Source organism: Albidovulum aestuarii (genome assembly GCF_029961185.1).
Taxonomy (GTDB): domain Bacteria; phylum Pseudomonadota; class Alphaproteobacteria; order Rhodobacterales; family Rhodobacteraceae; genus Albidovulum; species Albidovulum aestuarii.
The window spans coordinates 223,695-279,336 of record NZ_JASBQQ010000001.1; the positions used below are offsets into that span (position 1 = coordinate 223,695).

At 62.5% G+C, this 55,642-nt stretch carries 56 protein-coding genes (2 of these 56 only partly in view); 14 read left to right on the forward strand and 42 right to left on the reverse strand.

The window, feature by feature from the left end; genetic code table 11:
* Window positions 1–578: the 3' portion of a Hint domain-containing protein gene (locus QKW60_RS01135; RefSeq protein ID WP_282365798.1), read on the forward strand. 430 nt of this gene lie to the left of the window's left edge; 578 of the gene's 1,008 nt are visible here — the last part of the coding sequence; its start codon lies off the left edge, out of view; the stop codon is at window positions 576–578.
* A gap of 133 nt (window positions 579–711) precedes the next feature.
* A complete protein-coding gene (locus tag QKW60_RS01140; protein WP_282365800.1) occupies window positions 712–2,319 on the forward strand; it encodes a peptide chain release factor 3 in 1,608 nt (535 codons plus the stop codon).
* A 26-nt stretch (window positions 2,320–2,345) separates the two neighbouring features.
* On the opposite strand, the gene QKW60_RS01145 is transcribed toward QKW60_RS01140, so the two are convergent.
* Complete coding sequence (locus QKW60_RS01145; protein WP_282365802.1) at window positions 2,346–3,158, reverse strand: glycosyltransferase family 25 protein; 813 nt, start codon at window positions 3,156–3,158, stop codon at window positions 2,346–2,348.
* Window positions 3,159–3,332: 174 nt separating this feature from the next.
* Between QKW60_RS01145 and QKW60_RS01150 the strand changes: the two genes are divergently transcribed.
* Window positions 3,333–4,856, forward strand: a complete 1,524-nt coding sequence (locus QKW60_RS01150; protein WP_282365804.1) for a DEAD/DEAH box helicase — start codon at window positions 3,333–3,335, stop codon at window positions 4,854–4,856.
* 174 nt (window positions 4,857–5,030) lie between these two features.
* Window positions 5,031–5,252: a tautomerase family protein gene (locus tag QKW60_RS01155; RefSeq protein ID WP_282365805.1), complete on the forward strand. Its 222-nt coding sequence runs from the start codon at window positions 5,031–5,033 to the stop codon at window positions 5,250–5,252.
* A gap of 73 nt (window positions 5,253–5,325) precedes the next feature.
* On the opposite strand, the gene QKW60_RS01160 is transcribed toward QKW60_RS01155, so the two are convergent.
* The 32 genes from QKW60_RS01160 to QKW60_RS01315 all read right to left on the reverse strand — a co-directional run bounded on the left by QKW60_RS01160 (window position 5,326) and on the right by QKW60_RS01315 (window position 35,711).
* Window positions 5,326–6,168, reverse strand: a complete 843-nt coding sequence (locus tag QKW60_RS01160) for a HalD/BesD family halogenase (RefSeq protein ID WP_282365806.1) — start codon at window positions 6,166–6,168, stop codon at window positions 5,326–5,328.
* A gap of 108 nt (window positions 6,169–6,276) precedes the next feature.
* On the reverse strand, window positions 6,277–7,959 hold the full coding sequence (locus tag QKW60_RS01165) for a ribonuclease J (protein ID WP_282365807.1): 1,683 nt from the start codon (window positions 7,957–7,959) through the stop codon (window positions 6,277–6,279).
* Entirely contained in the window at window positions 7,956–8,729 is a 774-nt protein-coding gene (locus tag QKW60_RS01170; protein WP_282365808.1) for a type III pantothenate kinase, read from the reverse strand. Before QKW60_RS01170 ends, QKW60_RS01165 begins: the two co-directional genes overlap by 4 nt.
* 11 nt (window positions 8,730–8,740) lie before the next feature.
* Window positions 8,741–9,511 (reverse strand): biotin--[acetyl-CoA-carboxylase] ligase, encoded by a 771-nt coding sequence (locus QKW60_RS01175; protein WP_263738190.1) that lies wholly within the window; start codon window positions 9,509–9,511, stop codon window positions 8,741–8,743.
* Complete coding sequence (gene nuoN / locus QKW60_RS01180; protein WP_263738191.1) at window positions 9,501–10,940, reverse strand: NADH-quinone oxidoreductase subunit NuoN; 1,440 nt, start codon at window positions 10,938–10,940, stop codon at window positions 9,501–9,503. Before nuoN ends, QKW60_RS01175 begins: the two co-directional genes overlap by 11 nt.
* A 14-nt stretch (window positions 10,941–10,954) precedes the next feature.
* Window positions 10,955–12,493, reverse strand: coding sequence for an NADH-quinone oxidoreductase subunit M (locus QKW60_RS01185; protein WP_282365817.1), 1,539 nt, complete (start codon window positions 12,491–12,493; stop codon window positions 10,955–10,957).
* The gene (nuoL, locus tag QKW60_RS01190; RefSeq protein WP_282365819.1) at window positions 12,493–14,646 is read right to left on the reverse strand and encodes an NADH-quinone oxidoreductase subunit L; all 2,154 of its coding nucleotides are present in this window, start codon (window positions 14,644–14,646) and stop codon (window positions 12,493–12,495) included. Before nuoL ends, QKW60_RS01185 begins: the two co-directional genes overlap by 1 nt.
* Before the next feature lie 6 nt (window positions 14,647–14,652).
* The gene (nuoK, locus tag QKW60_RS01195) at window positions 14,653–14,958 is read right to left on the reverse strand and encodes an NADH-quinone oxidoreductase subunit NuoK (RefSeq protein ID WP_263738194.1); all 306 of its coding nucleotides are present in this window, start codon (window positions 14,956–14,958) and stop codon (window positions 14,653–14,655) included.
* A 507-nt stretch (window positions 14,959–15,465) separates the two neighbouring features.
* The gene (locus QKW60_RS01200) at window positions 15,466–16,074 is read right to left on the reverse strand and encodes an NADH-quinone oxidoreductase subunit J (RefSeq protein ID WP_282365822.1); all 609 of its coding nucleotides are present in this window, start codon (window positions 16,072–16,074) and stop codon (window positions 15,466–15,468) included.
* Window positions 16,071–16,478 carry a carboxymuconolactone decarboxylase family protein gene (locus QKW60_RS01205; RefSeq protein ID WP_282365824.1) on the reverse strand — a complete coding sequence of 136 codons (408 nt, stop codon included), beginning with the start codon at window positions 16,476–16,478 and terminating at the stop codon, window positions 16,071–16,073. The genes QKW60_RS01200 and QKW60_RS01205 overlap by 4 nt, the downstream gene beginning before the upstream one ends.
* Window positions 16,475–16,969 (reverse strand): NADH-quinone oxidoreductase subunit NuoI, encoded by a 495-nt coding sequence (gene nuoI, locus QKW60_RS01210; protein WP_282365825.1) that lies wholly within the window; start codon window positions 16,967–16,969, stop codon window positions 16,475–16,477. Before nuoI ends, QKW60_RS01205 begins: the two co-directional genes overlap by 4 nt.
* A gap of 1 nt (window position 16,970) precedes the next feature.
* Complete coding sequence (gene nuoH, locus QKW60_RS01215; protein WP_263738198.1) at window positions 16,971–18,008, reverse strand: NADH-quinone oxidoreductase subunit NuoH; 1,038 nt, start codon at window positions 18,006–18,008, stop codon at window positions 16,971–16,973.
* A gap of 24 nt (window positions 18,009–18,032) precedes the next feature.
* The gene (locus QKW60_RS01220) at window positions 18,033–18,428 is read right to left on the reverse strand and encodes a hypothetical protein (protein ID WP_282365827.1); all 396 of its coding nucleotides are present in this window, start codon (window positions 18,426–18,428) and stop codon (window positions 18,033–18,035) included.
* Window positions 18,429–18,430: 2 nt separating this feature from the next.
* A complete protein-coding gene (gene nuoG, locus QKW60_RS01225) occupies window positions 18,431–20,449 on the reverse strand; it encodes an NADH-quinone oxidoreductase subunit NuoG (protein ID WP_282365828.1) in 2,019 nt (672 codons plus the stop codon).
* A complete protein-coding gene (locus QKW60_RS01230) occupies window positions 20,449–20,733 on the reverse strand; it encodes a hypothetical protein (protein WP_282365829.1) in 285 nt (94 codons plus the stop codon). The genes nuoG and QKW60_RS01230 overlap by 1 nt, the downstream gene beginning before the upstream one ends.
* A complete protein-coding gene (locus QKW60_RS01235) occupies window positions 20,730–21,206 on the reverse strand; it encodes a DUF3291 domain-containing protein (RefSeq protein ID WP_282365831.1) in 477 nt (158 codons plus the stop codon). The genes QKW60_RS01230 and QKW60_RS01235 overlap by 4 nt, the downstream gene beginning before the upstream one ends.
* Before the next feature lie 2 nt (window positions 21,207–21,208).
* Window positions 21,209–22,504: an NADH-quinone oxidoreductase subunit NuoF gene (gene nuoF, locus QKW60_RS01240; protein ID WP_282365833.1), complete on the reverse strand. Its 1,296-nt coding sequence runs from the start codon at window positions 22,502–22,504 to the stop codon at window positions 21,209–21,211.
* Between the two features lie 9 nt (window positions 22,505–22,513).
* Window positions 22,514–22,747, reverse strand: a complete 234-nt coding sequence (locus QKW60_RS01245) for a DUF5337 domain-containing protein (protein ID WP_282365834.1) — start codon at window positions 22,745–22,747, stop codon at window positions 22,514–22,516.
* A 7-nt stretch (window positions 22,748–22,754) separates the two neighbouring features.
* Window positions 22,755–23,534 carry an NADH:quinone oxidoreductase gene (locus QKW60_RS01250; RefSeq protein ID WP_282365835.1) on the reverse strand — a complete coding sequence of 260 codons (780 nt, stop codon included), beginning with the start codon at window positions 23,532–23,534 and terminating at the stop codon, window positions 22,755–22,757.
* A gap of 38 nt (window positions 23,535–23,572) precedes the next feature.
* Window positions 23,573–24,673, reverse strand: coding sequence for an NADH-quinone oxidoreductase subunit NuoE (gene nuoE / locus QKW60_RS01255; protein ID WP_282365836.1), 1,101 nt, complete (start codon window positions 24,671–24,673; stop codon window positions 23,573–23,575).
* Window positions 24,674–25,028: 355 nt separating this feature from the next.
* Entirely contained in the window at window positions 25,029–26,249 is a 1,221-nt protein-coding gene (locus tag QKW60_RS01260) for an NADH-quinone oxidoreductase subunit D (protein WP_282365837.1), read from the reverse strand.
* A 4-nt stretch (window positions 26,250–26,253) separates the two neighbouring features.
* The gene (locus QKW60_RS01265; protein WP_282365838.1) at window positions 26,254–27,126 is read right to left on the reverse strand and encodes a sulfotransferase family protein; all 873 of its coding nucleotides are present in this window, start codon (window positions 27,124–27,126) and stop codon (window positions 26,254–26,256) included.
* The gene (locus tag QKW60_RS01270; protein WP_282365839.1) at window positions 27,126–27,734 is read right to left on the reverse strand and encodes an NADH-quinone oxidoreductase subunit C; all 609 of its coding nucleotides are present in this window, start codon (window positions 27,732–27,734) and stop codon (window positions 27,126–27,128) included. The genes QKW60_RS01265 and QKW60_RS01270 overlap by 1 nt, the downstream gene beginning before the upstream one ends.
* A gap of 10 nt (window positions 27,735–27,744) precedes the next feature.
* Window positions 27,745–28,278, reverse strand: a complete 534-nt coding sequence (locus QKW60_RS01275) for a NuoB/complex I 20 kDa subunit family protein (protein WP_282365840.1) — start codon at window positions 28,276–28,278, stop codon at window positions 27,745–27,747.
* Window positions 28,269–28,634 (reverse strand): NADH-quinone oxidoreductase subunit A, encoded by a 366-nt coding sequence (locus QKW60_RS01280; protein ID WP_282365841.1) that lies wholly within the window; start codon window positions 28,632–28,634, stop codon window positions 28,269–28,271. Before QKW60_RS01280 ends, QKW60_RS01275 begins: the two co-directional genes overlap by 10 nt.
* Window positions 28,635–28,821: 187 nt before the next feature.
* Window positions 28,822–29,604 (reverse strand): crotonase/enoyl-CoA hydratase family protein, encoded by a 783-nt coding sequence (locus tag QKW60_RS01285; RefSeq protein ID WP_282365843.1) that lies wholly within the window; start codon window positions 29,602–29,604, stop codon window positions 28,822–28,824.
* Entirely contained in the window at window positions 29,604–30,458 is an 855-nt protein-coding gene (locus tag QKW60_RS01290; RefSeq protein WP_282365844.1) for a hydroxymethylglutaryl-CoA lyase, read from the reverse strand. The genes QKW60_RS01285 and QKW60_RS01290 overlap by 1 nt, the downstream gene beginning before the upstream one ends.
* Window positions 30,451–31,107 carry a glutathione S-transferase family protein gene (locus QKW60_RS01295; RefSeq protein ID WP_282365846.1) on the reverse strand — a complete coding sequence of 219 codons (657 nt, stop codon included), beginning with the start codon at window positions 31,105–31,107 and terminating at the stop codon, window positions 30,451–30,453. The genes QKW60_RS01290 and QKW60_RS01295 overlap by 8 nt, the downstream gene beginning before the upstream one ends.
* A complete protein-coding gene (locus tag QKW60_RS01300; protein ID WP_282365847.1) occupies window positions 31,104–33,032 on the reverse strand; it encodes an acetyl-CoA carboxylase biotin carboxylase subunit in 1,929 nt (642 codons plus the stop codon). The genes QKW60_RS01295 and QKW60_RS01300 overlap by 4 nt, the downstream gene beginning before the upstream one ends.
* A gap of 82 nt (window positions 33,033–33,114) precedes the next feature.
* Complete coding sequence (locus QKW60_RS01305; protein WP_282365848.1) at window positions 33,115–33,552, reverse strand: ASCH domain-containing protein; 438 nt, start codon at window positions 33,550–33,552, stop codon at window positions 33,115–33,117.
* Entirely contained in the window at window positions 33,552–34,103 is a 552-nt protein-coding gene (locus QKW60_RS01310) for a thermonuclease family protein (protein WP_282365849.1), read from the reverse strand. Before QKW60_RS01310 ends, QKW60_RS01305 begins: the two co-directional genes overlap by 1 nt.
* 3 nt (window positions 34,104–34,106) lie before the next feature.
* The gene (locus tag QKW60_RS01315; protein WP_282365852.1) at window positions 34,107–35,711 is read right to left on the reverse strand and encodes a carboxyl transferase domain-containing protein; all 1,605 of its coding nucleotides are present in this window, start codon (window positions 35,709–35,711) and stop codon (window positions 34,107–34,109) included.
* A 146-nt stretch (window positions 35,712–35,857) separates the two neighbouring features.
* Between QKW60_RS01315 and QKW60_RS01320 the strand changes: the two genes are divergently transcribed.
* Window positions 35,858–36,451, forward strand: coding sequence for an OmpW/AlkL family protein (locus QKW60_RS01320; protein ID WP_282365854.1), 594 nt, complete (start codon window positions 35,858–35,860; stop codon window positions 36,449–36,451).
* 74 nt (window positions 36,452–36,525) lie between these two features.
* Here QKW60_RS01320 and QKW60_RS01325 read toward each other — a convergent pair whose 3' ends face one another.
* On the reverse strand, window positions 36,526–37,689 hold the full coding sequence (locus QKW60_RS01325; RefSeq protein WP_282365855.1) for an isovaleryl-CoA dehydrogenase: 1,164 nt from the start codon (window positions 37,687–37,689) through the stop codon (window positions 36,526–36,528).
* Between the two features lie 198 nt (window positions 37,690–37,887).
* On the opposite strand from QKW60_RS01325, the gene QKW60_RS01330 reads away from it, so the two are divergent.
* Window positions 37,888–38,283, forward strand: a complete 396-nt coding sequence (locus tag QKW60_RS01330; RefSeq protein ID WP_282365857.1) for a RidA family protein — start codon at window positions 37,888–37,890, stop codon at window positions 38,281–38,283.
* A gap of 45 nt (window positions 38,284–38,328) precedes the next feature.
* On the opposite strand, the gene QKW60_RS01335 is transcribed toward QKW60_RS01330, so the two are convergent.
* Together QKW60_RS01335 and QKW60_RS01340 are read right to left on the reverse strand one after the other, a co-directional pair.
* Complete coding sequence (locus QKW60_RS01335; protein ID WP_282365858.1) at window positions 38,329–39,555, reverse strand: DegT/DnrJ/EryC1/StrS family aminotransferase; 1,227 nt, start codon at window positions 39,553–39,555, stop codon at window positions 38,329–38,331.
* 143 nt (window positions 39,556–39,698) lie between these two features.
* Window positions 39,699–40,361: an HAD-IA family hydrolase gene (locus tag QKW60_RS01340; RefSeq protein ID WP_282365860.1), complete on the reverse strand. Its 663-nt coding sequence runs from the start codon at window positions 40,359–40,361 to the stop codon at window positions 39,699–39,701.
* Window positions 40,362–40,467: 106 nt separating this feature from the next.
* Here QKW60_RS01340 and glmU point away from each other — a divergent pair, with 106 nt between their 5' ends.
* The 4 genes from glmU to QKW60_RS01360 are packed head-to-tail and all read left to right on the forward strand — an operon-like array spanning window position 40,468 to window position 44,846.
* A complete protein-coding gene (gene glmU, locus QKW60_RS01345) occupies window positions 40,468–41,817 on the forward strand; it encodes a bifunctional UDP-N-acetylglucosamine diphosphorylase/glucosamine-1-phosphate N-acetyltransferase GlmU (RefSeq protein WP_282365862.1) in 1,350 nt (449 codons plus the stop codon).
* Entirely contained in the window at window positions 41,817–43,631 is a 1,815-nt protein-coding gene (gene glmS, locus QKW60_RS01350; protein WP_282365863.1) for a glutamine--fructose-6-phosphate transaminase (isomerizing), read from the forward strand. The genes glmU and glmS overlap by 1 nt, the downstream gene beginning before the upstream one ends.
* A gap of 1 nt (window position 43,632) precedes the next feature.
* On the forward strand, window positions 43,633–44,175 hold the full coding sequence (locus QKW60_RS01355) for a pyridoxamine 5'-phosphate oxidase family protein (RefSeq protein ID WP_282365864.1): 543 nt from the start codon (window positions 43,633–43,635) through the stop codon (window positions 44,173–44,175).
* Window positions 44,172–44,846 (forward strand): DNA alkylation repair protein, encoded by a 675-nt coding sequence (locus QKW60_RS01360; RefSeq protein WP_282365865.1) that lies wholly within the window; start codon window positions 44,172–44,174, stop codon window positions 44,844–44,846. The genes QKW60_RS01355 and QKW60_RS01360 overlap by 4 nt, the downstream gene beginning before the upstream one ends.
* A gap of 25 nt (window positions 44,847–44,871) precedes the next feature.
* Here the strand turns inward: QKW60_RS01360 and QKW60_RS01365 are convergent, their stop codons facing one another.
* Complete coding sequence (locus tag QKW60_RS01365) at window positions 44,872–46,479, reverse strand: AMP-binding protein (RefSeq protein WP_419762635.1); 1,608 nt, start codon at window positions 46,477–46,479, stop codon at window positions 44,872–44,874.
* Between the two features lie 121 nt (window positions 46,480–46,600).
* On the opposite strand from QKW60_RS01365, the gene moaA reads away from it, so the two are divergent.
* Window positions 46,601–47,602: a GTP 3',8-cyclase MoaA gene (gene moaA / locus QKW60_RS01370; protein ID WP_282365866.1), complete on the forward strand. Its 1,002-nt coding sequence runs from the start codon at window positions 46,601–46,603 to the stop codon at window positions 47,600–47,602.
* 824 nt (window positions 47,603–48,426) lie between these two features.
* Here moaA and QKW60_RS01375 read toward each other — a convergent pair.
* Together QKW60_RS01375 and QKW60_RS01380 are read right to left on the reverse strand one after the other, a co-directional pair.
* Window positions 48,427–48,780 (reverse strand): hypothetical protein, encoded by a 354-nt coding sequence (locus QKW60_RS01375; RefSeq protein ID WP_282365867.1) that lies wholly within the window; start codon window positions 48,778–48,780, stop codon window positions 48,427–48,429.
* 93 nt (window positions 48,781–48,873) lie between these two features.
* Complete coding sequence (locus QKW60_RS01380) at window positions 48,874–49,203, reverse strand: GYD domain-containing protein (protein WP_282365868.1); 330 nt, start codon at window positions 49,201–49,203, stop codon at window positions 48,874–48,876.
* 567 nt (window positions 49,204–49,770) lie between these two features.
* On the opposite strand from QKW60_RS01380, the gene QKW60_RS01385 reads away from it, so the two are divergent.
* Complete coding sequence (locus QKW60_RS01385; protein WP_282365869.1) at window positions 49,771–50,772, forward strand: hypothetical protein; 1,002 nt, start codon at window positions 49,771–49,773, stop codon at window positions 50,770–50,772.
* A gap of 114 nt (window positions 50,773–50,886) precedes the next feature.
* Here QKW60_RS01385 and lepA read toward each other — a convergent pair whose 3' ends face one another.
* Window positions 50,887–52,686, reverse strand: coding sequence for a translation elongation factor 4 (lepA, locus tag QKW60_RS01390; RefSeq protein ID WP_282365870.1), 1,800 nt, complete (start codon window positions 52,684–52,686; stop codon window positions 50,887–50,889).
* A gap of 37 nt (window positions 52,687–52,723) precedes the next feature.
* Between lepA and QKW60_RS01395 the strand changes: the two genes are divergently transcribed.
* Entirely contained in the window at window positions 52,724–53,941 is a 1,218-nt protein-coding gene (locus QKW60_RS01395) for an AGE family epimerase/isomerase (RefSeq protein ID WP_282365872.1), read from the forward strand.
* Window positions 53,942–53,962: 21 nt separating this feature from the next.
* Here QKW60_RS01395 and QKW60_RS01400 read toward each other — a convergent pair whose 3' ends face one another.
* Complete coding sequence (locus tag QKW60_RS01400) at window positions 53,963–54,970, reverse strand: C-terminal binding protein (RefSeq protein ID WP_282365874.1); 1,008 nt, start codon at window positions 54,968–54,970, stop codon at window positions 53,963–53,965.
* A gap of 76 nt (window positions 54,971–55,046) precedes the next feature.
* On the opposite strand from QKW60_RS01400, the gene QKW60_RS01405 reads away from it, so the two are divergent.
* Complete coding sequence (locus QKW60_RS01405; RefSeq protein WP_282365875.1) at window positions 55,047–55,325, forward strand: acylphosphatase; 279 nt, start codon at window positions 55,047–55,049, stop codon at window positions 55,323–55,325.
* A 49-nt stretch (window positions 55,326–55,374) separates the two neighbouring features.
* Here QKW60_RS01405 and QKW60_RS01410 read toward each other — a convergent pair whose 3' ends face one another.
* Window positions 55,375–55,642, reverse strand: partial view of a hypothetical protein gene (locus QKW60_RS01410; RefSeq protein WP_282365876.1) — the end only. It continues 545 nt past the right edge of the window; the window shows 268 of its 813 coding nt (coding positions 546–813); the start codon falls outside the window, past its right edge — the gene reads right to left on this strand; the stop codon is at window positions 55,375–55,377.

Here is a 55,642-nt window from a genome sequence, read left to right on the forward strand (position 1 = left end):
TCTGCACTTCGTTCGCGGCGGGCACGATGATCTCCCTGCCCGGTGGCGCGCAGCGCCCGATCGAGGCGCTCGCCCCGGGTGACGAGGTTTTGACGCGGGATCACGGCGCGCAGCCCATTCGCTGGGTCGGTAAAGCCACGGTGCGGGCCATTGGGGGGTTTGCCCCTGTCGTCATCGCCGCCGGGACGCTTGGCAACCTTGCCGACCTCGTGGTCAGCCCGCATCACCGCATCTTCATCTACCAGCGCGGTCGGCGCTTGGGCAACACTGCGGAACTGCTGGTTCAGGCCCGGTATCTGGTCGACGGCGACCGGGTCGAGCGGCGCGAGGGCGGCTTTGTCGATTATCGCTGTCTCGTGTTCGACCGGCACGAGATCATCTATGCCGAGGGCATCCCGGCCGAGAGCCTGATGGTCAACGAGGCGACCGTGAGCCGCCTGCCCCCCGAACTGGCCGACGAGGTGCGTGCCCGCTTTCCCGGCCTCAGCCAGAGCCAGCATTTCGGCACCGAGGCGGGCCGCGAGATGCTGGACGATGCGGCGCGCGCGGCCATTCTGAACCGGCCGGGGCGCCGCTGACCAGATGTGATCCAACGGAGACGCCTGCGGCGTCACGCCGTGTGTCCGGCCCTGTGCGGTTCCCGCACAAGGCAGCACGCCCGAACGGCCTCTCCCCTTTCCTTCGCCTCCGCCCAAGGCTATATGCCCGCCCATGTTGCAGACGCCCACAAACCGCCCGACCCTGCCCGCCGAGATTGCCCGGCGGCGCACCTTTGCCATCATCTCGCATCCTGATGCGGGCAAGACGACGCTGACCGAGAAGTTCCTCCTGTTCGGCGGTGCGATCCAGATGGCCGGACAGGTCCGTGCAAAGGGCGAGGCACGGCGCACGCGGTCAGACTTCATGAAGATGGAACAGGACCGCGGCATCTCGGTTTCCGCCTCGGCCATGTCCTTCGATTTCGGGAAGTACCGCTTCAACCTCGTCGACACGCCGGGCCACAGCGATTTCTCCGAGGACACCTATCGCACGCTGACCGCTGTCGATGCCGCGATCATGGTGATCGACGGCGCGAAGGGCGTCGAAAGCCAGACGCGGAAGCTTTTCGAGGTGTGCCGCTTGCGGGACCTGCCGATCCTGACCTTCTGCAACAAGATGGACCGCGAGGCGCGCGATACGTTCGAGATCATCGACGAGATTCAGGAAAACCTCGCCATCGACGTGACCCCGGCCTCATGGCCGATCGGCATGGGCCGCGATTTCCTTGGCTGTTACGACATCCTGCACGACCGGCTGGAACTGATGGACCGGGCCGACCGCAACCGGGTGGCCGAAAGCATCAAGATCGAGGGGCTGGACGACCCGAAACTGGCCGACCACGTCCCCGCCGCACAGCTTGAAAAGCTGCGCGAAGAGCTGGAGATGGCGCGCGAGCTTCTGCCCGCCTTCGACCGGCAGGCATTCCTCGAGGGACATCTCACGCCGATCTGGTTCGGTTCGGCCATCAACTCCTTCGGCGTAAAGGAACTGATGACGGGCATCGGCGATTACGGGCCGGAGCCGCAGCCGCAGAATGCCACCGAACGTCAGATCGCGCCCGATGAAGACAAGGTCGCGGGCTTTGTCTTCAAGGTTCAGGCCAATATGGACCCCAAGCACCGCGACCGGGTGGCTTTCGTGCGCCTTGCCTCCGGGCATTTCGAACGGGGCATGAAACTCCTGCACGTGCGCTCGAAAAAGCAGATGGCGATCTCCAACCCCGTCCTCTTCCTCGCCGCCGACCGGGAACTGGCGGAAGAGGCCTGGGCGGGCGACATCATCGGCATCCCGAACCATGGGCAATTGCGCATCGGCGACGCGCTGACGGAGGGAGAGGCCCTGCGTTTCACCGGCATCCCCAGCTTCGCGCCAGAGCTTTTGCAGTCGGTCCGCGCAGGCGACCCCTTGAAGGCCAAGCATCTGGAAAAGGCGCTGATGCAATTCGCCGAGGAAGGGGCTGCCAAGGTCTTCAAGCCGAGTATCGGCTCGGGCTTCATCGTGGGTGTCGTGGGCGCTCTGCAATTCGAGGTTCTGGCGAGCCGGATCGAACTGGAATATTCCCTGCCGGTGCGGTTTGAGTCCTCTCAATTCACCTCCGCCCGCTGGGTAACGGGCCCGAAGGCGGACGTCGACAAATTCGTCAACTCCAACAAAGGGCATATCGCCCATGATCATGACGGCGACATCGTCTACCTTACGCGCCTGCAATGGGATATCGACCGGATCACCCGGGATCATCCTGAATTGAAGCTAAGCGCGACGAAAGAGATGATGGTGTGAACGGGCAACGCGCGTGAAGTGGGTTTTCAACCCGCCCCATATTGTGCGCGATCCCCGCTTTTCCCCGCGAACTGCATCTCCACCCGTTCTGCCCGGCCCGACGCGATCTCGCGCGACAGGCGGAAGCGAATCTGCCAGTCGCGCAGGCGTCGTGTCAGGGTCCGCGGCAGGTCTTGGGGCCGCTCCCCGCCGATATCCGACCCGAACTGCCCCGCATCGTGCAGGACCGGCGCCGGATTAAGGAAGCCGGGGCGGAGAAGTCGGAACCCCATCGACGCCTCGCGCCCAAACAGCGCGTGATCCACGGGCACTCTCAGTCGCGGAAAACGGTCGTTCATCAGCCGAGCTCCTTCGGGCGTGATGATGTAGCCGCAGGTGCCAAGATAGGAACTGTGCAGTCGGTAGAGCCTGATTGTTTCCAAAACCGGGCCAATCACCTCGCCCACGGGAAAGCGGCGGCTTTTCTGCGGGCCGGGCCAGAATTCGAGCTTTAGCACGCCCATGTCATGACGCCGCATCAAACCCGCAAGATCGCAGGACATGAGCCTCGCGAACGAGTCCGCCAGAACTGCGTCATCCTCCAAGACCACTGCGGGCCGTCCGCCATCGGCGATCTGCCGCCAGAGGCGCTGATGGGTCAGGGAACAGGCGATATCACCGCGTGTTGCGGGGAAAGCCCGCGCCTTCATCCCACGCCCGAAAGCAGGACGCAGTTCATGCCCGTCGCCGGCATCAATCGCTTCGCCCCGGCTCCAGTCCAGCCCCAGCCGGCCAAGCTGCGCCGCCATGCTCGCCAGCCGGTCCGGCCGCCGCGCGAGGTTGATCACATGGATGTCCAAGGTCTGCCTCTTTGTCCCCGCGGCCACCCTACCGGCCCGTCATGGCCCCGGCAATTGACCTCATGCGTGTTTTGCAGTAGGGCCCTCTCATCCACATCCGGTGGGTACCTGCCGGGGCGCCCGGAATTCGCGTCCCTTTTCCCTGCGGTCCGATACCGCAACTTATGGACGCTGATGACAAAATTTTCTGACCTGAAGCTGGACCCCAAGGTCCTGCAAGCCATTGCCGAAGCCGGCTACGAAACCCCGACCCCGATCCAGGCAGGCGCCATCCCGCCCGCGCTGGAAGGCAAGGATGTGCTGGGCATCGCCCAGACCGGGACGGGCAAGACCGCATCCTTCACCCTGCCGATGATCACGCTTCTGGGCCGTGGCCGCGCGCGGGCGCGGATGCCGCGTTCGCTGGTGCTGGCCCCCACTCGGGAACTCGCGGCGCAGGTGGCCGAGAACTTCGACATCTATTCGAAGCACACCAAACTGACCAAGGCGCTTCTGATCGGCGGTGTGTCTTTCGCCGAACAGGACAAGCTGATCGACCGGGGCGTTGACGTCCTGATCGCCACGCCGGGCCGGTTGCTCGACCATTTCGAACGCGGCAAGCTCCTCCTGACCGGTGTGCAGATCATGGTGGTGGACGAGGCCGACCGGATGCTCGACATGGGCTTCATCCCGGATATCGAGCGCATCTTCTCGCTCACGCCCTTCACGCGGCAGACGCTCTTCTACTCAGCCACTATGGCGCCCGAGATCGAGCGTATCACCAACGCCTTCCTTCATGCCCCGGCCCGGGTTGAGGTGGCGCGTCAGGCGACGACGTCGGAAACCATCGAGCAGCGGCTGATTGAAATCACTCCTGCCCGCAAGGACCAGACTGCCAAGGCCAAGCGCGAACTCTTGCGCGCGGTGATCGAGGCGGAGGGTGCCGCATGCACAAATGCGATCCTCTTCTGCAACCGCAAGACCGAGGTCGATATCCTCGCCAAGTCGCTGAAAAAATACGGCTTCGACGCGGCCCCGATCCATGGCGATCTGGATCAGAGCCAGCGGATGAAGACATTGGACGGCTTCCGCGACGGCTCTCTGCGATTCCTCGTCGCGTCTGACGTGGCGGCACGAGGGCTCGACATTCCGGCCGTTTCCCATGTCTTCAACTTCGACGTACCCTCCCACGCCGAGGACTATGTCCACCGCATCGGCCGCACAGGCCGCGCAGGTCGCAAGGGGGTTGCCGTCACCATCGCGACGCCGGGCGACAAGAAATACCTCGATGCGATCGAGGCGCTGGTCAAGAATCCGCTGCCGCGCGTGGAGGCCCCTGAAGGTTTTGCTCTTTCGGAAGCGGCACAGCGCGCGCCGCGCAAGGATGACGGCAAGGACAAGGGGCGTGGGCGCGGGCCCCGTGACCGTGACGACCGCAAGCGTCGCCCGGTGAAGCCGCATGGCGAAGAGGCACCGATGGCGCCCCTGGAAACCGCGTCCCCCGTAGCAATGCCCGAACCGAAGGAAGAGGTCCGGGCCGAGCGCAAGCCTGAACCGAAACCCGAACGCAAGTCGGAACCCCGGCAGGACAAGCGCGATGATCGCCGCGACACCCGCAAGGGCGACCGCCGCCGCGAGGACCGCGATGCGCCGGTCGTTGGCATGGGCGATCACGTCCCCGATTTCCTGATGCGCGGGATAAAATCGGAAGACGCATAGAACGCGCCATCTTACCTCTCGTCCATCAGTTTTCGACCGCGCACCGACGGCAGCCAAGTCCACTTCTCACTTGGCCGGCCCGTGCGATGGGACTGGTCGGACTTGTTCGAGAAAAACGGCCTAGGTTGAACGCCTTTGCTGATCTCCCTACGCTAAGGGCCAAAGGGGGAGGATATGCCGCATATCGAGATCAAGGTGATGGAAGGCGTCTTCGACGCAGACGAAAAGGCCCGGATCATCCGCGCGGTGATAAAGGCATTCGGCGATGCGGCGGGCGGCAAGATGTTCGAAAACACCTCGGCGAAGATCGAGGAAATAAAAAGCGGATCGTGGGGTTTCGCCGACCAGATAATGACGACCGAATTCGGTCTGTCGATTAAGAACGACAAGTCTTGAGGTGAACGGACGGACCTTTGCCGTCAGTTGGCGTAAGAGTTGCGGGGCTATCCGCAACACTACACTCGCGCGATCAGTCGATATAGCTGTCGGCCCGTCGACCCGCCCGTTCGTGATGGATGGGCAGCGTGCGGCCATAAAGCTGCATCGTGCGTTCGGGCGCGCCGACCATACCGGGCTCTTCCACATAGGAAAAGATCGCCACATAGCGGCGGCGCGGCCCTTTGAGCGGCGCCACCCGGTGCAGCGAATACCGCCCCCGGAAGATTTGCAGATCGCCGGGTTCGAGGTTCAGCACCTTAACCTTGTCTGACGTGCCATCAAGCACCCGGGTGACCTCATCGAAATTCTCGTCGCCCTTGCGGATGCGCGGCGCATATTCGAATGCACCGCCCTCTTCCGCATTCTGTATCGCCAGTGTCACGGTGTAGTTGTTGGTATCGAAATGCCAGGGGAAACCTGCGCCCTCCTCGGCCATGTTGACGATGACGTCGGCCAACGGGTCGGCGTAGCGATGGAAATGCTCCTCCTGCAAGCAGTCCTGAATGAAACGGTCAAATCCCGCGCTGTCATGGATTGTCCGGAGCGGCCCGTCTTGTGCAAAGTTATCGGCCGGGATGAAGGCGTTTGAGCGGTCGAAGAACTGCCGTTTCGGATGGCTTTCAGGCAGGCTCGGGTCGTCCTTGGTGAAATAGGCATTGGTTCTGTTGAAGCTGCGATGCCCCTTGTCGGCGACACCGTCCGCCTCTGCGGTCAGGGCGGCGATCCCGGCTTGTGTCAGGAAGCCCTTCACCACCGCGCAACCGTCCCGCTCTAGATCAGCCCGCACCCGCGCGATAAGCGCGTCGCGGTTGGGACCGGCCATGTGGATTGGATGGCGGTCAAGATCAATCAGATCGCTCGCGATATGCGGCATCGGGTTTCTCCTTCCTTTCCCGAAAGGAAACCCCGCGTTCTGCCAACGGTCTTGCCTCAAATCGACATCTGAAACGTCGGATTCCGATCTACCCGCCGCTGGACCCGGCTATTCCGCAACCAACCGGCTGGTAACCACCGTGACTTCCGGCTTTTTTCCGATCTCTTCCATCGCCACCTGCCGGACGATGCGTTTGACCGCCTCTTCGACCTTGTCGTCATCGCGCAGGACCTTATCGGCGGCCTTGTCGAAATATTCGTTCAGATCTGCTTCGATCAGGTCGACCAGCGGTTGACCGCTTTTGGTAAGCTCCGACAGGCCCATTGTTTCGACCCAGACCTCGCCCAAGGGTTGGTCATCCTCATCGAGGATCAGGGTGGCCAACACGTGTCCGTTCAGGCCCATGCGGATTCGGTCGCGCACAACGCCATCCATCGCCCCGATCAGCACCGCGCCATCCAGATAGGTCCGGCCCGCCTCGATATATTCGACGATCTCCGGCTCATCCCCGGTCAAGTTAACCATGGTGCCGTTGGTCGCAAGTTCGGCGGCGATGCCCTTCGCGATGCCGATCTTGCAATGTTCACGCAGATGCCGGTGTTCGCCATGCATTGGCAGCAGGATCTTCGGCCGCAGCAGGTCATGCACCGCCTCAAGGTCGGGTCGGTTGGCATGGCCCGAAACGTGGTAGAGCCCGTTCCGGTCGTCGACCACATCGACGCCCATCTCCGAATAGGCGTTCATCACCCGGATCACGCCACGTTCATTGCCGGGGATGGTTTTCGAGGAAAAGAGGAAGGTATCGCCCTCTTTCATCTCCAGCCCCAGATACTTGCCGCGCGCAAGCTGGGCCGAAGCCGCCCGGCGTTCGCCCTGCGACCCGGTGACGATCAGCATCAGGTTCTGACGCGAGACCTCCACCGCCTCTTCCGGCTGGATGATCGGGGGGAAGTCGGTCAGAACCCCGGTTTCCACCGCCGCCGTTATCATCTTCTTCATCGCCCGGCCCAGCATGCAAACCGATCGGCCCGCCGCCCGGCCCGCCTCGGCCAAGGTCTTCAGCCGCGCGACGTTTGAGGCGAAAGTTGTGGCCACGACCATGCCGTCAAGCCCGGCGATCAGCTCGGTCAGCGGCTCGGCCAATGTCGCCTCCGACCGGCCCGGCAAGGGTGAAAACACGTTGGTCGAGTCGCAGGTCAGCACCTTGACCCCGTCACCCTCCTTGGCGATGGCGTGCCATTCCTCGGGGTTGAAGGGTTCGCCCACGATGGGCGTGCCGTCGAGCTTGAAGTCGCCGGTATGGACGATCCGCCCCGCCGGCGTGTCGATGACGAGGGCAGAGCTTTCGGGGATCGAATGGCTGACGGGCACGAACTGCACCCGGAAGGGACCGGCCTCGACAATATCCGGGCGCGGCTTCACCACCTTGATCACGTCAAGAGGGTTGCCCTTTTCCTCCATCTTCAGCGTCGCGAGCGCCGCAGTGAAGGCGCGGGCATAGACCGGGGCCTTGAGCTGCGGCCAGAGATGGCCGAGCGCGCCAACATGATCCTCATGCGCATGGGTGATGAAGATTGCGTCGATCCGGCCTGAGTTTTCTGCCAGCCACGCGGTGTCGGCCATGATCAGGTCAACACCCGGTGTGGTGTCCATATCGGGAAAGGTCACGCCCAGATCGACCACGATCAGCCGTTCCTGATCGGCAGGGCCGTAGCCATAGACATAGGCATTCATGCCGATCTCGCCGGCGCCGCCGAGAGGAAGGTAGATCAGGCGGTCTTTATTGCTCATGCGATATCCTTGTTGAATTCGTGGATCAGGACCAGACCGTGCATGGTCAGATCGTCCTCGACACTGTCGAAAATATCGGTGCCTTGCTCGAACAAGGGTGCGAGCCCGCCCGTCGCGATCACCTTCATCGGCCTCTCGCGTTCGATCCGGATCTGGCGCACGATCCCTTCAACAAGACCGACATAGCCCCAATAGATGCCCGACTGCATGCAGGCGACGGTATTGGTGCCGATGGCCGATTGCGGTTTGGTGACATCGACATGCGGAAGTGCTGCAGCGGCCATATGCAATGCCTCCAGTGATGTCGCGACACCCGGCGAAATCACACCGCCAATATAGGCGCCGTCGGTATCCACAACGTCAAAGGTCGTCGCGGTGCCGAAATCTACGACGATAATATCGCCGCCATGGCGGTCAAAGCCCGCGACGGTATTGACCAGACGGTCGGGGCCGACGGTCGTACCCTGATCGACGCGGGGGGCAACCGGCAGGGCGCAGTCGGGCTTGCCCACGACAAGCGGACGGCAGTTGAAGTAGCGGTCGCAGAGGACACGCAGATTGAAGACGACGCGCGGGGCGGTGGCCGAGATCACGCAGGCGTCGATATCGACCGGGACCTTGTGGTGCTCCATCAGGGTCGAGAACCAGACGAAATACTGATCGGCCGTCCGCTGATGCTCGGTCGAGGTGCGGAGCGTGCAGCGGAATTCCTTGCCGTCCCAGACGGAAAAGACGGTATTGGTATTGCCGCAATCGATGCAGAGAAGCATGGGCGGGCCTTTCAGAAAAAGACGTCGGCAGCGGGAATGTGCCGCTTGCCTTGCGAGGTGACAAGGACAAGCTCTCCATCCTCGGCGATAGTCTCGAATGTGCCTTCGATTGTTTCACCGGGCAGTCGGGCCTTGATCGGCTGGCCGAGTCGCGCGGCGCGGGCGAGCCATGCGGTACGGATCGGGCCGAAGCCGTAGGTCGTAAGCTGCGCCTCCCAGCGGGCGAAGGCGGCCGCCAGATAAGTCAGGAACTCTTCGGGAGGGATGCGGATGCCGGTCTCGCCCTGAACCGAAACGGGGGTCAACGCGCCCTCCTCCACCGCGTCTTTCGGGGGTGCGGCGATGAGATTGACGCCGATGCCGATGGCCAGATGGCTGACCTGACCCGCAGCACCCGCACTCTCCAGAAGAATGCCCGCGACCTTGCCGCCGTTCAGCAGCACATCGTTTGGCCATTTGAGCGTTATGGTCGCCCCGGGCCCGCAGACGGTTTCAAGCGCGTCAGCCAGCGCCAGTGCCGCCACGAAGCTGCGAAGCGCGGCCTTCGCCGGATCACCATTGGGCCGCATGACCAGAGTCGCTGCGAAATTGCCCTCGGGGCTGACCCATGCCCGGCCCCGCCGACCCCGCGCCGCTGTCTGGCGGCGGGCGAGGATCCAGGTGGGCTGGCTCAGGCCGGGTGCGAGCCTTTGCGCCTCGGAATTGGTGCTGTCGACCTCGCCCAGCACATGCCGGGCTACTCCGTCCGGCCAGGCCGAAGGATCAGACCGCTCAGCGGACAAGGATCTCGGCCGCTGCCGCCGCCGCGCCTTCGACGCCCATCAGGTTCACGACGCCCAGAACCATAACCAGCGCCGATGCCATCAGGAGAAGCCACTGCGCGGGCACCATGCGGCTGTCAAGCGGATCGGTCTCGGTCCCGAAATACATGTAGTAGACGATGCGCAGGTAGTAGAATGCACCGATGACCGAAGCGATCGCACCCGCAACGGCCAGCAGGACCATGTCGGCATTCACCGCCGCCAGAAGCACACCGTATTTCGCGAAGAATCCCAGCATCGGCGGCACACCCGCCAGGCTGAACAGAAGCACCAGCATCGCCAGCGCCTTGACCGGCGCCTGCTTGGAATAAAGGTTCAGCGAATCGATATCGGTGACCGGCGCACCGTCGCGTTCCATCGACAGGATGAAAGCGAAGGTACCGACGTTCATCGTCACATAGACCGCCATATAGATCAGCATCGCCTGCACGCCCGCCTGCGTACCGGAAGCAAGCCCGACCAGAGCAAAGCCCATATGGGCGATGGACGAATAGGCCATCAGTCGCTTGATATTGCGCTGGCCGATTGCAGCAATCGCGCCGACGAACATCGACAAAGCTGCGATCAGGGCGACGACCTGGCTCCAATCGCTGACGGCGGCGCCGAAGGCATCATGGACGAGTCGCGCGAACAACCCCATCGCCGCGACCTTGGGGGCCGTTGCGAAGAAGGCTGTGACCGGCGTCGGCGAACCTTCGTAGACATCCGGCGTCCACATGTGGAACGGCACGGCCGAGACCTTGAAGGCCAGACCGGTGATCATGAAGACGAGGCCGAAAAGGAGACCGATAGAGACATGGCCGCCCTGAATCGTCTCGATGATCCCGGCAAAGAGCGTCGTGCCTGTGAAGCCATAGGTCAGCGAAGCGCCATAGAGCAGAAGGCCCGAGGACAATGCGCCGAGGACAAAGTATTTCAGGCCCGCTTCCGTCGATTTCACCGAGTCGCGACGCAAAGAGGCCACGACATAGAGCGACAGCGACTGAAGTTCGAGGCCCATATAAAGCGACATCAGATCGCCCGCCGAAACCATCACCATCATGCCCGCGACAGCGAAGGCCACCAAGAGCGGGAATTCGAACCGCGCAAGACCACGGCGCGCCATGTAGTCCTGACTCATCGCCAGAACGGCGGCGGCGGACAAGAGGACCGTCACCTTGCCGAAGCGCGAAAATGCGTCGTCGTTGAACATGCCGCCGAAGGCCATCACGTCGCCCGGCGCGGACAGCCCGATCCAGGCGGCGATGGCGACAAAGACGCCGACGGTCGCCCAAGTCAGCGTGCCCGTCAGTTCGTCCTTGCCGGTATAGACCGCCCCGATAAGTGCAGCCATCGCATAGACGACCAGAACCACTTCGGGCAGGATGGCGGAGAAATCTGCGGAAATCATCGCGGGTCAATCCTTCAGTGGCTGGCCACCTGCATCCCCGCATCGGCGGGAAGGGCGGCGTGGTAGTCGGAAATCAGCGCCTCGACCGAGGGGCCGATCATGTCGGTCACGAGGCTCGGATAGACGCCCAGAAGCAGGGTCATGGCGACGAGCGGCGCGAAGATCGCCTTTTCGCGGCGGGTCATGTCGGTGATGGTCTTCAGGCTTTCCTTGATCAGGTCGCCGAACACGACCCGGCGGTAGAGCCAGAGCGCATAGGCCGCCGACAGGATCACGCCCGAGGTCGCCACCGCTGCGGCCCAGGTATTGACCTGGAAGATGCCCATCAGCGTCAGGAATTCACCGACGAAACCGGAGGTGCCCGGCAGGCCGACATTGGCCATGGTGAAGAACATGAAGATCAGCGCATAGGCCGGCATCCGGTTCACGAGCCCGCCATAGGCATCGATCTCGCGCGTATGCATCCGGTCGTAGATCACCCCGACACACAGGAAGAGCGCGCCGGAGATGAAACCGTGGCTCAGCATCTGGAAGATCGCGCCGTCGATGCCCTGCTGGTTCGCGGCAAAGATGCCCATCGTCACATAGCCCATATGGGCGACCGAGGAATAGGCGATCAGCTTCTTCATGTCGGACTGCGCCAGCGCCACCAGCGAGGTGTAGACGATAGCGATGGCCGAGAGCCAGAAGATGAAACCAGCGAGAAGGTCCGAGGCGATGGGGAACATCGGCAACGAAAAGCGCAGGAAGCCATAGCCGCCCATCTTCAACAGGATCGCTGCCAGCACGACCGAGCCTGCCGTCGGCGCCTGAACGTGGGCGTCGGGCAGCCAGGTATGGACCGGCCACATCGGCATCTTGACCGCGAAGCTTGCGAAGAAGGCGATCCAGAGAAGTGTCTGCATACCGCCGACGATACGGAAGCCGAGCAGATTCAGCGTCTCGGACGAGAATTGGTGCGTCAGCAATGTCGGGATGTCGGTCGTGCCCGCATCGACATACATCGCGATCATCGCGACCAGCATCAGGACGGAGCCGAGGAAGGTATAGAGGAAGAACTTGAAGGCCGCATAAATGCGGTCCTTGCCGCCCCAGATGCCGATGATCAGGAACATCGGGATCAGGCCCGCCTCGAAGAAGAGGTAGAAGAGCACGAGGTCGAGTGCCACGAAGACGCCGATCATCAGCCCTTCGAGGACGAGGAAGGCGACCATGTATTCCTTGACGCGCGTCTCAACCTCCCAGCACGACAGGATCGTGATCGGCATGAGGAACGTGGTCAGCAGCACGAAGAGGACGGAGATGCCGTCAACGCCGACCTTGTATTTCAGCCCCATGATCCAGTCGCGTTCCTCGACGAACTGAAAGCCCGTGTCACCGGGATTGAAACCCGACAGAAGGAACAGCGAGACGAGGAATGTCGCCGAAGTCGCGATAAGCGCCAGCCATTTGGCATTCCGCCGCGCAGCCGCATCATCGCCCTTGAGAAGAAGGGCGAGAATGGCCGCTGCGACGAGGGGCACGAAAGTGATGATGGAAAGCAGGTTTTCCATTAGTGCGCGCCCCCCATGAGCGACATCCAGGTCAGAAGTGCCGCGATGCCGATGACCATCGCGAACGCATAGGTGAAGATGTATCCCGACTGCGCCTTGTTCACGATGCGGGTCAGCATCGGGACAAAGCCCATCGCGACACCATTGATCGTGCCGTCGATGACATTGCCATCACCCTTCTTCCACAGGAAGCCGCCGATGAACTTGGCCGGACGGACGAAGATGACGTCGTAGATCTCGTCGAAATACCACTTGTTCAGCAGGAACCGGTAAAGGATCGGCTGCTGCGCGGCCAGACGGCCCGGGATCGACGGATCACGGATATAGAAGACGTAAGCCGTGAGAAGCCCGATCAGCATCGCGACAAAGGGAGAGGACTTGACCCAGGCCGGCGAATGGTGGGCGTCGTCGAGAACCGTGTTCGAGGCCTCGGACATGTAGATCGCGCCCTGCGGTGCCTCGCCTGCCATCGCGGCATGCTCACCCGCCGCCTCATCGGTCGCGGCGCCCTGCGCCGTTCCCTCTTCGGCCGTCGTTGCGGCGTGATCTGCCGTGGCTTCGGTCGTGGCCGCGTGATCATCCGTCGTCTCGGTGGCATGACCCTCATCCGCGCCAGCCTCGGCATGTTGTGGCATGGCGAAGAAGCTGACCATCCGGTCGTGATCGCCGAAGAACGGCTTGTACCAGAGCATCCCGGCAAAAACCGCGCCCAAGGCCAGAACACCAAGCGGTGCGACCATGGTCATCGGGCTTTCATGTGCATGCTCATGCGCGTGATGGTCGCCGCGTTCGGTTCCATAGAAGGTCATGAACATCAGCCGCCACGAGTAGAAGCTGGTGAAGAGCGCCGCGATGACAAGAGCCCAGAAGGCAAAACCGTTGCCCGAAGCATAGGCGCTTTCGATGATCGCATCCTTCGACAGGAAGCCCGCGAAGCCGATATAGGTCAGCGGAATGCCGACCCCGGTGATCGCCAGCGTGCCAATCATCATCGCCCAGAACGTATAGGGGATCTTCTTGCGCAGGTTGCCGTAGTTCCGCATGTCCTGCTCATGGTGCATCGCATGGATGACCGAGCCCGCGCCAAGGAACAGCATCGCCTTGAAGAAGGCGTGGGTGAAAAGGTGGAACATCGCCGCGCCATAGATGCCCGAGCCCGCGGCCACGAACATGTAGCCAAGCTGCGAACAGGTCGAATAGGCGATGACGCGCTTGATGTCGTTCTGCACAAGGCCGACGGTTGCGGCAAAGAACGCCGTCGCCGCGCCAATATACATGACGAAAGACTTCGCCTCGGGCGCGTATTCGAAGAGGGGCGACATGCGGCAGACGAGGAAGACACCCGCCGTCACCATGGTCGCGGCGTGGATGAGGGCGGAGACCGGCGTTGGGCCCTCCATCGCGTCGGGCAGCCAGGTGTGCAGGAACAACTGCGCCGATTTGCCCATGGCGCCGACGAAGAGAAGGAAGGCCAGAAGGTTCGCGGCATTCCACTCGGTCCAGAGGAAGGTCAGGTTCGTCTCGGCCAGCGTGGGGGCGGCGGCAAAGACGTCGTCCATGTTGATCGAGTCGACCAGATAGAAGAGGCCGAAGATGCCGAGCGCAAAGCCGAAGTCGCCGACCCGGTTGACGACAAAGGCCTTGATCGCGGCGGCATTGGCCGAAGCCTTGCGGTAGTAGAACCCGATCAGGAGATAAGAGGCGACGCCCACGCCCTCCCATCCGAAGAACATCTGGACGAGGTTGTCGGCCGTCACCAGCATCAGCATGGCGAAGGTGAAGAACGAGAGATAGGCGAAGAAGCGGGGCCTGTAGCTCTCGCCCTCGCGCCAGTTCTCGTCATGGGCCATGTAGCCCCAGGAATAGAGGTGGACGAGCGCCGAGACGGTCGTCACCACGATCAGCATGATCGCCGTCAGCCGGTCAAGGCGGATCGACCACGACGTGTCCAGCGTCCCTGACCGGATGAAGTCAAGGATATGGATGTGCTGGGTGGTGCCGTCGAAACCAAGGAAGACAATCCACGACAGCAGCATCGCGAGGAACAGGAGGCCCGTCGTGACCACCTGCGCCCCGGTCTCGCCGATCACGCGCCAGCCGAAACCGCCGATGAGCGCGCCGATGAGCGGGGCAAAGAGGATGATGGACGTCATGGCTCTTTACCCTTTCATCACGTTGACGTCTTCGACGTCGATAGTGCCGCGGTTGCGGAAGAAGCAGACGAGGATCGCAAGGCCGATCGCGGCCTCGGCGGCGGCGACGGTCAGGACGAACATCGTGAAGACCTGCCCCACGAGGTCACCCAGATAGGCCGAGAAGGCGACGAAGTTGATGTTGACCGCCAGAAGCATCAGCTCGATCGACATCAGGATGACGATGACGTTCTTCCGGTTCAGGAAGATGCCGAAGATGCCGATCACGAACAAAGCGGCGGCAACGCCAAGGTAGTGTGTCAGTCCGATCATCGTTTCCCCCGCCCGATACAGCGTTCATTTTCAGCAATCTGCATCACGGATGCCCGTACCTTAATTGCCAATTGCCCTTTTCGCCCTTTGCCTCCGGATAGAACGCGGCGCATGGGCAGTGCTCCAGGTCTTGCATGTTGAGATTGGTCCACAAACCCAGAGACGAAAAATGCTCGCGGAGGTCCGACAAAGTCACTCTCTCCGGCGATGCCGCCGCGGCAAGGACGAAGGCTTCTACGTCCTGAGCATCATATCCCGTGTAGTCGACAGTCAGAGTTGATCCCGAAAAGCAACTCGCGACGTATACATGCCCGCCGCGACCGTCATCGCCTCGCATTTCGTACATTACGTAGCCAGCACCGATGTCCCTGTGATCTTCGTACCAAACCGTCGGCCCATACGATTGCCCGAACTCACATTCGCTGATCGGGATCGGGGACTCAGCGAAAACGGCCGCTGGCAACAGCGTGCCAAGTGCGACCGCACTGGGTACTATTGAGTTCATCCTCAAAGCCCCTGCCCCGGCTTCACGTCCTTCAGTTCCATCGCCTTGGCCGGATCGCGCCACATCTGCTGAAGCACGTTCTGGCGCTTGACGTCCTTGCGGTGGCGCAGCGTCAGGACAATCGCCCCGATCATTGCGACCAGCAGGATCAGCCCGGCGAGTTGGAACAGAAGGATATACTTGTCGTAGATCAGCATCCCCAAAGCGGCGGTGTTCTGCATGTCGTCGGGCGCCACCGCGCCGCGCATGGCTTCGGCCGTCTCGGCTGTTTCCCATGCGCCAAAGGCGATGCCGAGTTGCATCAGGATCACCACACCGATCAATAGGCCAAGCGGCATGTAGCGCGCCATCTCTCCCTTCAGCTCGGCGAAATCCACATCGAGCATCATCACGACGAACAGGAACAGCACCGCGACCGCGCCGACATAGACGATGATCAGCAGCATCGCCACGAACTCGGCCCCCAGAAGGACAAAGAGCCCTGCCGCGGAGAGGAAGGCGAGGATCAGCCACAGGACCGAATGGACCGGGTTACGCGCCATGACCACCATCAGGCCAGCAGCCACCGCCGTGATGGCGAAAAGGTAGAAGGCGAAGACCATAACGCTCATGCGTCATCTCCCATCTCGTCGAAGACCTTTTGCGCAATCTCCAGCGCGCGGGTCATGGCGGGCAATCCGCCAAAGAGGCTCATCTGGGAAATCACCTCGGCGATCTCCCGTTTCGTCGCCCCGGCTTCCAACGCGTGGCGAATCGTCAGTTTCATCTGCGGCTCGGCCTGCGCGCCGAGGACGGTCAGCGCCGCGACCGTAACCAGAAGCCGGGTCCGGGCATCCAGCCCTTCCTTGTTGAAGGTCTTGCCGAACCACATTTCCATCATGTCCTTGGACATGGTGGGAAAGAGCTTGTCGAGATCGGCGCCCTTGAAATTCTCCAAGGCAGGATTGAAGGCGCGGGCCATTTCCTGGCCCTGCTCCATCATCTGCTGGAAGAGTTTTCCGAAGGCATCGTTCATCTGTAGGGCGCGTCCAGTTCGAGGTTGCGGGCGATCTCGGCTTCCCAGCGTTCGCCGTTGGAAAGCAGTTTCGCTTTGTCGTAGAAGAGTTCCTCGCGCGTCTCGGTCGCGAATTCGAAGTTCGGCCCCTCGACGATGGCATCGACCGGGCAGGCCTCCTGACAGAAGCCGCAATAGATGCATTTGGTCATGTCGATGTCGTAGCGTGTGGTGCGGCGGCTGCCATCCTCGCGCGGTTCCGCGTCGATGGTGATCGCCTGCGCCGGGCAGATCGCCTCGCAGAGCTTGCAGGCGATGCAGCGTTCCTCGCCGTTCGGATAACGGCGCAGCGCGTGTTCGCCGCGGAAACGGGGCGAAAGCGGGCCCTTCTCATGCGGGTAGTTCAGCGTCGCCTTCGGCGCGAAGAAGTATTTCAGCCCGAGGCCGAAGCCCTTGATGAAATCGACCAAGAGGAAGTACTTGGCGGCGCGGTTGTAGTCGATATTCGCCATATCAGCCCCCAATCGCCCAGCGGGCCCAGAAGCCGCCGAGCACTTCGAATTTCGCGAGGAACGAGACGAGCACCACCCAGCCGATGGACAGGGGCAGGAACACCTTCCAGCCTATCCGCATGAGCTGATCGTAGCGGTAGCGGGGCACGATGGCCTTCACCATCGCGAAAAAGAAGAAGAACACCCACATCTTGGCGACCATCCACCACCAGCCATCCGGCAGGAACGGGATGGGCGAGAGCCAGCCGCCGAAGAACAGGAGCGACATCAGCGCGCACATCAGGAAGATGGCGATGTATTCGCCGGCCATGAAGAGAAGGTAGGGGGTCGAGGAGTATTCGACCATGAAGCCCGCGACGAGTTCCGATTCCGCCTCCGGCAGGTCGAAGGGCGGGCGGTTGGTTTCCGCCAGTGCCGAGATGAAGAACAGCACGACCATCGGCAGATGCGGCAGCCAGTACCAGTTGAAAAGCCCCAGATTGCCGTCCTGTGCGGCGACGATGGCCGAGAAGTTCATCGAACCGGTCGAGATGATCACCCCGATGATGATCAGGCCGAGCGAGACCTCGTAGGAAATCATCTGCGCTGCCGAGCGCAGCGAGCCGAGGAACGGGTATTTGGAGTTTGACGCCCAGCCGCCCATGATCACGCCGTAGACCTCAAGCGAGGAGACGGCAAAGACGAAAAGGATGGCCACGTTGATATCGGCCAGAACCCAGCCCGGATGGAACGGGATCACCGCCCAGGCCAGCACCGCCAGCACGAAGGAGAGCATGGGTGCCAGGAAAAAGACGAACTTGTCGGCCCCCGCCGGAACCACGATTTCCTTGACCACATATTTCAATGCATCGGCCACCGATTGCAGCAGGCCAAAGGCGCCCACGACGTTCGGGCCCTTGCGCATCTGCACCGCCGCCCAGATCTTCCGGTCGCCATAGACGAGGAAGAGAAGCGACAGCATCACGAAGGCGATGATGCCCAGGCCCTGCACGAGAATCAGAAGGAACGTGCCCAGTGGTGTTGCCAGAAACTCTGCCATATCTGTCCCCAGTTCCGTCCTTCTTCAGACCGTTGGTATGCCGCGCGCGGCGCAATCGGTCGCCGTCACGCCTGCGTCGATCGTCTTCGCGCCACGGGGCAGTGTCGGCGTGATGCTGTAAACAGCATCCGCGCTCCAAACGCCACCCTCTTCGTTCACATAAACCCGCACCTTGCGGGCAAAACCGTATTCTTTTTCCACTGCATAGCCTGCGACGACACAGGTCACGTAATCCTCGACCTCAGCTTCATCGGCGGCGTTCTCCATCGTCACGAGAAAACCGTAGAGATCGTCGCCAAGTCCGACCGGATCGGCCCCGCGATAGACTGGTTCGCGTATCTCGGTTCCGGTCTCGGCACAGGCCGAGAGCCCACCCGAAAGGGTGAGTGCCACAACCGGAATCACGTGCCAGACTCGCATGCTTACTCCGCCGCCATCGGTTTCTCGCTGCGCGCCTTCGCCATGGCCGAAAGCTCGGCCATGATCTGGGACGCGCGGGCGATCGGGTTCGTCAGGTAGAAGTCCCCGACCGCACCGACGAAATTCGCCTTGCCCATCGCCTTGGTTTTCAGGGGCTGCCAGTCGTTTTCCGCCACCTGATCGATCTGCCCAAGATGCGGATGTCCAGCGACCAAAGCCTTCCGCAGGCTGGCCAGCGTATCCCATGGCTGAGTCGCGCCAAGCTCGGCAGAAAGCGCCCGCAGGATCGCCCAGTTTTCCTTCGCCTCACCGGGGGCAAAGCCCGCCCGCATCGCCAATTGCGGCCGCCCCTCGGTATTGACGAACAGGCCATTTTCTTCCGTGTAAGCGGCGGCGGGCAGGATGATATCGGCGCGGTGTGCGCCCCTGTCGCCATGGCTGCCCTGATAGATGACCGTCGCACCGGCAGCGATCTCCACCTCGTCCGCGCCGAGGTTATAGATCACATCGGCACCTTCGATTGCCTCGGCCAGCCCGCCCTCGGTCACCGCGCCAACATCCATGGCGCCGACGCGGGAGGCGGCAGTGTGCAGCACCATCAGTTTCGACTTCGTCGCCTCGGCCAGCTTCATCGCATGGGCCAGAACCGCCTCGCCATCGGCCTCGCGGATCGCGCCCTGACCGACGATGACGACCGACGGCGCGTCTAGGACCGCGTCGAACTTGTGATCGAGAAGCCCGGCCAACGCGGCACGATCAGTGCCGACATGGGCATAATCATAGGTCAGATCGACCGCCTCACCCACCAGTCCGACCTTGGCGCCATGGGTCCAGGCCTTGCGGATACGGGCGTTCAGGACCGGCGCCTCGACACGCGGGTTGGTGCCGATCAGCTGAATGAACTTCGCGCTGTCGATGTCTTCAATGGTCGCGTTACCGACATAGGCGGAGCGGTTGCCTGCAGGCAGTTTCGCGCCATCGGTGCGGCATTCGACGCTGCCGCCCTGCCCTTCGATCAACTGTTTGAGGCTGAAGGCAGCCTCGACCGGGGCCAGATCGCCGACCAGGCCCGCGACCTTCCTGCCCTTCATTGCGGCGGCTGCGGCGGACAGCGCCTCGCCCCATGTGGCTTTGCGCAGCTTGCCGTTCTCACGGATGTAAGGAACGTCCAGACGCTGGCGGCGCAGCCCGTCCCAGACGAAACGGGTCTTGTCGCTGATCCATTCCTCGTTCACGCCGTCATGGTTGCGCGGCAGGATGCGTTTCACTTCACGCCCCTTGGTATCGACGCGGATGTTCGACCCGAGCGCGTCCATCACGTCGATGGTCTCGGTCTTGGTCAGTTCCCAGGGCCGCGCGGTGAAGGCGTAAGGCTTCGATGTAAGCGCGCCGACCGGGCAGAGGTCGATGATATTGCCCTGCAGATTGCTGTCCAAAGTGGTGTTCAGATACGAGGTGATCTCCGCATCCTCGCCGCGCCCGGTCTGGCCCATCTGCGTGATGCCCGCGACTTCGGTCGTGAAGCGGACGCAGCGGGTGCAGGAGATGCAGCGGGTCATCGTGGTGGCGACGAGCGGGCCGAGATCGAGATCCTCGGTCGCCCGCTTCGGCTCGCGGTACCGGCTGAAGTCCACGCCGTAAGCCATAGCCTGATCCTGCAAATCGCATTCCCCGCCTTGATCGCAGATCGGGCAGTCCAGGGGATGGTTGATCAGCAGGAACTCCATCACCCCTTCGCGGGCCTTCTTGACCATGGGCGAGTTGGTTTTGATCACCGACGGCTCGCCATTCGGGCCGGGCCGCAAGTCCTTGACCTGCATCGCGCAGGAGGCGGCAGGCTTCGGCGGCCCGCCGACGACTTCGACCAGACACATCCGGCAGTTCCCGGCGATCGACAGGCGTTCGTGATAGCAGAAACGCGGAATCTCCACCCCGGCCTCCTCACAGGCCTGAATGAGCGTCATCGAGGGATCGACCTCGACTTCAATGCCGTCGATGATGATCTTGCGGAGGTCGGACATCAGGTATTCTCCGTGGAAGTGCGGGTCACCGATGGATCCACCGGCGGCCAGGCCATGAAGGCCAGAACGAGAAGCGGCGCGAGCGAGAGCACCGTGGGAATGAGGAAAGCGAAGGCCATGCCACCGCCCGCGTAGAACGCCCCGATCAGCGCACGGCCGAAAAGCGCACCAAGGAGCGGTGCGGCGCAGACGAAAAGGATAGGCCCCCGGAACCCTGCCTTCTGGAAGACGATCACATAGAGGACCGAGGCGATAAGCGGGCCGAGGAACGCAAAGATCATCATGCCGAACCCTCCGCCTTGCGCGCCATCAGGGTCTTGAAATCATAGGCATCGCTCGAAGGACCGTCGGCCTGAAGCCTCGCAAGCCGGTCCAGTCCCTCGCGGAGGGTCGGGGTATGACCGACAGTGATTGGCCAGATCACATAGGTCTTGTGATCCTGTGGTTTGAACCATTCCGACCGGCGCTTCAGGAACGCGCCATGAACGGTCCGGTGGACGAAGGCTTCCAGATCATCCGGTGTTTCCCAGACAGACATCGTCCAGAGGGCGCACGGGTCGCCATCATACAGATTGACGGTTTGGGTCTCGCGTTCGGCCTCCTCGGGCAGGCAGCGCCAGACGAAGCCCTGCGACCGCTCGGCGACCGCGTTCAGTCTGTCCGAGTTGTCTGTGAACCCAGCCGTACGCGGGTCGTCCAGCGGGTGCCAGAGCTGCCCGATGTTCAGTTCCGCGATATGCTGGGTGACCGGCTTCATATCTACTCCGCCGCCATCGCGCCGGTGCGGCCGGTGCGCTTGGCCTTGATCCGGTCCTCGATCTCGTCGCGGAACTGGCGAATAAGGCCCTGGATCGGCCAGGCGGCAGCATCACCAAGGGCGCAGATCGTGTGGCCCTCGACCTGCTTGGTCACATCCATCAGCATGTCGATTTCCTCGACCTCGGCCTCGCCGCGGACAAGCCGGTCCATAACCCGCATCATCCAGCCGGTGCCTTCGCGGCAGGGCGTGCACTGGCCGCAGCTTTCATGCTTGTAGAATTTCGAAAGCCGCCAGATCGCCTTGATGACGTCGGTCGACTGATCCATCACGATCACCGCCGCCGTACCAAGGCCCGAGCGTTGTTCGCGCAGCCAGTCGAAATCCATGATCGCGTCATCGCATTGTTCGGCCCGCAGCATCGGCACCGAGGACCCGCCAGGGATCACCGCCTTGAGGTTCTTCCAGCCGCCGCGCACGCCGCCGCAATGCTTGTCCAGCAGCTCCTTCAGCGGGATCGACATCGCCTCTTCGACGACGCAAGGGTTGTTCACATGGCCCGAGATGCCAAAGAGCTTCGTCCCGGTATTGTTGGGCCGCCCGAAAGAGGCGAACCAGTCCGGCCCGCGCCGCAGGATCGTCGGCACAACAGCAATCGATTCCACGTTGTTCACCGTGGTCGGGCAGCCGTAAAGCCCCGCGCCCGCCGGGAAAGGCGGTTTCATGCGCGGCATGCCCTTCTTGCCCTCAAGGCTTTCCAGCAGCGCCGTTTCCTCGCCGCAGATATAGGCGCCGGCGCCGTGGGCAAGGTAGATGTCGAAATCGAAGCCCGACTTGCAGGCGTTCTTGCCGACAAGGCCTGCGTCATAGGCCTCATCCATCGCGGCCTGAAGCGCCTCACGCTCACGGATATATTCGCCACGGATATAGATGTAGCAGGCATTCGCCCCCATCGCGAAGGAAGCGATCAGGCAGCCCTCAATCAGCGTGTGGGGATCGTGGCGCATGATCTCCCGGTCCTTGCAGGTGCCGGGTTCGGATTCATCCGCGTTGACCACAAGGTAGGAGGGACGCCCGTCCGACTGCTTCGGCATGAAGGACCATTTGAGGCCCGTCGGGAAGCCAGCACCACCCCGCCCACGCAGGCCCGACGCCTTGATCTCTTCCACGATCTTGTCACGGCCGCGCGCAAGGATCTCTTTCGTGCCGTTCCAATGCCCGCGCTTCTTCGCGCCGGCAAGCGAGCGGTCATGCATCCCGTAGAGATTGGTAAAGATCCGGTCCTGATCTTTCAGCATCTTAAGTCCTCAATTTCCCTCGGGCCGCTTCTGCCGCCGCCAGATCCGCCATGTTACGACCATCGCCCAGATGAACGCGGCCAGTGCGGCCAGGTCGAAGAGGAAGACGAAACGGGTTTCCCAGCCCGCCTTCCCGCCCAGCCATTGCGCGCCAAGCCAGAGGATCATGGTCGCGGTGATCACCACCGCCACCAAACGCGCCTCTTTGGCAAGGCGCATCTCCTCAGGGTTCGGCTTTGTCATTCACACCTCAATTCGCGTCGCCCTTCCGGGCACGCTTCGAAAACTCGGTCTCGCCACCCTTGGCCAGAACCCTTGCCTGCTTCACCCATTCATCGCGGGTGATGCGGCCGTGAAAGCCCACGATCAGGGCATCGACATGGGCGATGTCTTTTGCCTTCCAGCTTGCGATCTGGTCGAAATGCCAGACGCCAACCTCGTTCAGAAGCGCTTCCAGTTTCGGGCCGACGCCCTTGATCAGCTTCAGGTCATCCGCCTTCCCGCCACGGGGCGCTTTCAGGAGCTCGGGCGCATCCGGCACAGGGTCGTCCTTGGACTTGGCCAGCGCCGCGTCGAGTGCGGCAGCGGTTGCCGCCTTTTTCGGTGCGGGTTTTTCAGCGGCCGGTTTCTTCGCGGCGGGTTTGGCCGCTTTCGGTTTCTTCGCAACCGCCGGTTTTTTCAACTTCGTGGGTGCCTCAGGCTTCGCGTCCTTCGATACCGTCACTGCATCGGTGGCGCTCACCAGGGGGGCTGGCGACGCGACCGGTTCCTTCGCAGCCGCAGCCTCTGGCGCAGGCACCGGTTCAGGCTTTGGGGTGATTTGGGCCGGGGCATCTCCCCCTAGCGTTTCCTCAACCTTCGTGCAGAAGGCCCAGCCAAGGAACAGGCCAAGCGCGGCGGCGAAGATCGCGCCAATCAGAAGCGCCGAGAGAACAGCATATTTTGCAACGACGATCAGCATGAGCGCCACCAGCACGCCGCCAGCAATGGCGACCCACCAGACGTTCCTGCGACATTCCGCGCTGCTCATCCCTGTCATCCCTCGTAATCCCCGTGCTTGTTACCTGCTCAGTAGACGTCGCCTTTCTTTACCCGATTGGAGAACTCGGTCTGGCCGCCCCCGGCCAGAATCTTGGCCTGGTCGATCCAGCCATCACGGCTGGCGCGGCCCTTGAACCCTTCGATATTGTCATCGACCCAGGCCAGCTCCGCCTCGGTCCAGGCCGCAACCTGATCGAAGTGGTAAAAGCCCATGCCGTTCAGCATTTCTTCCAGCTTCGGCCCGACGCCCTTGATCATCTTCAGATCGTCCGCGCCGCCCTTGCGCGCCGCTTTCAGTGTGCGGGGTTTCTTCGCCTTGGCCGGTTTGGCGTCGGCCTTGGCGGCGGGCTTTTCGGCCTTGGCGGGTTTCGCCGCCGCAGCGGCCTTTTTCGCAGGCGCTTTTGCAGCCGGTGCCGCGCCTTTGCCGAGCCATGGGGTCAAAAGCGGCACCTCGGTCCCGTCGATACGCTTGATGCTGTCGCCGATATCGACGGCCCGCTGGGCAGAGCCATTGTACTTCGCCCGACCCTTTTCATATTCCTTCAGGCTCGTGAGCCCGCTCAGGGGTTCAGAGGCATAGCGGCCGTTCTGCGGGCCCGGCACCGGCACCTTGCCCGCCGCCATGTCGTCCAGCAGCTTCGATAGGCTCTCGGCAGTCAGATCCTCGTAGTAATCCTTGCCGATCTGGGCCATGGGCGCGTTGGTGCAAGCGCCGAGGCATTCGACCTCTTCCCAGCTGAACTTGCCGTCAGCGGAGAGAGTATGTGGTTGCGCCGCGATCTTTTCCTTGCAGACCTTGATCAGGTCTTCCGCGCCGCAGATCATGCAGGACGTGGTGCCGCAGATCTGGATATGGGCAACAGAACCAACCGGTTGCAGCTGGAACATGAAGTAGAAGGTCGCCACTTCCAGCGCCCGGATATGGGCCATGCCTAGCATATCTGCGACATGCTCGATCGCGGCACGGGAGAGCCAGCCCTCCTGCTCCTGCGCGCGCCACAAAAGCGGGATGATCGCCGAGGCCTGACGGCCCTCGGGGTATTTCGTGATCTGCCCCTTCGCCCAGGCGAGGTTCGCTTGTGTGAATTCGAAAGAGGCGGGTTGGTCGTGGTACAGGCGGCGGAGCATTATCTTACCCTAATCCAAGCACACTCAGTTGCGCTGCGAGCGAGCAGTGCGCGTTTGTCTTTTCCTGAGCCGAGCACGAAGACCGGTTTGAAACCATCCAGAGTGACTTTCTCGGACGACTTGCAACCGTTTGCTTCTGATTGAAACTTATTGAAAGTGCTATATATGATATTCGCAGCCATGACATCGGTCGCGTGTTTCGGAGCCGAAAGTTTTTGGCGCAAGCTTTTGTTTTTGCCAGATTGAATGTCCTGACACGCATCGGCGCTGATCAGGCAAACCGTCCCGGCAGCGTTCGCACCACCGACACTCAGCCCCAAAACCACGATCCCACTGGTAACAAGTCGCGTTAAGGTCAACGGTCGATCTCCCCAAAAACGACATCCATCGTGCCGATGATCGCGGCAACGTCGGCCAGAAGGTGGCCTTTGGCCATCCAGTCAATTGACTGCAGATGCGGATAGCCGGGGGCGCGGATCTTGGCGCGGTAGGGTTTGTTGGACCCGTCGGCGACAAGGTAGACGCCGAACTCGCCCTTGGGTGCCTCGATGGCGGCATAGACCTCGCCTGCAGGGACGTGGAAGCCCTCGGTGTAAAGCTTGAAGTGATGGATCAGCGCCTCCATCGAGCGCTTCATCTCAGCCCGTTTCGGCGGCGAGAGCTTGCCGCGCGCCATGACATCACCCTTGCCTTCGGGCGCACGAAGCTTGGCGATGGCCTGATGGATGATTGACACCGACTGGCGCATCTCTTCCATGCGGCAGAGGTAGCGGTCATAGCAGTCGCCGTTCTTGCCGACCGGAATCTTGAAGTCGAATTCGTCGTAGCATTCATAGGGCTGGGCGCGGCGCAGGTCCCAGGCCATGCCCGATCCGCGCACCATGACGCCGGAATAACCCCAGCGCAGCACGTCTTCCTCATGCACGATGCCGATATCGGCATTGCGCTGCTTGAAAATGCGGTTTTCGGTCAGAAGCCCGTCGAGATCGTCGATCACCTTCGGGAAATGGGTCGCCCATTCCTCGATATCGTTCAGAAGGTCGTCCGGCAGGTCCTGATGCACGCCGCCCGGGCGGAAATAGGCGGCGTGGAGCCGCGCGCCACAGGCGCGTTCATAGAAGACCATCAGCTTTTCGCGTTCCTCAAAGCCCCACAAGGGCGGGGTCAGCGCGCCAACGTCGAGCGCCTGCGTGGTGACGTTGAGGATATGGTTCAGGATGCGGCCGATTTCGGAAAAGAGCACCCGGATCAGCTGGCCCCGGCGCGGCACGACAGTGTCGGTCAGCTTTTCGATCGCCAGACACCAGGCATGCTCCTGATTCATTGGCGCCACATAGTCGAGCCGGTCGAAATAGGGCAGGTTCTGCAGATAAGTGCGGCTCTCCATCAGCTTTTCGGTGCCGCGATGCAGAAGGCCGATATGCGGGTCGCAGCGTTCCACGACCTCGCCGTCAAGCTCCAGAACAAGCCGCAAAACACCATGCGCCGCAGGGTGTTGCGGGCCGAAGTTGATGTTGAAGTTGCGGATCCGCTGTTCGCCGGTCAGCGCGTCTTCATAGCCTCTGGAACCGTCCATCATCTCATGCCCCTGCCATGGCCGCGCCCCAGCCCCGGGGCATCTGCCCGAGCTTTGACGCGACATAATCGTATTGCGGGCGAAGGAACTCCGCCGCGCGATGTATCTGCTCCGCCGTCATCGGCACCGGAATGCCGACATGCGCCCGGCTGTCGTATTGCCCCGGCATCGGCCGGATGCCGAGGAAGGTACAAAGCCGCTGGACCGCTTCATCCGAGAAAAGCTCCTCGTAGGTACAGAGGAACACCTTCTCGGGGTCCAGCGCCTTTTCCAGCTTTTCCAGCGTCGCGCGGTAGTCGCCGCGTTCGACGATGTGATCTTCCTGCCCGTCCAGTGCCTTGTCGAAGATGCGCGCGGCGCGTTCGGGAATATCGCCGCCATCCTTGCTGCGCCGCTTGGCGATCATGCGGACATGGCTCCAGAGCCTGTCCACAGGGTCGCGCATCAGATAGACGAAACGCGCATCGCCTGCGATTTCAGCCATATGGGCGAGGCATTTGGCCGACAGAAGCGAGTAGCAGGGCGTGATATCGCCGACGACGCTTTCCTTGTCACGGCCATCGTGAAGGAAGGCGAGATAGGCGGTTTCGTCCCCATTGCGCAGGATACCGGAATAGACCCCGATTTCGGCCAGATGCAGGCTCGCCCAGCCGTTTACCCCGTCCTGCCCGCCCGCGATCTTGCGACCAAGCGAGGCGCCGGTGTTTTCGAACTGTTTCAGATGCCAGTCGCGGCTGCCCTTTTCGTGGCTGTCGAAGAAATGCAGTTCCTTGATGGACCGAAGGTAACAGTCGGGATGAGCGGCGAGGTAGCGGTAGAGCCATGAGGTCCCCGCCTTCGTCGCACCGATCCCGTACATGACCACCGGTCTGGCCATCAGCCCTTGGCCCCCTGTTTCTCATCGCCCGGAAGGATGTATTCCGCGCCCTCCCAGGGCGACATGAAATCAAACTGCCGGTAGTCCTGCACCAGTTTCACCGGCTCGTAGACCACGCGCTTCAGCGTCTCGTCATACCGCACTTCGGTATAGCCCGTGGTCGGGAAGTCCTTCCGGAGCGGATAGCCGCGGAAGCCGTAATCCGTCAGAATGCGCCGTAGGTCGGGATGACCGGAGAAGATAATCCCGAACATGTCGAAGACCTCCCGCTCGAACCAGTTGGCCGAGGGGTGAATGTCGGTGATCGACGGCACCATATCCTCTTCGCGGGCCTGAACGCGGACGCGGATGCGGGCGTTCTGATACATGGATAGGAAGTGATAGACGACATCGAACCGGGCCGGGCGTTCGGGGTAATCGACCGCCGTGATGTCGACGAGCGTCGAGAACCGGCAGGACCGGTCGGCACGCAGGAATTCGATAAAATCGACAAGACCCGCGAGTGTGACGGTAACATTAAGCTCGCCAAAGGCGATCTCGGTCGCGATCACTTCGTCGGGGCGCTTGAGTTCAAGATGGACGGCCAGCTCCTGAAGGGCTTCGGACATCAGTTCCTCCTCAGCGAACAAGCGTGCCGGTGCGGCGGATCTTCCGCTGCAACTGCAGGATACCGTAAAGCAGCGCCTCGGCAGTCGGCGGGCAGCCGGGCACATAGATGTCCACCGGCACGATCCGGTCGCAGCCGCGCACCACGGAATAGCTGTAGTGATAATAACCGCCGCCATTGGCGCAGGATCCCATGGAGATCACATAGCGCGGCTCGGGCATCTGGTCATAGACCTTGCGCAGAGCGGGCGCCATCTTGTTGGTCAACGTGCCGGCGACGATCATCAGGTCGGACTGGCGCGGGCTTGCGCGCGGCGCGGTGCCGAAACGCTCAAGATCGTAGCGCGGCATCGAGGTATGCATCATCTCGACCGCGCAGCAGGCGAGGCCGAAGGTCATCCAGTGCAGCGAGCCATTGCGCGCCCAGTTGATGATGTCCTCGGTCGTGGTCAGCAGGAAGCCCTTGTCCTGCAACTCGCGGTTCAGCGCCTGGGTCGCGACCTCACGGTCGCCGCCGGCGGTGTTCGCCCCCGTCATCACGCCCATTCCATCGCCCCCTTCTTCCATTCATAGGCAAAGCCGATGGTCAGCACCGCCAGGAACACCATCATCGACCAGAACCCGACCATCGAGATGTCCTTGAACGCCACCGCCCAAGGAAAGAGGAAGGCCACTTCCAGATCGAAAATGATGAAGAGGATCGAGACAAGGTAGAAGCGCACATCGAACTTCATCCGCGCGTCGTCGAAGGCGTTGAAGCCGCATTCATAGGCCGAAACCTTCTCCGGATCGGGGTTTCGAACCGCGAGAATGGCGGCAGCGAGGATAAGGACCAGACCGAGCCCGACGGCCATGGCGAGGAAGATGAGGATGGGAAGATATTCTCTGAGCTGATCGTCCACCGTTGGCTCCTTCGTCCCGCGCGTGTGCGACACGCGTCATATGGCTCTCGCCCGTTTACTCCCCCGCCCGGACGGGGTCAACCAAAGGCGGGCCGCATTCTGTCGTGTAAGACACGGAAAATGTCGGGTCTGGCGGGCAGTTAACGCTACCCTGCCATGCCGTGGCGTTTCGGTTTTGACAAATTTCTCAGGTTTTCCATACCGGGGCGCGCTTGTCGAAGAAGGCGGCGATTCCCTCGGCTGCCTCGGGGCTTTCCCACCGTCTGACGAGTGCGCCGATGGTCTCGGCGATCATCGCCTCGTCGATCCGGGGCCCAAGCTTGCGGGCAAGCGCCTTGGCTTCGGCCACCGCACCCGGCGCGCAGGCTAGATAAGGGGCGACCTCCGTCTCGATCGCGTCATCCAGATCCTCGGGATCGACCGCACGGGCCAGAAGGCCCAGCGTCACGGCCTCTTCTGCCCCGAAAAGCCGTGCCGACATGAAGACCCGCCGCGCCATCGCCTCGCCCAGCCGGGCCAGCACATAGGGGCCGATGGTCGCGGGGATGAGGCCAAGCTTGGTCTCGGTCAGTCCAAAGCGGGCACCGGCCACGCCAATGGCCACGTCGCAGACAGAGGCTATGCCGACACCGCCGCCGAAGGCGTTGCCCTGAATGCGGCCGATCACCGGCTTCGGGCAGGTGTTGAGCGCATTCAGCATCATGGCGAGCTTTGTCGCCTCCCGTGCCCGGGTCGCCCCGTCCGCCGCGATCTGTTCGCGCATCCAGCCAAGATCGCCGCCTGCACAGAAGCTGTCGCCCGCGCCGGACAGTACGATCACCCGCACCGCCGGATCACGGCCAAGCCGCCCGGCCGCCTCGGTCAGTTCGGCGATCATCGTCGCCGACAAAGCATTGTGCTTTTCCGGCCGGTTGAGCGTCAGCCGGGTGACACCATGGTCGTCGCAGTCAAGTGAAAGCGTCTCATACATCATGCACCCCGCATGTTACGTGCCAGCGCGCCCGCTTCGGCCAGAACCGCCATATCCAATTCAGTCTGGTAACCCAGTGCCGCCAGATGCGCGGCAACCGCCTCCGTCGCGACATTGCCCGCCGCACCGGGCGCATAGGGGCAGCCACCAAGGCCGCCAACGGCGGCGTCGAAAGCCCTAAGACCACGCGCCAAAGAGGCGTCGATATTGGCCAGAGCCCTGCCTGCGGTATCGTGGTAGTGCCCAGCAAGCCGTTCGGGCGGCATCTCGTCCAGCACGGCCGCGAGCATGGCATCCACGGTCTCGGGCCGCCCCTGTCCGATCGTGTCGCCAAGGCTGATTTCATAGCATCCCATATCACGCAGGGCGGCCGCGACCCGCGCCACAGATACGGGCGCGATTTTTCCATCGTAGGGGCAGTCCGTTACGACCGAGACATAGCCCCGGACCGGGATGCCATCTGCCTTTGCCGCTTCGGCGACGGGCCGGAACCGGTCGAGACTCTCGGCGATGGTGCAATTCAGGTTGGCTTTGGAAAACCCTTCAGAGGCCGAGGCGAAGATCGCCACCTCATCGGCACGGGCGGCCTTCGCGCCCTCATAGCCTTTCATATTGGGTGTCAGTGCCGCATATCGAACCCCCGCCCTGCGGGTAATCCCGGCCAGCACCTCGGCGCTGTCGGCCATCTGCGGCACCCATTTCGGGCTGACGAAACTCGCCACCTCTATCCGCCGGAACCCGGCCCGGCTGAGAAGATCGACAAGCGCGATCTTTTCCGCCGTCGGAATGATGCGCTTTTCGTTCTGGAGTCCGTCGCGCGGCCCCATCTCGACGATCTCGACGAACTCACCCATCCCAGGCCTCATAAAAGTCCCGCTTGTAAAGCTGGTCCGCTTTCTTCGGCGGCAGCGCCTTTTGGAACGCAGGACGCGCGGTCACCCGCCCGTACCAAGCCGTCAGCGCCGGGAAAAGGTCCGGTTTCGCAAAGTGCCGGGCCATGTAGAGCGCCTGTGCCACACCGATATCGGCAGCGCAGAAGCCTCCGTCTAACAGGTGGTCCCGCCCGATCAACCGCCGTTCCAGCGCGCCGTAGCATTTCTCGATCCGCTTGGCCTCCAGCCGCATCACGACCGGGCTGCGCATCGTATCGTCGTAAAGCGCAATATGCTGCTGGGTCAGGGCGGCGGTGTGCTGGCTGATCGTCTCGGCGAAATGCACCCAAATGAGCCAGTTTGCGCGCTCGGGATCGCCCGGCGCGCGGCCGAGGTTCTTTTCGGGGAAGCGCTCGCACAAATATTCGGTGATCGCCCCGCTTTCCCAGATCACCCGGTCGTCGATTTCCAGCGCTGGCACCCGGCCCGCAGGATTGACCGAGAGATAGTCGAGCGAACGTAGTGATTTGTCGAAGGGGTGGACCATCACATCGAACTTCACGCCAAGCTCGTGAAGGAGCCAGAGCGATCGCATGGACCGCGTCTGGTGGCAGTGATGCAGGCGGATCATGCCTCGTCTTCCTCCAGCCGCACGAGTGCAGCACCTGCCTCGACCTGCGCGCCGGGCTTGACCAGCACCTCGGCCACCGTGCCATCACGCGCGGCGGTCAGCGTGTGTTCCATCTTCATCGCTTCCAGCACCGCCAACCGGTCTCCCGCCGCCACCGTCTGGCCCGCAGACACATAAACTGTTTTCACAAGGCCCGGCATCGGCGAAAGCGTCAACCCGCCGCCCGCTGGGGCACTTTGCCGGTCAAGGGGATCGATCAGATTGAAGTGGTAAGCCCCCGGCCCGAAGACCGAAACCGTGCCCGGCGTCAGAACGATGCGCGCGCCCGAGGGGCGGTCATTTACCCACCACGCGCCCGCGGTCATGCTGCAATCGGCTTTTTCATCATCAATCGAGACACGGGCCCGGCCCGGCCCCAGAACCTCTATAAGCGCTGTCATCCCGTCGAGTGCAACCGTGCGCCTCAACGGGGCCCAGAGCGTGAAGCCGGACATGGATGCGCCGCCTTCGGCGAGCCCAGCCGCGCCCAAAGCCGCAAGGGCACGGACGTCGAGGTCCGGCGCAGCATCCTCGGTCAATGGACCGAGGTCGCGGGCGATGAGGCCGGTATCGACATCGCCGGCGCGGAAGCCTTCGTGCCGGGCAAGGGCTGCAAGGAACGAGAGGTTCGTGACCGACCCCGCAACCTCGGTATCTTCAAGCGCCGCGCGGAGTTTCGAGAGCGCAATGGCGCGGGTTGCCCCGTGAACGATAACCTTGGCGATCATCGGGTCATACCAGGGGCTGATCGTATCGCCGGGCCGCACGCCGGTATCGGCGCGGGCGCCTTCGGGGAAATGGAGATGCGTCAGCGTGCCGGTCGCAGGCAGGAAACCTGCGGGCACATCCTCGGCATAAAGCCGCGCCTCGAAGGCGTGGCCTTTGAGCGGGATATCCTCCTGCTGCGAGGTCAGAGGTTCGCCGCTGGCGACGCGCAACTGCCATTCCACCAGATCGATGCCGGTGATCGCCTCAGTCACCGGATGTTCTACCTGAAGCCGCGTGTTCATCTCCATGAACCAGAAACGGTCGGGGCGCAGACCATCTGAGCCGTCGACGATGAACTCGACCGTGCCCGCCCCCTTGTAGCCGATGGCCTCAGCCGCACGCACCGCCGCCTGCCCCATCGCCGCGCGCATTTCCTCGGTCATGCCCGGCGCGGGCGCTTCCTCGATCACCTTCTGGTGCCGACGCTGGAGCGAGCAGTCGCGTTCATAGAGGTGCACCGCACGGGCGCCGTCGCCGAAGACCTGCACCTCGATGTGGCGGGGCTTCTGGACGTATTTTTCGATCAGGACGGCGGGGTTGCCGAAAGCGGTCTCGGCTTCTCCTCGTGCGCTTGTCAGCTTCTCGTCGAACTCCTCCGGGCGCTCCACGAGCCGCATGCCCTTGCCGCCGCCACCCGCAACGGCCTTGATCAGGACCGGGTAGCCGATGGTGTCGGCGGCCCCGGCGAGGTGTTCGGGGTCCTGATTGTCGCCGTGATAGCCGGGCACGACGGGAACGCCCGCCTCTTCCATCAGCGCCTTGGCCGCATCCTTGAGGCCCATCGCCCGGATCGCTTTCGCCGAGGGACCAATGAAGGTCAGACCCGCATTCTCAACCGCCTCGACGAAACCTGGGTTTTCGGACAGGAAGCCGTAACCGGGGTGGATCGCCTCTGCGCCGGTGGCCTTCGCCGCCGCGATGATCTCGTCGCCCTTCAGGTAGCTGTCCTTCGGCGCCGGTCCACCAATATGCACCGCTTCATCGGCCATAGCGACATGGCGGGCGGTGGCGTCCGCATCGGAATAGACCGCGACCGTTGCGACGCCGAGGCGACGGCAGGTGTCGATGACCCGGCAGGCGATCTCGCCCCGGTTGGCGATCAGGATTTTGTGGAACATGCGTCCGTCCTTTTGGCGTCGCCGGGGGTTTCACACCCCCGGACCCCGGTGGGGTGTTTCAATGATGAAGAAATGCGAATGATCATGCCGCGAAATCCTCGATCAGGCGGAAGCGTTCGCAGACAAGCTCCATATCCGCTGACCAACCACCATTGCGCTCGAAGAAGGCGCGATGGCCTTCCTGCCAGCCCGCAAGCGTCGTGTCCTCACCCTCGGCCAGCGCGAAATCCTCATCCACATCGCAGAAACGGCGGACGGTGACCTCGCGCGTCTCGATGACGAGCGCCGGACCGCCATCCCAGTCGAGCGCGATGTCGCGGCGGCCGGCGACCGGCAAAACCTCGCCCTCGGCATGAAAGTCGCGCAAAGCGCCACAGGTCGCGGTCTTGGCACCGGTGCGGACGAGCGTCAGTAGCCGGTCGCAGAGCGCGCGGCTGTCCGCGAAGGTGAAGGTTTGGGCCCCGGGATAGCGTGACCGGGCGGCATTCAGCGCAAGGATGGTGTTCGGTTTCGCCGCCATCATGCGCACCATGTCTGGCGGATACCGCCACCATAGGCGCGGGCATGGCCGTCGGCGATCATGCGGCGGGCAAGCGGCGCGCCGTCGATAAATACCGTCACCAGTGCACGGTCATAGCGGTCAGTGCCTTCGCGGACGATCCTCACCTCATCCGCCTGCCATAGAACCAGACGCAGCGCCCATTTCGCCTTTACGGCTGCGGCAAGTTCGGATGCACATTGCGGCGAGAACAATTCAGGCGTGTCGAAACCCTTGAGCCGCGCCGAAACATTGCCCCGGCCGGGGCACCACATGCGGACGGTATCCCCGTCGACCACCTGATAGATACGGCAGCTTTCCTCCCCGCCCGCCAGCGGTCGCAGGATGGAGAGGGTCGCATCCGCGATGCCCGGAAGGACTACGAGCCCAACCGTCGCGAGCCCGATGACCGCCCTGAGATAGAAGCGCGGATCAGCCAGCCGGTTGCGGCGGGGCGGCAGACCCATGTTCCATTTCGGCGGCCGCCGGTAGTCGCGGCTGTAGCGCACCACATTGTTCCTGCGTCGCGCCATTGCTCACATCCGGAAGACGCCGAAGCGCGTCGGTTCAATGGGGGCGTTTAGCGCTGCGGAGAGGGAAAGCGAGAGCACTTCTCGGCTCTTGCGCGGGTCGATGATGCCGTCGTCCCAGAGGCGGGCCGAGGCGTAGAGGGGATGCGACTGTTCCTCGAACATCTCGATCGTCGGGCGTTTAAATTCTGACTCTTCCTCGGCGCTCCACGTCCCCCCTGCCCGCTCGATCCCGTCGCGTTTGACGGTGGCAAGCACGCCTGCCGCCTGTTCGCCGCCCATGACGGAGATGCGGGAATTGGGCCACGTCCAGAGGAAGCGGGGGCTGTAGGCGCGGCCCGCCATGCCATAGTTCCCGGCGCCGAAGGAGCCGCCGACCAGCATGGTGATCTTCGGAACATTGGTGGTGGCCACCGCCGTCACCATCTTGGCGCCGTGCCGGGCGATGCCCTCGTTTTCATATTTCCGCCCGACCATGAAGCCGGTGATGTTCTGCAGGAAGACGAGCGGGATATTGCGCTGGCTGCAGAGTTCCACGAAATGCGCGCCCTTGATCGCGGACTCAGAGAAGAGGACGCCGTTATTGGCGACGATCCCGACCGGGCAGCCTTCGACATGGGCAAAACCCGTCACCAGCGTCTCACCAAAGCGCGGCTTGAATTCGTCGAAGCGCGAGCCGTCGACGATGCGCGCGATCACCTCGCGGATGTCGTAGGGTGTGCGCAAATCGGCCGGGACGAGGCCGAGGATTTCCTCGGGATCATAGGCGGGGGCTTCGGGGCTCTGCCAGTCGACGCTCTGCGGCTTGCGGCGGTTCAGGTGGCTGACCGCGCGGCGGGCGAGCGCCAGCGCATGGGCATCATCCTCCGCCAGATAATCGGCGACACCGGAAAGGCGGGTATGCACGTCGCCGCCGCCCAGGTCCTCGGCGCTGACGACTTCGCCCGTCGCGGCCTTCACGAGCGGCGGGCCGGCAAGGAAGATCGTCCCCTGTTCCTTCACGATGATCGAGACATCGGACATCGCGGGCACATAGGCGCCACCCGCAGTGCAGGACCCCATGACAACGGCGATCTGGGGGATGCCCTTCGCGCTCATCTGCGCCTGATTGAAGAAGATGCGGCCGAAATGGTCGCGGTCGGGAAAGACCTCATCCTGATTGGGCAGGTTGGCGCCGCCGCTGTCCACAAGATAGATGCAGGGCAGATGGTTTTCCTCGGCGATCTCCTGCGCGCGGAGGTGTTTCTTGACCGTCATCGGGTAATAGGTGCCACCCTTCACGGTGGCATCGTTTGCCACCACCATGACCTCCTGCCCATGCACCCGGCCAATGCCCGCGATGACGCCCGCAGCGGGGGCGTCGCCATTGTACATCCCGTGAGCAGCAGTCGCGCCGATTTCGAGGAACGGGGAACCCGCATCGAGAAGGTTCGCCACCCGTTCGCGCGGCGGCATCTTGCCCCGCGCGACATGGCGGGCGAGGGACTTCTCACCGCCGCCAGCGGCGGCCATTGCCGCAGCCTCGGCGATAGTCGCCAGCATCGCCTCATGCGCCGCGCAGTTGGCGCGGTAGCTGTCGGAGCCGGTCAGAACCTGACTTGCGAGCTTCATGCGTCTGCCTCCAGACCCTTGATTGCATTCCGATGCGGCTTTGCAGCAACACCCTGCCGCGCCGCAGAATAAAATTGACTCAGGTCAAAGCCTCCGCCAGCCCGCGCGCTAGGACGGTCCTGCGCGCGACCAAAGAGGGAACGACCATGAAACTTACAATACTGCCCGCCATCCTCGCCCTTGCCGTCGCCGCCCCGGTGCACGCCCAGTCCGCAGGTGACTGGACGCTCGGCCTTGGTTTCGGCTACGTCGATCCGAAGGATGACAACGGCTTGCTTGCAGGTGCTCAAACCAGCGTCGACGAGAATATCCGCCCGACGATCACCGTTGAGTATTTCCCCTGGGACAATGTCGGTATCGAGCTGCTGGCGGCAACACCGTTCAAGCACACAGCAACCGTACAGGGTGTCGGCACCGCGACGGTCAAGCACCTGCCGCCCACCCTGTCGCTGGTCTATCATATGCCGACCGGCGGCAAGCTGACGCCGTTCTTCGGCGCGGGCCTCAACTACACCACGTTCTTCTCTGAAAAATCGGCGCTTGGGAACGTCAAGCTGGACGATTCCTTTGGGCTGGCGGTGAAAGCGGGCGTTGATTTCGCGCTGAGCGACAAGGGCGCTCTGAGGACCGAGGTCCGCTGGATGGACATCGAAAGCGATGTATCTCTGGGCGGCGCGCCGATCGGCACGGTCGATATCGACCCGATCGTGGTCGGCATGTCCTATGTCATGAAATTCTGAGCCGCATACAGGCACAGGGAAGGGGCGCGTCAGGTAGGGGACGCGCCCTTTATTCGTGGCGGGTGACCCTTGCTTCACCCCATCGCCCCCATCAACTCCCGCCCGATCAGCATGCGGCGGATCTCGCTCGTCCCGGCGCCGATCTCCATCAGCTTGGCGTCGCGGAAGATGCGGGCGACGGGGGTTTCGTTCATGAAGCCCATGCCGCCCATCGCCTGCACCGCCTGATGGGCGACGTTCATCGCCTCTTCGGAGGCATAGAGCACGCAGGCCGCCGCGTCCTGACGCGTGACCTCGCCCCGGTCGCAGGCTTTCGCCACCTCGTAGATATAGGCGCGGGACGAGTTCATCTTGGTATACATGTCGGCGATCTTGGCCTGCATCAGTTGGAAGTTCCCGATCGGCTGGCCGAACTGCTTGCGTTGGGCGATGTAGGGCATCACCTCATCCATGCAGGCGGCCATGATGCCGGGGCCGATGGCAGAGAGGACCACGCGTTCGTAGTCGAGCCCCGACATCAGGACACGGACGCCCTTGCCCTCTTCGCCAAGGATGTTTTCGAACGGCACTTCGACATCCTCGAACACCAGTTCGGCGGTGTTCGACCCGCGCATGCCGAGCTTGTCAAAATGCTTGGAAGTGGAAAAGCCCTTCATCTCCTTTTCCACGAGAAAGGCGGTGATGCCCTTCGATCCGGCCTCGGGATCGGTCTTGGCATAGACGACAAGAGTATCGGCGTCCGGCCCGTTGGTGATCCAGAACTTGGTGCCGTTCAGGACGAAGCGGTCGTTCTTCTTCTCGGCGCGGAGTTTCATCGACACCACGTCCGACCCCGCCCCCGCCTCGGACATCGCGAGCGCGCCGACATGATCGCCGGAAATCAGGCGCGGCAGGTATTTCTGCTTCTGCTCTGGCGAGCCGTTCAGCTTGATCTGGTTGACGCAAAGGTTGGAATGCGCGCCGTAGGACAGCGAGACCGAGGCCGAGGCCCGCGCGATCTCCTCCACAGCGACGCAATGGGCGAGATAGCCCATCCCTGCCCCGCCGTATTCCTCGGGCACCGTGATGCCAAGGAGCCCTAGATCACCCATCTCTTTCCAAAGCTCTGCCGGGAAGTCGTTCGCCCGGTCGATCTCGGCGGCCATCGGCCTGACGCGCTCCTGCGCCCAGCGATGAACCATGTCGCGCAAGGCCTCGATCTCATCGCCCAAATGGAACTTCATGGATGCGGTGAACATTGGCGCCCCCGAAAGAAATGAACGTATGTTCAATTCATAGATCGAAAGGGTGAGTCGGGTCAATGGGTGTCAACGCCACCAACATAAAGCCACACAAGGCGCCATTTGCCCGTCAACGCCAAAACGATCCCATGAAAAAAGCGATGTCGCACCCGGCATCTGAAGTATCATTCGCATGCTGGATGGAGGATTCGTGACATGGCACATGGGCGGAAACTGATTTCAAATGGCAATCCGATGGAGAGCTTGGTCGGCTTCAGCCGCGCGGTTCGGGTCGGCAATTTCATAGCTGTCGGAGGAACCGCCCCCGTCAATCGCGACGGCAAGACCGTTGGCGTTGGCGATGTTTTCGAGCAGACCAAACAATGCTTCGAGATCATAAGGGATGCGTTGGAACAGGCCGGTTCCGGTTTGCAGGATATCGTGCGGACCCGGGTCATCCTGACCGACATCGACAACTGGAAACAGGCCATCGAGGCCCGGAAACTTTACTGCCTCGATGCACGACCAGTCGATACCATCATGGCGATCAACCGCTTCGTGAATCCCGAATGGCTCGTCGAGATTGAAGTGGATGCGGTTGTTCCTGACTGACGGGGGAAAGGCACAAACGGTCACAACCGCCCGAACGTTCCGCCCTCAATCCGCCGAAGGCACCATATCGACAGGCGCAGCCTCGCCCTGATGAACGGCTGAGACCTCGGCACGGATGATCCGGGCGATGAGCGCCGCGTCCTCAGTCGAAAAGGTCAGCGGCAGACGCATGTCGATGAGACCCGACAGGATACGGTCGGTCTTCGGCAGCGATTGGCGTTCGGCATAGCGCCAGCTGTCGTGACGCGAGGTGAAACCGGTGGGCTCGGCATGGCCGAACCATTTCAACTCCACCCCCCGGTTCGCGGCGCGGGCGATCACGGCACGAACGCGGCCCTCTGACCAGTCGGGCAGAAGGAACTGGAAGGATGAAGCAACATAGGCCTCTTCCGCCGGGCGCGGGATGAGCTTCAGGCCTGGCGTATCGGCGAGCCCCGCCTCCAGCACCTTGTAGAGCGCGTTCCAGCGGGCGCATTGCGCGGGAAGGTCAGCAAGCTGCGGGCGCAGGATCGCCGCGCGCAGGTTGTCCATCCGGCCCGAGACGTTCGGAGTCACAAATTTCACCTTCTCGAACGCATCGGGGCCGGGGGCGGTGTGGTGGCGGCCGTAAAGCATGTAGCTGCCCGATAGAATCGTGGCCCGCGCCATCAGATCAGGATCGTCAGAGACGAGAAGCCCGCCCTCCCCGGAATTCATGTGCTTGTAGGTCTGGGTCGAATAGCAGCCCGCGACACCCCAGCGTCCCGACGGTACGCCCCGCCAGGCGGCACCCATCGTATGGGCGCAATCCTCGATCACCTTCACCCCCGCTGCGTCGCATAGCGCCATCAGCCGGTCCATGTCGCAGATATGGCCACGCATATGGCTGAGAAGCAGCGCCTTGGCCCCGGGCAGCTTGGCCGCAAGATCATCAAGGTCGATCACCAGGTCTTCGGTCGTCTCAACAAAGACCGGCCTGCCGCCAACTGCGGCGATAGCGCCGGGAACGGGGGCGAGCGTGAAGGCATTGGTCAGGACCGTGTCGCCGGGACCGATGCCGATGGCGCGGAGGGCGCAACCGATCGCATAGCCGCCCGAGGCGACGGCAAGGCAGTATTTCGCACCGGTATAAGCTGCGAACTCCTCCTCCAGAAGCGCCGTTTCGGCCACTTCCTCCGCGACGGTATTGTAGCGGTGCAGCCGCCCGTGGCGCATGACCCTGATCGCCGCCTCGATCCCCGCCTCGGGGATCTGCTCCTGCTGGGTGAAACTGCCTGTAAAACGCTCGCTCATTCGGTCTTCTCTCCTGCCCGTCAAACCCGGTCAATAACCAGTGAACCGGTTCGGATTCGTGAAACCCGTCTTTCAGCCCCGCAAAACAGCCCGACTATGGCACCTTCCCATTCCCAAATAGGAAGGGCGTACGTATTGCCGAGCTAGCCGATCAGCCCGCGAACGATCTCCGGCAGATCGGCGAAGTCGTCAATCAACGCCTCCGGCGCAAAACCGGCCACCCCCTGCCCTGCCGGGCCAAAGGTAACCAAAGCCACCGGAACACCCGCCGCGCGGCCCGTCTGGCGGTCGGTATCCGTGTCGCCGATCAGAATTGAGTTCTCGACGCGCCCCCCCGCCCGTTCGACCGACAGCCGGTATGGCGCGGGGTCAGGTTTACGCACTGGGAGCGTATCCGCGCCGATGAGGGAACCGAAGAGGCCCCGTACCCCAAGCCGCGTCATCAGCACCTCGGCCAGACGTTCGGGCTTGTTGGTACAGATGCCCGTCGCATAACCGGCCGCCCTGAGCGCCTCGACCGCCTCGATGGCACCGGGATAAAGCCGCGTTTCGCGATCGATCCCCTCCTCATAGGCCGCGAGCAGGATCGGGTACTGCGCGTCGACCTCGGCCTCGCCGCCCTGCCCCAGCCGGGAAAACCCCAGCCGCAGCATTGCGCGGCCGCCGTGAAAGGCGGTCAGCGCATCTGCAACCGGGTCAAGCATATTGCCGACCCCAAGCCCACGGAAACAGGCATTGGCCGCAGCAATCAGGTCGGCCGAGGTGTCCGCGAGCGTCCCGTCGAGATCGAAAATAACCGTGCGCATCGTCGCCCGTCCCCTGTAACCTGCCGAAAGGTGTTGTGAAGCCGCGCCCCTTGCGGCATTTGCGGCCATCGTTAAAACGTGCCGGACGTCAAGGGAAGTCTCATTCATGGCCACAGCGCTTATCATTCTCGCCGCCGGACAGGGGACCCGGATGAATTCCGACCTGCCCAAGGTCCTGCACAAAGTGGCAGGCGCGCCGGTCCTTGCCCATGCAATGCGGGCGGGCGCGACGCTGGAACCTGAACGGATGATCGTCGTGACCGGACACGAAGGCGAAGCCGTCTCCAAGGCAGCCCGCGAGGTAGATGAAACCGTCGTTACCGTCACACAGGATCAACAGCTCGGCACCGGCCATGCCGTGGCACAAGCCCTGCCCGCGCTTGAGGGCTTTAAGGGCAAGGTGCTGATCCTCTTTGGCGACACACCACTCATTCGCACCGAAACGCTGGAGGCGCTGGCCGGTTCGGCGACCGACATCACCGTCCTCGGATTTGAACCCGCCAATCCGCGCCGTTATGGCCGACTGATCCTGTCGGGCGACTTGCTTGAGCGGATCGTTGAGGCAAAGGATGCAACCGAAGCCGAACGTGCAGTAACACTTTGCAACGGCGGGCTGATGGCAGTTGAGGCCGAGCTGCTTTCAGACCTCGTCACCGGGCTCTCGAACGACAATGCGGCGGGTGAATACTACCTGACCGAGATCGTCGCGCTGGCCCGCGCCAAGGGCCGCTCTGCCTCGGTCGTGACCTGTGGTGAGGGCGAAACTCTTGGCGTCGACACCCGCGCGCAGCTTGCACAGGCCGAGGCCAGCTTTCAGGCCCGCGCCCGGGCCGAGGCGCAGGAGAACGGCGTCACGATGACCGCGCCCGAAACCGTCTTCTTCGCCTATGATACCGTGATCGGCCGCGATACGGTCATCGCCCCCAATGTCGTCTTTGGCCCCGGCGTAACCGTCGAAAGCGAAGCGGAGATCCGCGCGTTCTGCCATCTTGAAGGCTGCCATATCTCGCGCGGCGCCACGGTCGGCCCCTTTGCGCGCCTCCGCCCCGGCGCTGAACTGGCCGAGGACGTGCATGTCGGCAATTTCGTCGAGATCAAGAACGCGATCCTCGACGAAGGCGTCAAGGTTGGCCATCTGACCTATCTGGGCGACGCCCATATCGGCGAGCATACGAATATCGGCGCGGGCACGATCACCTGCAATTATGACGGGGTGATGAAGCACCGGACCGAGATCGGCAAACGCGCCTTCATCGGGTCGGACACGATGCTGGTCGCCCCGGTGAAGGTGGGCGATGGGGCGCTGACGGCCTCGGGCTCGGTCATCACGCAGGACGTTCCGGCAGAGGCTCTGGCCATTTCGCGCGCCAAACAGGAAACAAAACCCGGCCTCGCGACAAAATTGTTCGAAAAGCTGAAACAAATAAAGGCAAAACGCCAGAAAGAGGCGCAGTAATGTGCGGTATTGTTGGGGTGCTGGGCAGCCATGAGGTCGCGCCGATCCTTGTCGAGGCGCTGAAACGGCTGGAATATCGCGGCTACGATTCCGCTGGGATCGCCACCGTGAATGGGGGCAGGCTGGACCGCCGACGCGCGGTCGGCAAACTCGTCAATCTGTCCGACCTTCTGGTTCACGACCCGCTCGCGGGCAAGGCCGGGATTGGCCATACCCGCTGGGCAACCCATGGCGCGGCGACGGTCGTCAACGCCCATCCGCACCGCTCCGGCCCGGTTGCCGTCGTCCATAACGGTATCATCGAGAACTTCCGCGATCTGCGCACAGAACTTGCCGAAAAGGGACTGGCGGCGGAGACCGAGACCGACACCGAAACCGTCGCCCTTCTGACCCGCCACCATATGGATCAGGGCATGAGCCCCCGCGACGCCGCGCGCGAGACCCTGCGCCGCCTTGAAGGCGCCTTCGCGCTTCTCTTCCTCTTCGACGGCGAGGAAGACCTGATGATCGCCGCCCGCAAGGGCTCGCCCCTAGCCATCGGCCATGGCGAGGGCGAGATGTTCGTGGGATCCGACGCCATCGCGCTCGCGCCGATGACCGACCGCATCACCTATCTGGAGGAAGGCGATTATGCCTTCGTCACCCGCGCAGGCGTCGAGATCTTCGACACCGCCGACCGCCGCGCCAACCGTGAGCTGCAACAGATCCAGCTTGAGGCGACGCGGATCGAAAAGGCCGGCTACAAGCATTTCATGGCGAAAGAGATCGCCGAACAGCCGATCGTTCTGGCCGATGCAATCAAGCATTATTGCCGGGGCCGCCAGATCAATCTGCCCGAAGAACTGGACTTTTCAACGCTCGACCGGCTGACGCTGGTGGCTTGCGGCACCGCGAACTATGCCTGCCTGACAGCGAAATACTGGTTCGAAAGCCTCGCGGGCCTGCCCTGCGAAGTCGATATCGCCTCGGAATTCCGCTACCGCGAACCGCCCATGCCGGAAAACTCCTACGCGATCTTCGTCAGCCAGTCGGGCGAAACCGCCGACACGCTGGCCGCCTTGCGGTACGCGAAGGAAAAGGTGGCCAAGATCGTCTCCATCGTGAACGTGCCGACCTCCTCCATCGCGCGGGAAAGCGATGTGGCGCTGCCGATCCTTGCGGGCGTCGAGGTCGGCGTCGCCTCCACCAAGGCCTTTACCTGCCAGCTTTCGGTGCTCCTGCTTCTGGCGCTCAAGGCGGGTCATGACCGGGGAAGGATCGACGACAAGACCCTGGCGGAACACCTGAAAACCTTCGCTACCCTGCCGGGCCTGATGAACCAGACGCTGACCCGTGAAGCCTCGATCGCCGTGATGGCGGCTGCCGTGGCCGAGGCGCAGGATGTCCTCTTCCTCGGGCGTGGCGCGATGTTCCCGCTGGCATTGGAAGGCGCACTTAAACTGAAAGAAATCAGTTATATACACGCCGAAGGCTATGCGTCAGGGGAACTCAAGCATGGCCCCATCGCGCTGATCGACAAGAACGTCCCCGTCGTCGTCCTCGCCCCGCGCGATGCGCTCTTCGACAAGACCGTGTCGAACATGCAGGAGGTGATGGCACGCCACGGCAAGGTCATCCTGATCACCGATCCGAAAGGCGCGGAGGAAGCAGGCCTTGGCACCTGGAAGACGCTGACCCTGCCCGAGATCCCGGCGATCTTCGCACCGATCCTTTACGCGCTGCCCGCCCAGCTTCTGGCCTATCACGCCGCCGTCGCCAAAGGCACCGACGTGGACCAGCCGAGGAACCTCGCGAAATCCGTTACGGTGGAATGACATGGCAAAGAAGTTCGATCGTCTAGCGCAGTCGCATCGCACATTCATTGAAGCTCAGCATCTGTTCTTCGTGGCCACAGCCGCGCCAACCGGCCGGGTGAATACGTCACCCAAGGGCACAGACTCACTTCGGGTCATGGATTCTCGCCGCATAATCTGGCGGAACTCCACTGGCTCGGGCAACGAATCCGCGGGTCACATCCTGCTTTCGCCGCGCATGACGCTCATGTGGTGTTCGTTCGATGAAAAGCCCCTGATCCTGCGCGCCTATGGAACGGCTACGGCGCTGCATCCGGGGGACGACGACTGGTCAGACTTGAACGCGCTCTTTCCACCGGATATCGCCGCCCGTCAGATCTTCGACCTGTCCATCGATCTCGTCCAGACCTCCTGCGGGTTTGGCGTTCCGCGCATGACCTACGAAGGCGAGCGTCCCGATGCCGACGAATGGTCTGAGAAAAAAGGGCCGCAAGGCATCCGTGAGTATTGGGCCGAAACGAACCGCCAAACGCTGGACGGCTTTCCAACTGGTATTCCGGATTGACCTTGGCCGATGCCATCACTGCGCTGCGAGCCGGAGCTGAACCCGGCCGGGCCGAAGGCATGGCCGCCTATCACAAGCAGAAACGCGAGGTTCTGGGCATTCCGAACCCTTACCTCAACGATCTGGCGAAGGAGTGGCGCCAAATTCTGACCATTCCCGAGCGTGTGGCACTCGCCGAGCAGCTCTGGCAAACCGATATCTTCGAAGCCCGCATTATCGCGGCGAAGACCCTGACACAGGCCCGGATCAAGGAGGATGAGCCCGTGTGGCACCTCATCGCCTCATGGGTTCCGGAGTTCGACAGCTGGGCCATCGCAGACCACGCCTGCGATGCAGGGCAGCGCCGCCTTGTCGCCGAACCTGCCCGAATTGACGAGGTCGAAGTCTGGACCCGGTCGGACCACATGTGGACCCGTCGCGCCGCCTTGGTCATCACCCTGCCCTGGACAAAGCAGAACCACCCGACCGAACATGACCTCGCGATCCGCGACCGCGTCCTCGGCTGGGCCGCATCTTACGCAGACGACCGCGACTGGTTCATCCAAAAGGCCATCGCCTGGTGGCTGCGCGACCTGTCGAAACACGACCCCGACCGTTCACGCGCCTTCCTCGCCGAGCACGGCTTCCGTCTGAAAGCCTTTGCGCGCAAGGAAGCTGGGAAGTACCTCTGATCCGCGTTCGCCCTGCCCCTACCTCTTACGCATCGCGCAACTCCCGCCGCATGATCTTGCCCGTCGCGGTCATCGGCAGGCTTTCACGCCGTTCCACCCAACGGGGTGCAACATGCGGGCTGACCCGGTCCTTTACCCGCTGGATCAGCGCGGCTTCCAGACCTTCCCAGTCCGCACGCTCGCGCAGAACGACGAAGGCCTTCACGACCTCGCCCCGCATCGCATCCGGCACCCCCACACAGGCGGCCATCACCACGTCCGGATGGCCGGTCAGGCAGTTCTCGATCTCGGACGGGCCGATCCTGTACCCGGCCGATGAGATGATGTCGTCATCCCGCGCCACATAGGTGAAATAGCCCTCTTCGTCGCGGATGCCGAGGTCGCCGGTCCTGAGCCATTCGCCCGTAAACTTCGCCGCCGTCGCCTCGGGTTTTCCCAGATATTCCAGAAACATGACCGGATGCCCGCGCCGGATCGCGATCTCTCCGATCTCGCCATCCGCGGCCGCCCGTCCCTCGGCATCGAGCACCGCGACCTCCGCCCCCGGCACCGCCCGGCCCATCGTCCCGGGTCGAGTCGGGAAGAGCCCCTCGGCGGAACAGACAACGAGATTGCATTCGGTTTGTCCGTAAATCTCATTGATTGGCGCATTCAACGCCGACCGCCCCCACTCCAGCATTTCCGCCCCGAGGCTCTCGCCGCCCGACGACACCGCCCGCAGGCATAGTCCGCCGGGCACAGACGCGCCCCGCATCAGTTTCAGCGCCGTTGGAGGCAGGAAAAGGTTCGTAACCCGATGATGCCGCATGATCCCGAAGGCCTCATCCGGATCGAACTTGCGCATCCGCCTGCTGATCAGGGGCACACCGTAATACAGGCAGGGCATTGCCATATCCATCAGCCCGCCGATCCAGGCCCAGTCGGCAGGCGTCCAGCCAACCGCTCCGGGCTTCGGGAAAAAGCCCTGGCTGAGTTCGATATTGGGCAGATGGCCAAGTAGGAAACGATGGGCATGCACCACCCCCTTCGGCGCGCCGGTGGTGCCAGAGGTGTAGATCAGCACCGCCGGTTCGTCTGCACCAACGGGGACAGGCGCAAGCCGGTCGGAAGCGCATTCGATCTCCCCCCAGAAGTCGCGTTCCGCCGAAGGTTCAATGCAATAGATCTCCCGTAGATCCGTCAGCCCACCCCGGATTTCAGCTAGCTTTTCAAGGCTCGCACCGTTCGTCACCACCACACGCGCCCGGGCGTCGGCCAATCGGTAGGCCAGCGCATCCAACCCGAAAAGCGTGAAGAGCGGCAGCACAATCGCGCCAAGTTTCATCGCTGCGAAATGCGTGATCAGCACCTCTGGCCCTTGCGGCAAGAGCACCGCGACCGTATCGCCGCGTCTCAGCCCCCTTGCCGCAAAGGCATTGGCCAGCCTGTTCGACGCCGCCGCCAGTTCGCCGTATCGCCAGTGCCGGAGAGAGCCGTCCGCTGACAGGTCAATCAGCGCCAGCCGGTCGGGCTCCGTCCGTGCCCAACTGTCGCAACAGGCCTCGGAAATGGAGAAATCCGTCGGGATGCGCCAGCAAAACCCGGCGCGAAGTGCATCATAACTCTGCCCGGCATCGAGAAGGGTACGCTTCACGGGCGACATCCAACGGGTGTGGCAGCGGTGGTCATGCCTGTGACGATAGTCCCACGCATCCCTCCGTTCAATCTCATGCTTTCCCCTTGCCGCGCCCCGATCGCAGGCATAGTTTTGATGGATGATCAAGCTCATCGACCCCTTTGCCCGGCCGATTTCCTATCTGCGCGTCTCGGTGACGGATCGCTGCGATTTCCGCTGCACCTATTGCATGGCCGAACATATGCAGTTCCTGCCGAAAAAGGACCTGCTGACGCTGGAGGAACTGGACCGGCTCTGCTCCACCTTCATCCGGCTCGGCGTCGAAAAGCTGCGCATCACCGGGGGGGAGCCCCTTGTGCGGCGCGATATCATGACGTTCTTCAAGACGATCGCGCGGCATCTGGATACCGGCGCATTGAAAGAACTGACGCTGACGACCAACGGCTCGCAGTTAGCGCGTTTCGCAGGCGAGCTTGCCGCCATCGGCATCCGCCGGGTCAATGTCTCGCTCGACACGCTGGACGCGGCGAAGTTCCAGGCGATCACCCGCTGGGGACGGCTGCCGCAGGTTCTGGAAGGCATTGAGGCAGCACGGAAATCCGGGCTGAGGGTCAAGATCAACACTGTCGCCTTGAAGGGCTTCAATGAGGAGGAGCTGTTCCCGCTTCTCGACTGGTGCGCCAGTGAAGACCACGACCTGACCTTCATCGAGGTGATGCCCATGGGCGAGATGGGCGAGGAGATGCGGCTCGATCAATACTGGCCGCTGAAGGACCTGCGCGCGCGGTTGGCGGAGCGCTTCACCCTGACGGATCTGGCCGAACGCAGCGGCGGCCCCGCGCGGTATGTGCGGATCGAGGAGACGGGGCAGAAGGTGGGCTTCATCACGCCGCTGACCCATAATTTCTGCGAAAGCTGCAACCGGGTGCGGGTGACCTGTACGGGGGAACTCTTCATGTGCCTCGGGCAGGAGGACAATGCCGATCTCAGGGCGCCGCTGCGTGCCTCGCCTGAGGATACCCTTCTGGAACAGGCGATCCGGGCAGCGATTTCGCGCAAGCCCAAAGGGCACGATTTCGACTATTCGCGCCAGTCGGTCAAAGGACAGATGTCCCGCCACATGAGCCATACCGGCGGCTGACGAACACCCCAAGATGTTGTCGTCACCGACACATCTGGACGAAATTCTCGGCACCACCACGAGATATGGTTGATCCCGGCGGGGACTTCCTCTATTGGTGCGCACACAGGTGCATAGACGCGGTAATGCATCAGCTTGACGCTGACGGGGCTCGGTTGCGGAACGCAGTCGGGCCCCGGTTCGTTAACACTATCATTTTCGGATTAAGAATCAGAGAAGGCGCCAGGTGCTCAGACGCGGTCTTCGCATCGTGCCTTGCGACACGGGCCTGACGCCTTCCTGAGCCGGGTCCGCCTTGCGGCATTCCCGGTTCACGGGCTGAACATCCGAAGACATCCCGCCCCCGCTCAGAACCCGAGACCCCGAGGGTAACCCCTTCAAATCCGAAGATCTTCCAGTGCCCTCCCGGCGTTCCGCCACCGTTCCAACCAGCACCCGGACACATGTTCCGTTTCCCGATCGTCGTGGCCGCGGAGGCCTTTGCGAACCGCTCCGGTCCGAAGACCCTTGCGATGGATTGAGGGTGGCCCGCCACCCCCGAGTCGCGCAACCTAAAAATTGCGCATCGCGCAAATTTCTTGGGGATAAACCACTGATATTCCTTGTGGATTTCCTGTGGGCAAGTCGGAAAAGCCTTGCGTTCGGGCGGTTTACCTTTGAAAGCTCGCCCGGGGCGAAATCGCTGCGTTCGGGCCAAAAATACCGGTCTGCAAAGCGTCGGCAAAACGTATGGCAAGCGTATGGCACCCGTCGGGCTGCCCGCCCGACGGGTCCGGTCGCCATGGAAACCGGGCCGGGGCGGGTCACCCCCGCCCCGCCAAACGTCAGATGAGGATGGCCAGCACCTCGGCCAGACCGATGAGGCCCAGAAGACCCGCCGAGATGTTCTTCAGCATCGGGATGTTCCGGGCGGCGAGGCCCCTGCCATAATGCGTCGCCTTCATCTCGTCATCCATGTCGTCGCGCAGCGCGATGAGATCGTCCAGCGACGTGCCCCCCGCCAGCACCCCGTAGGCGGTCGTCGCGATCACCAGCATCAGAAGCGGCGCGGAATAGCCGTCGGGCCCCAGATGGATGAGCGCGGCTAGCCCCGCGAAGGTGAAGATCGTCGTGCGCATGATCCCGAAATAATGGGTCGAGCGCTCCATCGAGAGATAGTTGCGTTGGTCTGGTGTCATGTCCTGTCCCTTCCTGTTCTGAATGCCGGCACCGGGCGCGTATCGCGGTGCCGGATCGGGGCGCGGATCATCCGCGCCCTTCCTGCCCGCGTGTCAGTTCGGTGCGCTGAACTTCGCGGCGATGGCGGCCGCCTTCCTCTGCGCGTCCATGAATTCGGCCGAGGTGAAGCACTGCACGGTCTTGAGATTGGTGACCGCACCCGAGGCGCCGACCGCCATGAGGGCCGCGAGCATCGAGGTCAGGTCATCGGTGCTGACACGGGCGATGAAATCAGTGTCGCCCGTGGTGACGAAGAAGCTTTCGAGCTTGCCCCCGGCGGTGGCGATCATCGCGCCCACGGCCTTTTCCCGGTCGCTCGGGTTGGCGATCATGCCCTTCATCGCGGCCTGGGTGTAATTACCGGTAACGATATACTGTGCCATTGTCGTCCCTCCCGGGCAGGCACACTTTCCCCGGCCCGCGAGAATGCGGGCCGATCCCAAGGAACCCACCCGGGCCGGAGTGTAGCACGAAACCGGGGGTGAGTCCGGGGTGAAGTTTACGTTAGGGTCAGGCCCGAGCGTAGGGCGGGGTTCACCCCGCCATTCCGGGGGATGTTGCGTGCCGCCAAGGCAAGTGCCGGGGTGAACCCCGGCCTACGGCGTGTCCGTACGTTCGGGCGCGCGGGGACCGGTCAGGGGACGTGCCAGTGGCACGTCACCCGGTCCGATTGGCCGGAGGCGCAAGCCGGAGGGTGAGGCGGGATCAGAAACCGTCCAGTGGACGGTTTCCCCGCCGAACGCCCGCCCGCGTCGGGCGGGCCGGGTGGCAGGCGCGGCCCGATTTGTCGCGGGACAAATCGGGCGGGGATGGGTAGTGGGCAAAAATCCATTGCGCACTCCGCGATTTTCTTACACCACTGAACCAACTCCGGTCTCCACGATGCCCACTTGTTTAGTATCTTCCTAGCATGCTAAATACCCAATTGAATACACAAACAGGATAATATTATGTCTGAAAATAAGCAGCAAATTATTGCACCGGGAGATAGCGGTCATTCTGTTGACCTTCAGTCATTGCCTACAGAATCTCTAAGGGGAATTATTAATAAATTAAATGAGAAAAGTCAGAGTGCAACTAGATTATTTAGAGATAATTATCAAATATCGGTCGACGACATCCGTCAACTAATTGAAAAAATTACACAAGAATTTCACTCTTGCACGGTCATAGCACAATCGGCAACGGTGAGTCTATTTCTCTCCCAGAATGAACGCCATGACTTTCGGACATGGAATGATTTTGAGAGCTTCGATACATCACAATCCGGTCGAACAAATTCGATTCAGGTTGAGGTTACGCATGATGTAATACGCAATAAGGGTGAAACACCCGAACGATATGTAGTGCAAGTTTCAATTCAAAACATGCCGGGTTCGCGCGGGTTTGTATTAGGCCCAATTTCCATAGGTCCAATGGGCGAATTCCCTACTCCACCATCACCGATTGCAATGACCGTTAGTTACAACAACTACATATTGGGGAAGAATCTAATTAGCACAGTAGAACAATGGGAGCGGGCGCTAGAACGACGCGAACACAAGTGGATTACGGGTCTACAGCGACGTTCCAGTCTGATCGCGGAAGTCGCGTTCGTTGTAGGTATAGTATCAGGGGTCTTGGCGGCCGCGAATATAACATCAATATACACGATTTTAGACATATCGCGCCTCTCCACGGAGCAATGGATAATTCGGGCAGCTCTTTGTGTAGTAGTGTTTTCCTATATAGGTAAAGTTACCGGTGAATTTACCGAGCGTCATATCGACAAATATTCCCTTCCGAACAATATTACATTAACGAAAGGGGATCGGAACCACCAATCAAAGCTAGCAAAATCCAACACCCGAACTCTCGTAAAATCTGCGGTTGGGTTTGCGTTGGTGATCTTCGAAATAGTTGTTGGCACATGGGCTGCCGAAATTGTACCATCCGTACACAGCTTTTTTTGAAGAATTGCTTACTGCTCGTATATCGTTGGCCTATCCAATGCGCCTCATCCCACCGGGAGGGCACGCGTTTGGCTTCGCCAATCGCCTTCGCCTACTAGCTCTAAAGATGGACAGTTAGCTGTCCATCTTTAGAGCGCTGATAAACGCCGACTGCGGAATCTCCACCTTGCCGAACTGGCGCATCTTCTTCTTGCCGGCCTTCTGCTTCTCCAGAAGCTTCTTCTTCCGCGTTACGTCGCCGCCGTAGCATTTGGCGGTCACGTCCTTGCGCATGGCGGCGATGGTCTCGCGTGCGATCACGCGGCCGCCGATCGCGGCCTGAACCGGGATCTTGAACATGTGGCGCGGGATCAGTTCCTTCAGCTTTTCGCACATCACGCGGCCACGGGCCTCTGCCCGGTCGCGGTGGACCATGATCGAAAGCGCGTCCACGGGTTCGTCATTCACCAGGATCGACATCTTCACGAGGTTATCCTCGCGGTAGCCCATCATCTGGTAATCGAAGCTGGCATAGCCCTTTGTCACCGATTTCAGCCGGTCGTAGAAGTCGAAGACGACCTCGGCCAGCGGCAGGTCATAGACGACCATGGCGCGGGAGCCGGCATAGGTCAGGTCCATCTGGATGCCGCGCCGGTCCTGGCAGAGTTTCAGCACGTCGCCGAGATAGTCGTCGGGGACCATGATCGTCGCCTTGATGCGCGGCTCCTCGATATGGTCGACATAGGTCAGGTCGGGCATGTCGGCGGGGTTGTGCAGCTCACGCACCTCGCCGTCCTTCATGTGGAGCCTGAAGACCACCGAGGGCGCGGTGGTGATCAGGTCGAGGTCATATTCGCGTTCGAGCCGGTCGCGGATCACCTCAAGGTGCAGCAGGCCGAGGAAGCCGCAGCGGAAGCCGAAGCCGAGGGCGGCGGAGGTCTCCATCTCATAGGTGAAGGAGGCGTCGTTGAGGGCGAGTTTCTCGATGGCATCGCGCAGCGCCTCGAAGTCGTTGGCATCGACCGGGAAGAGGCCGCAGAAGACGACGGGGATCGAGGGTTTGAAGCCCGGCAGCGCCTTGTCGCAGGGCTTCTTTTCATGCGTGATCGTGTCGCCGACGCGGGTGTCGCGGACCTGCTTGATCGAGGCGGTGAAGACGCCGATTTCGCCGGGGCCAAGTTCCGCGATGTCGGTCATCTTGGGCTTCAGGACGGCGAGCTTGTCGACGCCGTAGATGGCGCCGGTCTGCATCATCTTGATGCGGTCGCCCTTGCGGATCATGCCGTCCATCACGCGGATCATGACGACGACGCCCAAGTAGGGGTCGTACCACGAGTCGACCAGCATCGCCTTCAGGGGCGCGCTGGCGTCGCCCTTCGGCGCGGGCAGTCTGGTGACGATGGCCTCCAAGACGTCGGGAATGCCGAGGCCGGTCTTGGCGCTGATCGGGATGGCTTCGGAGGCGTCGATGCCGATCACGTCCTCGATCTGCGCCTTGACCTGACCGGGTTCGGCGGCGGGCAGGTCGATCTTGTTGAGGACCGGCACGATTTCATGGTCGGCGTCGATGGCCTGATAGACGTTGGCGAGCGTCTGCGCCTCGACGCCTTGGGTGGCGTCGACGACGAGGAGCGAGCCTTCGACCGCGCGCATCGACCGCGAGACCTCATAGCCGAAGTCGACATGACCCGGCGTGTCGATGAGGTTCAGGATGTATTTCTTGCCATCCTTAGCGGGGTATTCGATGCGGACGGTCTGCGCCTTGATGGTGATGCCGCGCTCGCGTTCGATATCCATGCTGTCGAGCATCTGGGCCTTCATGTCGCGTTCGGCGACAGTGCCCGTCAGCTGGATCAGCCGGTCGGCAAGCGTGGATTTACCGTGGTCGATATGCGCCACGATGGAGAAATTGCGGATCTGTGCGAGCTCGGTCATGATTGGCCGGATATGCGCGGGATTTCGGGGGCGGTCAATGGGGGAGTACGTGGCGGGAGGCGTGTTTGGCGGCGCTGCGCACCGGCGCTGGCTGCGGGCGGAGGCGGAGCGGCAGTTCGCTTTCTTCCGGGCGAGCCTCGCGCCGGGGCGCGGGCTTTGCCTGCTGGATTACGACGGCCGCCCCCTGCCCGAACCTGTGCAGGAACTTCACACGGTCACGCGGCTTGTTCATTCCTACGCGCTGGGACAGGCGATGGGTGTGCCCGGCGCCGAGGAGATCATCGACCGGGGGATGGACGAGCTGTGGACACGCCACCGCGATCCTCTCCACGGCGGCTATGTCTGGGCTGTGGAGGGCGACCGCGTCGCGGACGGGCGCAAGCTGGCTTACGGGCATGTCTTCGTCCTTCTGGCGGCGGCGAGCGCGCTGGAGGCCGGGCATCCCGATGCCGCGCGGCTGATGGAGGATATCCGCGAGGTACTGGACCGGCAGTTCTGGGAAGACGGGCCGGGCCGGTTCGCCGATGAATTCAATCGCGACTGGACGCCCTTTTCCACCTATCGCGGCATGAATGCCAATATGCACGGGGTCGAGGCCCTGATGGCCGCCCACGAGGCGACGGACGAGACGGCGTTTCTTGAGCGTGCGCAGCGGATCACCGGGTTCTTTCTGGCGCGGGCCGAAGAAAACGACTGGCGGGTGCCGGAACACTATGACGCAAACTGGCAGGTCGATCCTGCCTATGCGGGCGATCCGGTCTTTCGCCCGCCCGGAACGACGCCGGGCCATGCGCTGGAATGGGCGCGCCTCGTCCTGCAGCTCTGGGATCTTTCGGGACGGACGGGCGACAGCGGACCGGCGACGGCCCGCGCGCTGGTCGGACGGGCCCTCGCGGATGGCTGGGACAACGATCGGGGCGGTCTTGTATACACAATCGGCCACGATGGGCGCGTGGGCCGGGACGAACGGTTCTGGTGGCCGGTCACCGAGGGCCTCGGCGCACTGGCAGCGCTGTTGAAGCTGGAGGCGCGCGACGATGACACGGTCTGGTACGAACGGCTGTGGTCCTTTGCCGCGACACATCTGATCGATGAAAAGCATGGCGGCTGGTTCCCGGAGCTTGGAGTGGACAACCGCCCCGCTGCGCGCCTGTTCAGGGGTAAACCTGACATTTACCACAGCCTGCAGGCCACGCTTTATGCGATGACGCCGGGGTTATCGCGGCACATGCCGGCGCTGCGCGTACCGGAATAGGCGGCGGGACGCCGGAGATATTCAGTCGAACCGCACACCGCTTTTCTGTGCGCGAAGCCTCGGGTCCTGCGACTTCACCAGAACCGGGCGTCCCCCCAGCGCCTCGTCGCAGCGTTCGAGGGTTTCGCGTTCGAGACGTTCCATCGCTTCGGTGGTGTAGAAGGTGAGGTGCGGCAGCATCAGGACGTTGGGAAGCGCGAAAAGCGGGCTCATGAGATGGCCGGAGAGACTGAGCGGTTCGGCGGAAAAGACATCAAGCCCGGCGCCTGCGATCCGGCCTCCGGTCAGGGCGGCGACCAAAGCCGACTCATCAACCAGCGCGCCGCGCGAGGAGTTGATGAGGAAGGCGGTCGGCTTCATCGCGGCGAGTTCGGCGGCCCCGATGATGTGGCGGGTCGAAGCATTCAGCGTGCAGTGGAGCGAGACGACATCGCTTTGCCGCAGCAGGTCGTGCAGGTCGTCGATCTTTTCGATGCCCAGCGCCGCCATCTCCTCGGCCGACATACCCGGCGTGTAGGAGATGACCCGGGCGCGAAAGCCCTGACCCGCCATGCGGGCAAAGCTGCGACCGATCCTGCCCAGCCCGACGATGCCTACGGTCTTTCCCGCGATATCCGAGCCCATCCACCGGGCGGTGGGCCAGGCCCAGCCCTCGGCCCGCATCTGCCGGTCAAGGGGGATCAGGTTCTTCGCCAGCGCGATCATCAGGGTGAACGCACCCTCGGCCACGGTTTCCTCGGCATATTCGGGGATATTGACGACCGGAATGGCGCGCGCGATGGCCGCCGGGATATCGATCGCGTCGATGCCGACACCGTATTTGACGATCCCCTTCAGGCGCGGCGCGGCGGCGATTACCCGCGCCGTCACCGGTGTATAGCACATGAGCAGAAGGTCAGCGTCGGCCACCGCCGCAATGAGATCGGCCTCGGACGCGCCGTCGGGCAAGAGGACAAGGTCACCCCGTTTGCGCAATTCGGCGTCAAGAAACGGCGTTTGCAGTTCAGCATCGGTGCGGACGATCTTCATGGCCCCTGCCCCGTCTTCGGTTATGGCCTGACCGTGCTATCATGGGGCGATCGGACCAGCCATAGCGGAGGACGCAATGCGCGAGGTTGCCTGTTCTGTCAGGGTCACGGGCCGGGTGCAGGGTGTGGCCTACCGCGCATGGACGCGGTCTCAGGCCGTGGCGCTCGGCCTGAGGGGTTGGGTCCGCAATCGCGGCGATGGCTCGGTTCTGGCGCTGATCGCGGGGCCTGAGGCCGCCGTAGATGCGATGGTCATGGCGATGGGTGAAGGACCCGGGGCTGCGCGGGTGACCGATGTCTGGCGGGAAGAGGCCGATCCGGCCACGGTGCCCGCGGGCTTCGACATTGTCGGTTGAAGGGGCCGGTGCCGCCCGGAGAGAGGCGGCACCGGCTGTTCTGACGCCGTCACTCCGGACAGGGGTCCTTGGCGTTCAGAAGGTTGCCGGTCGAATACCAGACCGTCTGCGCGGCGCTCAGGTCGAGCGTTTCGGGCTTGTCCGTCCGCCCCTCGAAATTGATCGGATGCGTCGTGGCTGAAAGCGGTTCTGAGCAGTTCAGCGGTTCGGAGGGCAAATCGGGGAATTCAACCACCACCCCTGCCACCAGTTCCGCCGCTGAAAGCCAGTTGGGCGCGGCGGGCAGCGTCACGATGTGCTGAAAGGACGGATCACGG

Bases quoted from the DNA above. Each gene is read 5' to 3' on its own strand.
- QKW60_RS01140 (WP_282365800.1), top strand. From the start codon at position 712: ATGTTGCAGACGCCCACAAACCGCCCGACCCTGCCCGCCGAGATTGCC.
- QKW60_RS01150 (WP_282365804.1), top strand. From the start codon at position 3,333: ATGACAAAATTTTCTGACCTGAAGCTGGACCCCAAGGTCCTGCAAGCC.
- QKW60_RS01155 (WP_282365805.1), top strand. From the start codon at position 5,031: ATGCCGCATATCGAGATCAAGGTGATGGAAGGCGTCTTCGACGCAGAC.
- QKW60_RS01160 (WP_282365806.1), bottom strand. From the start codon at position 6,168: ATGCCGCATATCGCGAGCGATCTGATTGATCTTGACCGCCATCCAATC.
- QKW60_RS01165 (WP_282365807.1), bottom strand. From the start codon at position 7,959: ATGAGCAATAAAGACCGCCTGATCTACCTTCCTCTCGGCGGCGCCGGC.
- QKW60_RS01170 (WP_282365808.1), bottom strand. From the start codon at position 8,729: ATGCTTCTCTGCATCGATTGCGGCAATACCAATACCGTCTTTTCCGTC.
- nuoN (WP_263738191.1), bottom strand. From the start codon at position 10,940: ATGATTTCCGCAGATTTCTCCGCCATCCTGCCCGAAGTGGTTCTGGTC.
- QKW60_RS01185 (WP_282365817.1), bottom strand. From the start codon at position 12,493: ATGGAAAACCTGCTTTCCATCATCACTTTCGTGCCCCTCGTCGCAGCG.
- nuoL (WP_282365819.1), bottom strand. From the start codon at position 14,646: ATGACGTCCATCATCCTCTTTGCCCCGCTCATCGGCGCGCTCATCGGC.
- nuoK (WP_263738194.1), bottom strand. From the start codon at position 14,958: ATGATCGGACTGACACACTACCTTGGCGTTGCCGCCGCTTTGTTCGTG.
- QKW60_RS01200 (WP_282365822.1), bottom strand. From the start codon at position 16,074: ATGAGCGTTATGGTCTTCGCCTTCTACCTTTTCGCCATCACGGCGGTG.
- QKW60_RS01205 (WP_282365824.1), bottom strand. From the start codon at position 16,478: ATGAACGATGCCTTCGGAAAACTCTTCCAGCAGATGATGGAGCAGGGC.
- nuoI (WP_282365825.1), bottom strand. From the start codon at position 16,969: ATGGCGAATATCGACTACAACCGCGCCGCCAAGTACTTCCTCTTGGTC.
- nuoH (WP_263738198.1), bottom strand. From the start codon at position 18,008: ATGGCAGAGTTTCTGGCAACACCACTGGGCACGTTCCTTCTGATTCTC.
- QKW60_RS01220 (WP_282365827.1), bottom strand. From the start codon at position 18,428: ATGCGAGTCTGGCACGTGATTCCGGTTGTGGCACTCACCCTTTCGGGT.
- nuoG (WP_282365828.1), bottom strand. From the start codon at position 20,449: ATGTCCGACCTCCGCAAGATCATCATCGACGGCATTGAAGTCGAGGTC.
- QKW60_RS01230 (WP_282365829.1), bottom strand. From the start codon at position 20,733: ATGATGATCTTTGCGTTCCTCGGCCCGCTTATCGCCTCGGTCCTCTAT.
- QKW60_RS01235 (WP_282365831.1), bottom strand. From the start codon at position 21,206: ATGAAGCCGGTCACCCAGCATATCGCGGAACTGAACATCGGGCAGCTC.
- nuoF (WP_282365833.1), bottom strand. From the start codon at position 22,504: ATGCTGAAAGATCAGGACCGGATCTTTACCAATCTCTACGGGATGCAT.
- QKW60_RS01245 (WP_282365834.1), bottom strand. From the start codon at position 22,747: ATGACAAAGCCGAACCCTGAGGAGATGCGCCTTGCCAAAGAGGCGCGT.
- QKW60_RS01250 (WP_282365835.1), bottom strand. From the start codon at position 23,534: ATGAGCAGCGCGGAATGTCGCAGGAACGTCTGGTGGGTCGCCATTGCT.
- nuoE (WP_282365836.1), bottom strand. From the start codon at position 24,673: ATGCTCCGCCGCCTGTACCACGACCAACCCGCCTCTTTCGAATTCACA.
- QKW60_RS01260 (WP_282365837.1), bottom strand. From the start codon at position 26,249: ATGGACGGTTCCAGAGGCTATGAAGACGCGCTGACCGGCGAACAGCGG.
- QKW60_RS01265 (WP_282365838.1), bottom strand. From the start codon at position 27,126: ATGGCCAGACCGGTGGTCATGTACGGGATCGGTGCGACGAAGGCGGGG.
- QKW60_RS01270 (WP_282365839.1), bottom strand. From the start codon at position 27,734: ATGTCCGAAGCCCTTCAGGAGCTGGCCGTCCATCTTGAACTCAAGCGC.
- QKW60_RS01275 (WP_282365840.1), bottom strand. From the start codon at position 28,278: ATGGGCGTGATGACGGGGGCGAACACCGCCGGCGGCGACCGTGAGGTC.
- QKW60_RS01285 (WP_282365843.1), bottom strand. From the start codon at position 29,604: ATGTATGAGACGCTTTCACTTGACTGCGACGACCATGGTGTCACCCGG.
- QKW60_RS01290 (WP_282365844.1), bottom strand. From the start codon at position 30,458: ATGGGTGAGTTCGTCGAGATCGTCGAGATGGGGCCGCGCGACGGACTC.
- QKW60_RS01295 (WP_282365846.1), bottom strand. From the start codon at position 31,107: ATGATCCGCCTGCATCACTGCCACCAGACGCGGTCCATGCGATCGCTC.
- QKW60_RS01300 (WP_282365847.1), bottom strand. From the start codon at position 33,032: ATGTTCCACAAAATCCTGATCGCCAACCGGGGCGAGATCGCCTGCCGG.
- QKW60_RS01305 (WP_282365848.1), bottom strand. From the start codon at position 33,552: ATGGCGGCGAAACCGAACACCATCCTTGCGCTGAATGCCGCCCGGTCA.
- QKW60_RS01310 (WP_282365849.1), bottom strand. From the start codon at position 34,103: ATGGCGCGACGCAGGAACAATGTGGTGCGCTACAGCCGCGACTACCGG.
- QKW60_RS01315 (WP_282365852.1), bottom strand. From the start codon at position 35,711: ATGAAGCTCGCAAGTCAGGTTCTGACCGGCTCCGACAGCTACCGCGCC.
- QKW60_RS01320 (WP_282365854.1), top strand. From the start codon at position 35,858: ATGAAACTTACAATACTGCCCGCCATCCTCGCCCTTGCCGTCGCCGCC.
- QKW60_RS01325 (WP_282365855.1), bottom strand. From the start codon at position 37,689: ATGTTCACCGCATCCATGAAGTTCCATTTGGGCGATGAGATCGAGGCC.
- QKW60_RS01330 (WP_282365857.1), top strand. From the start codon at position 37,888: ATGGCACATGGGCGGAAACTGATTTCAAATGGCAATCCGATGGAGAGC.
- QKW60_RS01335 (WP_282365858.1), bottom strand. From the start codon at position 39,555: ATGAGCGAGCGTTTTACAGGCAGTTTCACCCAGCAGGAGCAGATCCCC.
- QKW60_RS01340 (WP_282365860.1), bottom strand. From the start codon at position 40,361: ATGCGCACGGTTATTTTCGATCTCGACGGGACGCTCGCGGACACCTCG.
- glmU (WP_282365862.1), top strand. From the start codon at position 40,468: ATGGCCACAGCGCTTATCATTCTCGCCGCCGGACAGGGGACCCGGATG.
- glmS (WP_282365863.1), top strand. From the start codon at position 41,817: ATGTGCGGTATTGTTGGGGTGCTGGGCAGCCATGAGGTCGCGCCGATC.
- QKW60_RS01355 (WP_282365864.1), top strand. From the start codon at position 43,633: ATGGCAAAGAAGTTCGATCGTCTAGCGCAGTCGCATCGCACATTCATT.
- moaA (WP_282365866.1), top strand. From the start codon at position 46,601: ATGATCAAGCTCATCGACCCCTTTGCCCGGCCGATTTCCTATCTGCGC.
- QKW60_RS01375 (WP_282365867.1), bottom strand. From the start codon at position 48,780: ATGACACCAGACCAACGCAACTATCTCTCGATGGAGCGCTCGACCCAT.
- QKW60_RS01380 (WP_282365868.1), bottom strand. From the start codon at position 49,203: ATGGCACAGTATATCGTTACCGGTAATTACACCCAGGCCGCGATGAAG.
- QKW60_RS01385 (WP_282365869.1), top strand. From the start codon at position 49,771: ATGTCTGAAAATAAGCAGCAAATTATTGCACCGGGAGATAGCGGTCAT.
- lepA (WP_282365870.1), bottom strand. From the start codon at position 52,686: ATGACCGAGCTCGCACAGATCCGCAATTTCTCCATCGTGGCGCATATC.
- QKW60_RS01395 (WP_282365872.1), top strand. From the start codon at position 52,724: ATGGGGGAGTACGTGGCGGGAGGCGTGTTTGGCGGCGCTGCGCACCGG.
- QKW60_RS01400 (WP_282365874.1), bottom strand. From the start codon at position 54,970: ATGAAGATCGTCCGCACCGATGCTGAACTGCAAACGCCGTTTCTTGAC.
- QKW60_RS01405 (WP_282365875.1), top strand. From the start codon at position 55,047: ATGCGCGAGGTTGCCTGTTCTGTCAGGGTCACGGGCCGGGTGCAGGGT.